This is a genomic window from Mucilaginibacter sp. P4_G9 (genome assembly GCF_056400985.1).
The window spans coordinates 1-57,671 of sequence record NZ_JBFUKF010000004.1; the positions used below are offsets into that span (position 1 = coordinate 1).

At 44.3% G+C, this 57,671-nt stretch carries 39 protein-coding genes; 3 read left to right on the plus strand and 36 right to left on the minus strand.

Annotation, left to right across the window (positions count from 1 at the left end; all coding sequences use genetic code 11):
- Nucleotides 1-276 precede the first annotated feature (276 nt).
- The 17 genes from AC1DPZ_RS01025 to AC1DPZ_RS01105 form a co-directional block, all read right to left on the minus strand.
- Nucleotides 277-759 (minus strand): hypothetical protein, encoded by a 483-nt coding sequence (locus tag AC1DPZ_RS01025; RefSeq protein WP_477400623.1) that lies wholly within the window; start codon nucleotides 757-759, stop codon nucleotides 277-279.
- Between the two features lie 333 nt (nucleotides 760-1,092).
- Nucleotides 1,093-2,271: a formylglycine-generating enzyme family protein gene (locus AC1DPZ_RS01030; protein WP_477400625.1), complete on the minus strand. Its 1,179-nt coding sequence runs from the start codon at nucleotides 2,269-2,271 to the stop codon at nucleotides 1,093-1,095.
- A 406-nt stretch (nucleotides 2,272-2,677) separates the two neighbouring features.
- On the minus strand, nucleotides 2,678-4,285 hold the full coding sequence (locus tag AC1DPZ_RS01035; protein WP_477400626.1) for an arylsulfatase: 1,608 nt from the start codon (nucleotides 4,283-4,285) through the stop codon (nucleotides 2,678-2,680).
- Nucleotides 4,286-4,319: 34 nt separating this feature from the next.
- Complete coding sequence (locus AC1DPZ_RS01040) at nucleotides 4,320-5,252, minus strand: glycoside hydrolase family 43 protein (protein ID WP_477400628.1); 933 nt, start codon at nucleotides 5,250-5,252, stop codon at nucleotides 4,320-4,322.
- 36 nt (nucleotides 5,253-5,288) lie between these two features.
- A complete protein-coding gene (locus tag AC1DPZ_RS01045; protein WP_477400629.1) occupies nucleotides 5,289-7,751 on the minus strand; it encodes a glycoside hydrolase family 31 protein in 2,463 nt (820 codons plus the stop codon).
- A complete protein-coding gene (locus tag AC1DPZ_RS01050) occupies nucleotides 7,751-8,896 on the minus strand; it encodes a glycoside hydrolase family 88/105 protein (RefSeq protein WP_477400631.1) in 1,146 nt (381 codons plus the stop codon). The genes AC1DPZ_RS01045 and AC1DPZ_RS01050 overlap by 1 nt, the downstream gene beginning before the upstream one ends.
- A 59-nt stretch (nucleotides 8,897-8,955) precedes the next feature.
- Nucleotides 8,956-11,100: a hypothetical protein gene (locus AC1DPZ_RS01055; RefSeq protein ID WP_477400632.1), complete on the minus strand. Its 2,145-nt coding sequence runs from the start codon at nucleotides 11,098-11,100 to the stop codon at nucleotides 8,956-8,958.
- Nucleotides 11,101-11,107: 7 nt separating this feature from the next.
- On the minus strand, nucleotides 11,108-12,178 hold the full coding sequence (locus AC1DPZ_RS01060) for a glycoside hydrolase family protein (RefSeq protein ID WP_477400633.1): 1,071 nt from the start codon (nucleotides 12,176-12,178) through the stop codon (nucleotides 11,108-11,110).
- Between the two features lie 31 nt (nucleotides 12,179-12,209).
- Nucleotides 12,210-13,016, minus strand: a complete 807-nt coding sequence (locus tag AC1DPZ_RS01065; protein ID WP_477400634.1) for a rhamnogalacturonan acetylesterase — start codon at nucleotides 13,014-13,016, stop codon at nucleotides 12,210-12,212.
- Between the two features lie 12 nt (nucleotides 13,017-13,028).
- The gene (locus AC1DPZ_RS01070) at nucleotides 13,029-13,799 is read right to left on the minus strand and encodes a rhamnogalacturonan acetylesterase (protein ID WP_477400635.1); all 771 of its coding nucleotides are present in this window, start codon (nucleotides 13,797-13,799) and stop codon (nucleotides 13,029-13,031) included.
- A gap of 9 nt (nucleotides 13,800-13,808) precedes the next feature.
- Nucleotides 13,809-16,739 carry an exo-beta-1,4-galactosidase gene (locus tag AC1DPZ_RS01075; protein WP_477400636.1) on the minus strand — a complete coding sequence of 977 codons (2,931 nt, stop codon included), beginning with the start codon at nucleotides 16,737-16,739 and terminating at the stop codon, nucleotides 13,809-13,811.
- A complete protein-coding gene (locus AC1DPZ_RS01080) occupies nucleotides 16,726-18,135 on the minus strand; it encodes a glycoside hydrolase family 28 protein (protein WP_477400638.1) in 1,410 nt (469 codons plus the stop codon). The genes AC1DPZ_RS01075 and AC1DPZ_RS01080 overlap by 14 nt, the downstream gene beginning before the upstream one ends.
- A gap of 98 nt (nucleotides 18,136-18,233) precedes the next feature.
- Nucleotides 18,234-19,754 carry a RagB/SusD family nutrient uptake outer membrane protein gene (locus tag AC1DPZ_RS01085; RefSeq protein ID WP_477400639.1) on the minus strand — a complete coding sequence of 507 codons (1,521 nt, stop codon included), beginning with the start codon at nucleotides 19,752-19,754 and terminating at the stop codon, nucleotides 18,234-18,236.
- A 19-nt stretch (nucleotides 19,755-19,773) separates the two neighbouring features.
- Nucleotides 19,774-22,989, minus strand: coding sequence for a SusC/RagA family TonB-linked outer membrane protein (locus tag AC1DPZ_RS01090; RefSeq protein ID WP_477400640.1), 3,216 nt, complete (start codon nucleotides 22,987-22,989; stop codon nucleotides 19,774-19,776).
- Nucleotides 22,990-23,158: 169 nt separating this feature from the next.
- On the minus strand, nucleotides 23,159-26,017 hold the full coding sequence (locus AC1DPZ_RS01095) for a glycosyl hydrolase (protein WP_477400641.1): 2,859 nt from the start codon (nucleotides 26,015-26,017) through the stop codon (nucleotides 23,159-23,161).
- A gap of 10 nt (nucleotides 26,018-26,027) precedes the next feature.
- Nucleotides 26,028-27,257, minus strand: coding sequence for an oligogalacturonate lyase family protein (locus tag AC1DPZ_RS01100; protein ID WP_477400643.1), 1,230 nt, complete (start codon nucleotides 27,255-27,257; stop codon nucleotides 26,028-26,030).
- A 15-nt stretch (nucleotides 27,258-27,272) separates the two neighbouring features.
- Nucleotides 27,273-28,619, minus strand: a complete 1,347-nt coding sequence (locus AC1DPZ_RS01105) for a rhamnogalacturonan acetylesterase (RefSeq protein ID WP_477400644.1) — start codon at nucleotides 28,617-28,619, stop codon at nucleotides 27,273-27,275.
- Between the two features lie 359 nt (nucleotides 28,620-28,978).
- Here AC1DPZ_RS01105 and AC1DPZ_RS01110 point away from each other — a divergent pair, with 359 nt between their 5' ends.
- Both AC1DPZ_RS01110 and AC1DPZ_RS01115 read left to right on the plus strand, forming a co-directional pair.
- Nucleotides 28,979-30,424: an MFS transporter gene (locus tag AC1DPZ_RS01110; protein ID WP_477400645.1), complete on the plus strand. Its 1,446-nt coding sequence runs from the start codon at nucleotides 28,979-28,981 to the stop codon at nucleotides 30,422-30,424.
- A gap of 32 nt (nucleotides 30,425-30,456) precedes the next feature.
- Nucleotides 30,457-31,026, plus strand: a complete 570-nt coding sequence (locus AC1DPZ_RS01115) for a Crp/Fnr family transcriptional regulator (RefSeq protein ID WP_477400647.1) — start codon at nucleotides 30,457-30,459, stop codon at nucleotides 31,024-31,026.
- Nucleotides 31,027-31,186: 160 nt separating this feature from the next.
- On the opposite strand, the gene rhaM is transcribed toward AC1DPZ_RS01115, so the two are convergent.
- Entirely contained in the window at nucleotides 31,187-31,501 is a 315-nt protein-coding gene (rhaM, locus tag AC1DPZ_RS01120; RefSeq protein ID WP_477400648.1) for an L-rhamnose mutarotase, read from the minus strand.
- A 221-nt stretch (nucleotides 31,502-31,722) separates the two neighbouring features.
- On the opposite strand from rhaM, the gene AC1DPZ_RS01125 reads away from it, so the two are divergent.
- The gene (locus AC1DPZ_RS01125) at nucleotides 31,723-32,754 is read left to right on the plus strand and encodes a GntR family transcriptional regulator (RefSeq protein WP_477400650.1); all 1,032 of its coding nucleotides are present in this window, start codon (nucleotides 31,723-31,725) and stop codon (nucleotides 32,752-32,754) included.
- 167 nt (nucleotides 32,755-32,921) lie between these two features.
- Here AC1DPZ_RS01125 and AC1DPZ_RS01130 read toward each other — a convergent pair whose 3' ends face one another.
- From AC1DPZ_RS01130 to AC1DPZ_RS01215, 18 genes are all read right to left on the minus strand, one after another.
- Nucleotides 32,922-34,334, minus strand: a complete 1,413-nt coding sequence (locus AC1DPZ_RS01130; RefSeq protein WP_477400651.1) for a calcineurin-like phosphoesterase C-terminal domain-containing protein — start codon at nucleotides 34,332-34,334, stop codon at nucleotides 32,922-32,924.
- Between the two features lie 58 nt (nucleotides 34,335-34,392).
- Nucleotides 34,393-35,892 (minus strand): DUF5689 domain-containing protein, encoded by a 1,500-nt coding sequence (locus tag AC1DPZ_RS01135; RefSeq protein WP_477400652.1) that lies wholly within the window; start codon nucleotides 35,890-35,892, stop codon nucleotides 34,393-34,395.
- A 30-nt stretch (nucleotides 35,893-35,922) separates the two neighbouring features.
- Nucleotides 35,923-37,410 carry a SusD/RagB family nutrient-binding outer membrane lipoprotein gene (locus tag AC1DPZ_RS01140; RefSeq protein WP_477400653.1) on the minus strand — a complete coding sequence of 496 codons (1,488 nt, stop codon included), beginning with the start codon at nucleotides 37,408-37,410 and terminating at the stop codon, nucleotides 35,923-35,925.
- Between the two features lie 11 nt (nucleotides 37,411-37,421).
- Nucleotides 37,422-40,874, minus strand: coding sequence for a SusC/RagA family TonB-linked outer membrane protein (locus tag AC1DPZ_RS01145; RefSeq protein WP_477400655.1), 3,453 nt, complete (start codon nucleotides 40,872-40,874; stop codon nucleotides 37,422-37,424).
- 106 nt (nucleotides 40,875-40,980) lie between these two features.
- Nucleotides 40,981-42,003 carry a FecR family protein gene (locus tag AC1DPZ_RS01150; RefSeq protein ID WP_477400656.1) on the minus strand — a complete coding sequence of 341 codons (1,023 nt, stop codon included), beginning with the start codon at nucleotides 42,001-42,003 and terminating at the stop codon, nucleotides 40,981-40,983.
- Nucleotides 42,004-42,081: 78 nt separating this feature from the next.
- The gene (locus tag AC1DPZ_RS01155; RefSeq protein ID WP_477400658.1) at nucleotides 42,082-42,651 is read right to left on the minus strand and encodes an RNA polymerase sigma factor; all 570 of its coding nucleotides are present in this window, start codon (nucleotides 42,649-42,651) and stop codon (nucleotides 42,082-42,084) included.
- A 206-nt stretch (nucleotides 42,652-42,857) separates the two neighbouring features.
- Nucleotides 42,858-44,441, minus strand: coding sequence for an arylsulfatase (locus tag AC1DPZ_RS01160; protein ID WP_477400660.1), 1,584 nt, complete (start codon nucleotides 44,439-44,441; stop codon nucleotides 42,858-42,860).
- Between the two features lie 9 nt (nucleotides 44,442-44,450).
- Entirely contained in the window at nucleotides 44,451-45,182 is a 732-nt protein-coding gene (locus tag AC1DPZ_RS01165) for a thioredoxin domain-containing protein (protein WP_477400662.1), read from the minus strand.
- A gap of 4 nt (nucleotides 45,183-45,186) precedes the next feature.
- The gene (locus tag AC1DPZ_RS01170; RefSeq protein WP_477400663.1) at nucleotides 45,187-47,058 is read right to left on the minus strand and encodes an arylsulfatase; all 1,872 of its coding nucleotides are present in this window, start codon (nucleotides 47,056-47,058) and stop codon (nucleotides 45,187-45,189) included.
- A gap of 20 nt (nucleotides 47,059-47,078) precedes the next feature.
- Nucleotides 47,079-48,962, minus strand: coding sequence for an arylsulfatase (locus AC1DPZ_RS01175; protein ID WP_477400664.1), 1,884 nt, complete (start codon nucleotides 48,960-48,962; stop codon nucleotides 47,079-47,081).
- A 12-nt stretch (nucleotides 48,963-48,974) separates the two neighbouring features.
- Nucleotides 48,975-49,394, minus strand: coding sequence for a rhodanese-like domain-containing protein (locus AC1DPZ_RS01180; RefSeq protein ID WP_477400665.1), 420 nt, complete (start codon nucleotides 49,392-49,394; stop codon nucleotides 48,975-48,977).
- 84 nt (nucleotides 49,395-49,478) lie between these two features.
- The gene (locus tag AC1DPZ_RS01185; protein ID WP_477400667.1) at nucleotides 49,479-51,035 is read right to left on the minus strand and encodes a RagB/SusD family nutrient uptake outer membrane protein; all 1,557 of its coding nucleotides are present in this window, start codon (nucleotides 51,033-51,035) and stop codon (nucleotides 49,479-49,481) included.
- Nucleotides 51,036-51,060: 25 nt separating this feature from the next.
- Nucleotides 51,061-54,150 (minus strand): SusC/RagA family TonB-linked outer membrane protein, encoded by a 3,090-nt coding sequence (locus AC1DPZ_RS01190; RefSeq protein WP_477400668.1) that lies wholly within the window; start codon nucleotides 54,148-54,150, stop codon nucleotides 51,061-51,063.
- Entirely contained in the window at nucleotides 54,147-54,323 is a 177-nt protein-coding gene (locus tag AC1DPZ_RS01195; protein ID WP_477400670.1) for a hypothetical protein, read from the minus strand. Before AC1DPZ_RS01195 ends, AC1DPZ_RS01190 begins: the two co-directional genes overlap by 4 nt.
- A gap of 354 nt (nucleotides 54,324-54,677) precedes the next feature.
- On the minus strand, nucleotides 54,678-55,643 hold the full coding sequence (locus tag AC1DPZ_RS01200) for a sterol desaturase family protein (RefSeq protein WP_477400672.1): 966 nt from the start codon (nucleotides 55,641-55,643) through the stop codon (nucleotides 54,678-54,680).
- Nucleotides 55,636-55,836 carry a hypothetical protein gene (locus tag AC1DPZ_RS01205; RefSeq protein WP_477400673.1) on the minus strand — a complete coding sequence of 67 codons (201 nt, stop codon included), beginning with the start codon at nucleotides 55,834-55,836 and terminating at the stop codon, nucleotides 55,636-55,638. The genes AC1DPZ_RS01200 and AC1DPZ_RS01205 overlap by 8 nt, the downstream gene beginning before the upstream one ends.
- The gene (locus AC1DPZ_RS01210; protein ID WP_477400674.1) at nucleotides 55,833-56,006 is read right to left on the minus strand and encodes a hypothetical protein; all 174 of its coding nucleotides are present in this window, start codon (nucleotides 56,004-56,006) and stop codon (nucleotides 55,833-55,835) included. The genes AC1DPZ_RS01205 and AC1DPZ_RS01210 overlap by 4 nt, the downstream gene beginning before the upstream one ends.
- A gap of 663 nt (nucleotides 56,007-56,669) precedes the next feature.
- Entirely contained in the window at nucleotides 56,670-57,668 is a 999-nt protein-coding gene (locus AC1DPZ_RS01215) for a hypothetical protein (RefSeq protein ID WP_477400675.1), read from the minus strand.
- Between the last annotated feature and the right edge of the window lie 3 nt (nucleotides 57,669-57,671).

Consider the following 57,671-nt stretch of genomic DNA (forward strand, 5'->3'; position numbering starts at 1 on the left):
GGCATTGCCTGCAATTGCTGTAATGTGGTGGATGCCGTTAATTGTATTTTCCGGCATTGCCTGCAATTGCTGTAATGTGGTGGATGCCGTTAATTGTATTTTCCATAATGATATTTTGTAAGTGTTTGTTTTATTTGCATCAAAAATACCGTGTATTCTGCCCGGAAAACTTGACCTACAACAAGAAATTTCGAGACTGTGAGATTTTGTGTTGATGTCAAAGGGCCATAAAAAAAGGCCACCCTTAGGCAGCCTTCAAAATATTAGTGAATATTGCTACATCGCCCCGTCACCCGAGTATTGCAGCATCAAGTCAATTTTACCATCCTTATTAAATCCCCATACTTCATGCGTACGCGATTTAACTTGCTTCCCATCTTTATCAGTAAATTCTTCTGTTCCCCAAATACAAACCACATTTCCGTTCTTGTCTGTACTTTTTAGACTCACCCAGGCATCTAAGGTAACCTTATAATTCTTTATTGAATTTCTGTATGCCTTTACACTGGCAAGGTTTTCTGCTTTTCCTTTTATCATTTTCCCGGTTGACATCATCATGTTTACCGTGTCGGCAAACCATTCGATGTGCTTATCCAGGGTGTTGTTTTCAAAATCTTTCCAAAGCGTCAGGATCTTCTCTGAATAAGCCTGGTCTGCTATTGCAAAACTTGACGAATAACTGGCGGTATAACCGCTGTGTGCCTGGCTCATTGCCGCAAATGGCATTGCCAGTAAAAAGAATACAATAAACTTTTTCATGATTTGAATATTTAGTGTTTGTAACTGGTTAGTTACATTAAAGCTATGACTTAAATATCTAATAATCAAAAATTTATAATAATTATTTAGATAAATATTTCGAGTTTTTGACAGGATAATTTCGTGCAAGCTTAAATACAGAAACCTTACGGTTTAACTAAAAGGCAACAGCCGGATACAAAAAATGGGACAAAAATCATTTAAATGACCTTGTCCCATTTGGGGTAAGTAACAGGTTATGTATATAAGCTGTTCAAGAAGGAATAACCTGCTTTTGAGGATTTTCGTTATACTTTAATTATGGGCAGATAACCAATGCCAGGAATTATTAAATTATTTGTCGGCCACACAGCGAAAACCGAGGTGTTCCATACCGCTATCCTCTGTACTTTTCATCCGGCGCGATACCCGGTAACCCGAGCAGTAACTGTCATTGCACAGGAATGAGCCGCCCCTGATCACCCGCTTAATGGCATAAGGTTCATCCGGGTCGAAGCTTTTAGCCGGTCCCGCCGGATTTTTGATGCCATCAGGCTGGCTGATAGTTTTATAATAATCATTATTATAATAATCTGCACACCACTCCCATACATTGCCGGCCATATCATATAAGCCATAACCATTTGCCGCAAAGCTTGATACCGGCGCCAGCCCATAAAATTTATCCTTCACTGTATTTTTATCGGGGAAGTTGCCCTGCCAGGTGTTGGCTTTTACTTTACCCTGGTCAACAGGCTCGTTGCCCCATGGATAAACATTACGCTGCAATCCACCGCGGGCAGCCCACTCCCACTCCGCTTCGGTGGGTAAACGTTTACCTGCCCATTTACAATAGGCAACAGCATCGTACCAGGAAATATGCACAACAGGGTAATTCTCTTTTCCTTTGATACTGCTGCCAGGACCATGTGGGTGTTTCCAATCGGCTCCTTGTTTCCAGGTCCACCACTGGCTGTAATCATTCAGGTTAACAGGATGCGTTGGCGCACTAAAAACCAGTGATGCCGGCACCAGCAGGCTATCGTCGGGCTTTTCGGTTCCGGGAGGCAATTGTTTTTTTAGTTCATTCCAATCGGGTTTCTTCTCGGCTGTGGTCACATAATGCGTGGCCTTTACAAACCTGCTAAATTCGGCATTGGTTACTTCGGTAGCATCAATCCAAAAACCATTAACCGTTACCTTATGCTTCGGATATTCATCCGGGGAGGCCTGTTTATTATCGGCACCCATCAGGAAGGTACCCGTCTTGATAAAAACCATGCCTTCATGTCCTTTGCTTGCTCCCGGTTTCTCCAATAATGCTGCCTGGCGACCGGCTAATGATGGAAAACGAGCCGGGATGTTCGATTCACAGCAAATAGCTTTTTTTGCCGGTAATACAGGTTTTACTATAATACCGGCAACAGCTGGTTTCGGTTTGCATGATGAAAAAGAGAGGACTAAGCCTACCATTGCAATGCCGCAACCTACGCCAAATAATTGCTTACTTCTGCTTATATAAAATTCTTTCATCACCGGCTAAATGTATTGTTTTTAATAGTATATCTTACTTATATTCTTAATTCGCTTTAATATCAAGTATAGCTTTAGGTTTTATTAAATTGAAATCTAAAACTACGTTTTTTGCGTTTGGCAGCATAAATAACCCATCCTTCAGCCGTTAACGGGAATAATAGAAAATCTGAAGAGAAAGACGCTTTTAGCAACAACAGCAACCACAGTTTTTTTGTTGTGCCGGAGAGAATGAATTTAAACCTGGGGCAGGATTTAAAGAAGCGTTCATTGTTTTGATTTTACGCAGGCAAATATAAAATTATTTTTATAATCTACTAATTCCATAGGAATTATATTTTTTATTAAAATAAGGCAAAATCAACTTTGATAATGCCCGGGAATTACTGTTAAACAATGATAAAAATTACTCGCCTTTTGATTTTCCTAATTTATCAAACTCAACCACACCCGCCCRCGTGGCCCAGGCATTATACATTGCAGTAAGCTCAGTAACCTTTTGCGGGTATCTGGCGCTCAGATCGTTTAACTCAGAGCGATCATTGCTGATGTTATAAAGCTCCCATTTATTGGCCGGCCATTGGGATACCAGTTTCCAATTACCCTGCCTTACTGCCCGGTTGCCTTCATGTTCAAAAAACAGYCCGTTATGCCCTTCCCATTTTTGCCCCTTAAATACAGGAACCAAGCTGATGCCTTCGGTTGGTGTTATGGTATTGCCATTGTAAACTTTAGGATACGATGCTCCGGCCAGGTCAAGGCATGTGGCCATCAGATCAATAATATGCGCCGGTTTGCGAACTATAGAACCAGGCTGAATTACACCCGGATAATAGGCTATAAAAGGAGTGGCTGTTCCGCCTTCGTACTCCCAGTGCTTAAATAAACGGAATGGCGTATTGCTTACATTAGCCCCCAACGTTTCGTATGCTGTAAATGATGTGGAGTCACTTGCCGGTTTATTGTTTGCGGCCAGCACTTCCGATGTAAAACCAGGGCCTTTAATACTTTCATTACTGGCACCGTTATCTGATAAAAACATGATCACCGTATTTTCGTCCTCGCCCAAATCCTTCAATTTTTCCCGGATGCGGCCTATGTTTTGGTCCATACGATCAACCATGGCGGCGTATACTGCCATTTTAGTATCAAAACGTTCTTTTTCTTCCACGGTCAAACTATCCCATTCGGGTACATTTTTATCCCTGGGCGAAAGCTGTTCGTTTTTACCGACAATGCCCATTTGTTTTTGACGTGCAAGCCGCTCCTCCCTAAGCTTATCCCATCCCTTCATGTACCTGCCCTTGTATTTGGCAATATCCTCGGGCAGTGCCTGGATTGGCCAATGCGGACTGGTAAATGCCATGTATAAAAAGAAAGGTTTGTTGGTTTGTTTATTATCGTCAATAAATTTAATGGCATAATCGGCATAGGCATTTGTTGAATACCAATTTGGCCCGGGAGTAAACTCCTTATCGTCCAAAGCGATGGTTAGCTTTTGATTGGGGCGATATGGCATAGTCGGGTTAAAATAGCTGCTTGCTCCATCAATCAAACCAAAATAATGGTCGAACCCGCGTTTAACCGGCCAGCGAGATGGATCCGTACCCACATGCCACTTACCTGCCATCAGGGTATTGTAACCTCCTTCTTTCAAAGCCTCGGCAATAGTTACACAATTTTGATTGAGATAGCCCTGGTAAGCGGGTACATCACGATGATTTACCATATCGCCCACACCGGCCTGGTGCTGGTAAAGCCCCGTAAGTAACGATGCACGGGTTGGGCAGCAGCGCGATGCATTATAAAACTGGGTCATACGCAATCCACCTTTGGCCAAAGCATCAAGGTTTGGGGTTTGGGTTTCGGCCCCAAAGCAGCCAATATCAGAATAACCCATATCATCCGCCAGGATAATAATAATGTTTGGCCGTTTTGAAGCCGGCTTATTTTGGGCGAATAAAAAATTACTTATTACTGTAAACAGAATAATTATACCGATTACTTTTTTCATAGGATAGCCATAAAGTTGAATAAACAGCGCAAGCTTATTTTCCGGTTAACTTAGCAAACTCCGCTTCGGTAATTTTAAAAACGGTACCGTGCCTGATACCTTTCGGCATTTTAATCTGACCGGATATATCCGTCCATTGCTTCAGATCGGTTGATGTGATGGCGCCGTATTGATGATCACGGTATTTATCAAAATAAACAATCCATTGATTGCCAATGTGCAACGTTGTTGGTCCTTCTGCCCAATAATTACCGGTTATTGGTCCGCTGGGTTTTGAGTATGGTCCCGTCAGTTTATCGGCATAAGCTATTTTAATATTTTTTTGTACCGGATGCAGGGTTTCATCTTTAAAAACCATCATAAAGCGTTTACCATAAGGCACTATAGTGGCATCGATACTGTTAAAACCCGGATCAAACAGCAAACGTGCTGAACTGTATGTTTTAAAATCTTTAGTGGTAATGTAATATATCCGGTGATTGTATTTACTCTCGGCAACGCTATCAACCAGCGGGAAACGCCCATCAATAGTAGTGGCCCAATAGATCATGTATGATTTTGATGATGCATCGTAAGTAATTTCGGGCGCCCAGCAGTTACGGGCACCCGGCTCATGGGCCATAACGGGTAATTGCTGCTGCTCCGACCAATGCAGCAGATCGGGCGAGCTGGCGTAGCCTATACCTTTATCTGTCCAGCTATCCGTCCAAACCATGTGGAACAAACCATCAGATCCGCGGATAATACAAGGGTCGCGCATCAGCTTGTCATTTGAAACCATCGGTGTTAAAAAAGAGCTGTCGCCCTTTAAGGCCGTCCATTGCAACCCATCATTGCTATAAGCCAGGTGTAAACCATCCTGCCCGTTATCTTTAAAATAGGAAAACATGTATACTTCTTTGGCCTGGGCCTGGGCGTCTGTTTTCCATGCGGATAACAACAATAACAGGAATATTAGTTTTTTCATAGGGCAATGTTTACCGGCAATCTTGTTCATTTCTTATTATTTTATATCAATGGAAATATCTTCGCGATTGTTGCGCGCTGTTTTAATCCAAAGTAAATGATTTGTTTTATCATAATACCATCCGGCAGCATTGTTTAATGCGTCGGCACTGTTCAAAATCTTTACAGCCTCCTTATTTTCAATTACCATGGATGGCTCCTTATCGCTACTCCAGTGTATTTTAGCCAGGTAACCATGTGGCGCCGGGCTATAACTGCCCGCAGGTTTTTTAATATGTAACTCCCAGCCGCTGGTAATATTAGCTACGGTAATTTGGGTGATCGCTTTTTCGCCTTGCTGATATTTCATGCTGATACCATCATCTTCATACAGTTTAAATTCGGATGCCTGGTGCAGAAATATATCCAGCGTAATCACATCCACCGGTTTTTCATCCATATATTTCATAGCCGGTTGCATGGGGATAATACTGCCTGCTTTTACAAAAAGCGGCAACTGGTCGGCGGGTGTTAATATATGAATATATTGCTTTCCGTTATATTTTTTACCCGTCCAATAGTTAAGCCAAACACCGGCTGGTAAATACACCGTACGTGTTTGGGCTCCTTTTACCGTTACGGGGCAAACCATCATGTTATCACCAAATAAATATTGATCGGCTATGTTATATGTATTCGGGTCATCCTGGTATTCCAGTACAAGGGCACGCATCAGCGGCATGCCTGTTTGATACTGTTTATAGGCATTGCTATAAATATAAGGGATCAACCGGTAACGCAGGTCATCATACTTTTTAAAGTTAGCCAAAGCCTCTGCGCCATAATTCCACGGCTCTTTATAACTCGGGTGATCCATACCAAATACCATAGCAACCGGACTAAACATACCAAACTGCACCCAACGCATATACAACTCCGGATCGACAGCATGTTCAAAACCGCCCATACAATGCGCCCAATACCCCACGCCAGACAAGCCAATATTTAACCCGGCTTTAATAACCGGTGCAAAATACTGCCATTCGCTGGGCCAGTCGCCGGCAAAAATGTATGGATAACGCTGTATGCCCGAGTAGCCCTCCCGGGTCTGGTTCAGGCCGCGAATGCCATTATATTCCTGGAACTTTAAATAAGGAGCTTTGGCATAAGCTATGGGGAAAACATTATGTAGTTGCGCAACCTCTTTACCTGTAGGCCCAACCTTTTCGCTTTCATTTGCTAAAGAGCCAAAGGCACTGCCTTCATCGGTTTTCAGGAATTTTGCGCCTACGGAAGCTACTTTCATTACCCCGTTATCCCACCACCAGTTGGTAGCCTGCTGATCAAAAAAGTTCACAAACTCGCCCGGCTTGCCGTTTTCGGGATAGGTAAAACCTTTAGCCTGCGCCTGGTCAAGCAGGTTCAGATTTTTGGCATTATCAAACCGCGGGCGAATGTGCAATCCCACCATTTTAAAGTTCATGGCATACAGGCTATCGAACATGGCTTTGGGGTTTTTAAATGTTTCGCGCCATTCAAAGGTTGTAGCACCCTTGCCACCGTTTTTACCAAATAACCGCCAAGTAGAATCCAGGAACAGGATATCAACCGGGATCCCCATTTCGCGCATCTTGCTTGCAAGCTCAATCACATATTTATCAGATGTAAGTTCCTCATGCCCCCAGGTGCCGCCGCTATAAGTACCCATGTGCAACCCGAAGGCAAAACGCGGCAACAGAGGTGATTTGCCGGTTATTGACAGATAGCTGTTTAATATGACCGGAAAAGTTGGGCCATAAATAAAATAATAATCCAGCTCTCCATCATTGGCTTTAAAACTGTATTCATCATCGCTTTTGCTGCCCATGTCCCATGCTGTGGCCGATGAATTATGCAGATGAATGCCATATCCCCGGGTGCTCATAAAAAACGGCACCGGGCAATAGTTAGCTTCGTTGACGTTATAAGCGCCCAGCAAATTATCTTTGTTTTTGCCCCGGCCCACATTTAACTTTACCAGTTTGTTACGCTGATCCGTAAAATCCATACGCTCACCAAAACCAAAAAAGTGTTCATTGGGCATCAATTGTTTGGTACACATCACCGTATCGCCCATATGCTGCAGACCGCCATTTTTAGGTACATATTCAGATGATAACATCACGCCCTTAGTATCAGATACATTGATGATAAAAGGAGATTTAATAACCGTAATAATTAATGCTGATGTTTGAATAACGTAAGCAGATTTTGAATCGGTTACCTTATAATTTACTGCGGGCCAGTTATAGTTTTCCTGCATTAAATGCTCATCGGCCAAAAAATTACGGCTCCAGCTTGCCCTTACCCGGAACATGGAGGGTGAACAAAACTCAATTTGAACATCGCCATTAACATTTTTAAAATACAGCGTATTGCCTTGWTTTTTATATCCCGACTTATTACTGCCAATACCCGTTTGCGCAAATGCATTTACGGTGAACATTAAAACAAGCGCAAGAAACAGCGTAACCTTCCTCATTATTTACTCAATTTATAAACTTCGCTGCCTGCCAGCAGGAAACAACCTAAACCATAATCTTCAAAATCGGGCACACTGTTATACGTTACCGGCTGCCCGTCTTGAGGTTGCTTGCCGGTTCCCTGCACAAAACCCAGCATACCATCTGTATGTAAACTCCCGGCCGACATGGCATTCCAGGCCTTGGTTACTATAGGTAAATAGGTTTTCTTTTTGAGGATGCCATGGTTGATGCCCCAGGCCATACCATAAGCAAACAGTGCGGTACCTGTTAGTTCCTTGCCTCCAAAATTGGTAGAATCTTTTAAGCTCACATTCCAGTAACCATCCGCACGCTGCAGCGGTACCAAAGCTTCAATCATTTCTTTATAAACATTTAAATATTCATCCCGATGTGGTGCTTTTTTTGGCATTACCTCCAAAACCCGCAACAAGGCTGCTAACACCCAGCCATTACCGCGCGACCAGTAACAATCGGCCCCGTTAGGCTCTTTGTAAGGAGTTACAAAATCCTTATCCCGCCACCAAAGATGATCGGCGGTATTGTACAAGCCTTTGCCGCCATGAACGGTTTTGGTATAGTTATAAATGGCGAACATCTTTTCATAATACTTATCGTCCTGGTAAACCTCGCCAAGCCTGGCATATACCGGCATAGCCATTTGCAGCGCATCAACCCAGCTCCAGTCGTCCTGTTTTTCGCTATTGACCATTAAGTCAATGCTTTGCTTTATTTTCTCTATGCGTTCGGGCTTTTTATCTATCAGGTACAGGTCTATATATGTCTGTCCGCAACATTGGTTATCGGCGTTCCGGGTGTCAACGGCACCGCGTGGCCCCCATTGGTGTTTTTCGCCCCAGTCAACCGCGTAATCATAATATTTTTTTTGCGGATCAATTTTGTACATCCCCATCAAGCCTTCGTAATAAACCGCCCTCGTCCACAGATTACTGGTTCTCGTATTACCTTTTACGGTAACAGGGGCGCCTGCATCCGGCCATTTTTGCATAAAATAGTTGTTAGCCAAAGTCATATCGGCCAATACTTTACTTTTTGATGGCAGCTGGGCGTGTACAGCGCCCGCCGTAATCATGATTGCACCCGCGCACAGTATCATTTTCAGTTTTGCAAATAGTTTATTCATATTGTGGGTTTTGATGTATTTCTATTTAGTTAATTCACAGGTTGTTATCTCCGGCTTTTTTAAGGCATCTTTTTAAGTCCTTCCCATCTTACTTTCCATTTTCCGTCTTTTGGAAAACCCGGATTAGCGATAGTTGAACCATCCCAGCCGGCACACATCATAGCTACAGCAGCCAGCAATCCGCCATTGCCTGGCAGGTAGAGGCGTAAGCGGCCATCCTGGTAATTATGGCCGTTGGGCAGGTAGGTATTGGTTTTTATGGGCATAAATAAAGCCTCAATGGCTTTATCGGGCATATTTAAGCGGGCAGCGGTCATGGCTGTCATCGGAAAATCCCAGCCCCAGGTATCTTTCCAGTCCCATACATTCCATACCAGGTCAAAAGTTTTCTTCATTACCAGGGTATCCAGCTTATTACTGTAAGGCAGCATACCATAGGCTGCCAATACCGCCGGATGATCCGTTTTCAATTTCGGATTGGTATAAGCATCGGGCGAGCTTTCCGCAGCAAGGTAAACACCATCCTTTTGGGGTAGCTCTGCCAGTTTTTTCAGGATGAGCGCATATTTTTTATCGGGTTGCATACCCAAACGCGCGCGCCATTCCTGGGCCGTTGTAAGCGCCCAGCGCCAGTATTGCAACTCATAAGTTGGATTAAACGTTTCTTCGGGCTTATAGCGTTCCTGTGCCAGTATAATGCCCTTGCCTAAATTATAACGGTCGTGCTCTTTATCGTAAGTTGGGAACGAGGCCATAAAATCGGCATCGGCTAATACCAGGTCTTTGTATTTATTCAGGGTTTGTTTATTGGGATGTGCGCGGTAATCCAGCTCGGCAAAATAAATAAAATGCGGCTGCTGCCAGATCAGGAAAGCTCCTACCGATGACGGACTTTCATTACCATCAGGGTCGGTCATTTTTTGCCAGCGAACGCCATCGTAACCCTGCCTTTTAGCTATGGCCCGGGCATTGGCTTTAACATGATGGTACCAGGTCATGCTGTTTTCCAGCAGTTGCTCCCTTCCCCAAAGCGCAAAGTGAATACCATGCCACCAGTGCATTTCCAGGTGGGGTTTGCCATACCAGCTATTATAGGTGAGCCCGGTTTCCTGCGGCGGTTGATGGCCGGTGCATTGTATTTTTGTAAGATATTGGGATAGCACCACCCGCCGTTCCAGTTCATTGGCCCGCGGGTCTGTACTGCCGCTAAAATCAACCGCGCCGCCGCTTTGCCAAAAAGCCTTCCATTGCTGTATGCTGTTTGCCTGCGTTTGAGCAAAGTCAGGTAAAACCGTCGCAGTTTTGCGTGGGGTAAACAAACAGGTAAACGTTAACAGATCTGTTTTGCCCTGCGGGGATAACACAAACTGATGAGCGGCGGTATTTTTAACCGAAGCTTCTCCCTGCCAATCCAGGCGCACAAAATATTGGTTAGTATCTAAGCGATGAATAATGGAAGCCTGCTGCCGACCGGATGAAATGATAGCTGAAGAATGTTTTTCAGGATTTTTCCAGTTATCGCCGTAATCAGTAAATTGATTGGTAGGAAACGGAAAACGCAGCCTTACTTTCAACCTGCCCTGGCTCAATAATTTAGATTGCACTTTTATTGACACCAAATCCTGCCCCTGGTGGGCATAGGTTTGTACGTTTACCGCTTCGCCGTCAAAAGTAAAAGAACTGTTGATGGCGCCCGTCCAAAGATCGAGTTCCTGCCGAATGTTTTGAATCTCACTGATATTTCCCTCGGTTCCATTCTTATGCAATAGTATAAATCCCAGATTGCCCAGTTGTAAACGGTGCACATTTTCACGGAACCAGTTGGCTGCATCCCTATTTCGCCCGGGCTGATTCCATTGCACCGCGTAGGTAACTTTACGGCCGTTGAGTGTATAGGTTTTAAATGTTTCATCAAACTTATAACCCATGGTATCTTTGAAACTGTGCCAGCCCCACTCTGATTGTGTACCCAGCGGAATGCCTTTATCATAATGTTCGGGAAAAGTTTGCAGACCGGTAGCATCAACCGTAAAAGCAAAACGGCCATTACCAACCGACAGGGACGATAAGGTATCTGTTCCCTTATTGATCACATTATGCCGTTGCGCCAATGCTTTACGATTTATTGGGGTTTGCGCCTTTATAATAACCGGCCAGGCACAGGTAAAAATTGCAAAATATACAGGCAGTAGTTTCTTCATCATCCGGTTATTATGATTCTATTTTAAATATAAAAGGCGAAGCCGTCATGTATTTACCCCCTTGCGATGTGGTGAACATGTATGTTGGTTTACCGTTTTGAAACAATAGTTGCGGCCTTTCAAAGCGGCCATATTTGTTCAGATATTTTGGAGGAGGAGGCTGGTTGACGTGATAATATTCAGCATTAAAATAGCCTATTTCAGGTTCGTTCCACTTCTTGCCGGTTTTTGACTCCATGTACAAACCGTACTGGTGGTTAAACACGCCCATATCCCGGGCCAGCATTTTAAATCGGCCCTTATCCAGCCAAACAAAGGCATCTTCCAGTTGGGCATTATTGCCGCGAGCCGAAAAATCTATTACCGGGTTTGCTTCATATTTTACATAAGGCCCTTCCAGCTTATCGGAAATGGCCAGACCATATTTGCGGTTTCCCTTTACCAGCGGATCGGTTGAGGTTTCATATTCCCTGGTGTTCCACGATTTATAGAATAACCAGTATTGCCCGTTGGGATGTTTAATAAATGCCGGGTTGGTGGTACAATGATCATCCCATGCCCCCGTCGCCCCTGGCAATAGTAAAGGTTCGTCCGGGCGTGTCCATGGGCCATCGGGCGAATCGGCAGTTGCCAGCCCGATACGCTTGGTATTGGTTTTGCCGTTGGAGTTGCCCATAAAAAACAGGCAATATTTGCCATCCACTATTTTGATCGACGGATTATGACAGGTTGTTGCATCCCAATAGCCAGGCCCGCGTGGGGCAAGAATGGTTCCCGTAAACTTAAATTCGCTTTCGGGGGTATCGGCCACAGCATGGCAAATTTCGGAACCATTAATCCATCCACTCATTTTTTTTGTTGCCACCCACCTGGAAAAAAACACATGAATTCTGCCGTCCGGCCCTTCAATGGGGCTATTGCACCAAACGTAGTAGCCTTCCATTTCCAACGCACGACCAACCGGTTTCAGTTTTTTGGCAAAAGAAGAAACATGGCCTTCCAGTGTGCCAAATGCCAGGCCAGGCAGTAATGCCATTGCCGAAGCCAGGCCTAAGTGCTCAATAAAGTCTCTTCTTTTCATGATTTCAATTTCCCTTGCCAAACACTTGCCATTACTTTAAATATTTATTTAAGGCCAGTTTATTGAATGACCTGATCCCCTGGATTACAAATTTTGCATTTAGCTGCGCACCAAGCTCAAGCGTGTGGGTAGCATCCGTACCAAAATAGGCCGATTTTACTTTTGCCTCGCCCTCCGCATCATAATCATCCGCTATCATTTTATTCAGATCGACAAAATAAGTACCCGTTTCCTCACCTAACTCCCTGGCCCATTGCCCGTAACTGTCCTGGTTGTTGCGGCCGGCAGATTTACCATCCTTCCAAACATTCCGCGGTATTGGCGAACAAATAATTGGCGTTGCGCCTTTGGCCTTTATATCTGCAATATATTTACGCATGTACCAGCCGTAGGTATGTACCACTTCCTGTATTTTTCTTTTCGGGTTGTATATTTCCTGCTGCTCGTTACCAATACCCTTAATGGTTCCGCGTGCCCGGGCGGTATCATCCAGTGCACCGGCATCGTTATGGCCAAATTGCATAATTACAAAGTCGCCGGGTTTTACTTTTGCCAGTACCTTATCCCATAGCCCCAACGTTTGAAAAGTGCGGCTACTGGTTCCGCCCAGGGCATCGTTTTCAACTGATATCCGGGTTGTATCAAAATAAGGGGCTATATAGTTGCCCCATCCCCACAAGCCACCATCCCCCTTACCCTTACCATTTTTTACGGTTGAATCGCCAATGAGGTAAAATGTTGGTTTATCAACAGGTTTTATCAGCATAAAAGACGATAGCATGATCACCACTATCAGCAATAAGCTTAAACCTGCATTTTTACGCATAAAGTTTTTCATATAGCTTACCAATTAGTTTTTAAGATATTTATTTAAAGGATTCTTCGGATCGGCCCGGATGCCTTCGGCGACAGATTCGGCATTTACAGTAGCGCCTGCTTTATTGGTATGGGTATGATCGCCCGGAAAGAATTTCTTTACCGAATCGGGTCCCCATTGGTCATACTTATCAGCGGTGATCCGGTTCATGTCAATAAAGATGGCCCCTTCCTGTTGCGCAACTTCCCGCGCCCATTTACCATAATCATTATCAGCACGGATCACTTTACCCTCGCGAAACTCATTACGGGGAATCATTGACAATACCATTGGCGTAGCGCCCTTAGCTTTGGTTGCCCTTATAAATTTGCGAAAATACCAACCGTAGGTATGCACAGTTTCTTTTATGCCATTGGGCCAGGTAAGCTCTACTGTTTCCTCGCCTGTACCTTTTAATACGCCGCGGTATCCTTTTTTTGTAGTATCGGGCTGGCTGCCTTCATTATGGCCAAATACCATCATCACAAAATCGCCGGGCTTTAGCAGGGAATCTACTTTGTTCCACCTGCCCTCCTTTATAAAAGTACGCGTGCTGCGGCCGGCCATCGCATGGTTCTCGATATTGATCTTCGACAGGTTAAAATAGTTTGGAATGATACTGCCCCAACCCCATGTTTCCTTATCGCTGTTGTGGGTTGTAGAATCTCCGATGAGGTACAATGTCGGCTTTTGCTGATTAACGAACGCCAGACCTGCGAAGGCTACAATTAACAGGATAAAAATGGTTTTTAATGGTTTTATCATGATATAGTTTTACTTTTTCTTAATATTTTTAGGTTTTAACTCATCGGGTGCACCGTTTGTGTAAGAAATAAACACCTCTTTGGACCCCGATTTAAGAAGGCCTTCAATAATGTTTATATCAATAACCCAGGCAGGCTTAAACTGCACCGACGACATATATTTGAGGATACTGTAGTACAGCTGACGTGCTGCCGGCCTTTCCTTATCTATTGCCGGCGACAGGTCGGCACTACTTACCATAATACTTCCTTTACCCACCTTTGATTCAAACAGGAAAGCCAGTCGGCGGTTCATGAACCAGGTGTCAATGGGTTGTATAACAGGCCGGAATGTTGGCGGAAAATCTTCCAGGTGCATAACCTGTGCGTTTAATAATACGTCCCACCATTGAATTTCGCTATATGATGCCGTTGGAAAATCACTAAATATGGGATGCCGGGGATCGCACACAAACCCAAGCGTATGCGGCGGACGCATTTTAAACCAAGAGGTGTTCCAGAAAACCGGGGTAAAAGCCTGCACAATTTCCTTACCCTTTACTACCTTGCCTGCAACGTTCAAAAACACCTTGCCTCCATCACTAAGTACCTGTTTAACTTTATCATCCAGCGATGTTGTATAATATACATCTGGTTTAATCTCGGGTAATGTTTCCGGGTATACCCAAAAATTCCAGTCATTTATATAGGGAGAGTTTGGCACGGATACCTCCAGGTTCAGTTTTTCCGGTGATCTGATACCTGATAAAGGCAGATTGATCTCGCCCGACTGCTGGCAATTGCCCATAACATAACTCTTTTTATTAAGCACACCTTGGCTAATCACCTTATGTTGTGCATTGGTTAGCTTCCAGCTCAATGCGGCAGTTATAGGCTTGCTGTAATTAAACAGCTCAACTGACGCCTTTAAGGTTTCATTATTATGATACACAAATTTTTCGGTGCGGATAAGCGGCACTGTGGCATTGCAAAAGCGGGCAAACTGCTTAGCCGTGATATAACCTTTATTATCCCAAAAGGCATTAAGCACACCAACCAGGGCGGTACCCTGCCCCGGATAATCATTTAATGACAGTAATTGAAAGCCCGAGTAACCAGGTGTGCGCATGGCCTTTTCAATTTCATGCTTATAACATAAAGCCTGCAATTTGCCGGAGGCCATCAGGAATTTCTCGGCTTCATCGGCCATACCGTGGTCTTTCAGATCTTCCTCAAAAAGTTCAAAATTTTTGGCTTTATAAAAGCCTGTATATTTTTTTTTCTCTTTAAAATCAGGAAACGCACAGTACTGCCCCATCTCATGGGCTACAAAAGGGACATTAAACTGTGCTAGCTGTTTGCTGTAGTCCGAATAACTTTCTGGCCGTTGGTTCCAAGCCAGTCCCCGTGCGCCGGCACGGGCCATATACTCATTGTTGGGTATTACCGGCCAGCTGCCGCCTACTGCCGCCCCGGTATAAAGCCTGCGGGTGTCTTTGGCTTTCCAATAATCAACAAACTTAGTCAGGTACTCCACCTGTTTGCCGCTGGGCTCGTTGCCATAGGCCATCATACAAAACGATGGGTGGTTACCATACCATTTGGCTATGCGGTTTGTTTCATCATAAATATACCGATCAATGGGGCGGCCCAGCCCCAGGCCGCTGCCGTGATTAGCCCATGATGGCCCTTCCACATGTAAGTAAAATACTGCTTTATCTGCTGCCGCAAAGGCCGCTTCGGGTGGGCACCAGGAGTGAAAACGCATGTGGTTTAAGCCATATGCCCTACATATTTTAAATATCCGGTCCCATTCAGCTTCGGTTGTGGGCGGATAGCCGGTTAACGGAAATTCGCAGTTGTTTACTGTGCCGCGTAAAAAAACCGGCTTCCCGTTAATAGTAAAAGTTTTCCCATCAGCCTTAAATTCGCGCATACCAAAGGCAATCTGTTTGGTATTTGTGTCGCCTTTACCGGTAGTTAATGTAGCTGTAAGCTGATACAAAGCAGGGCTAAATTCATCCCAGGTTTGCATTTTGCTACCCATTGGCAAATCAATAATTATTTCACTTGTACTATCCCCGATTTTAACAGACTTACTTACAGCTGGTATAAGCTGCGAATGTGCAGTATTAAACGCTTTGCCCGATAGGGTGATATTGCCTGTAGTTTCACCACCTTCATTTTTAACCAATATTTTAATATGCGCTGTTTTTTGTTTCAGATCGGGGTAAACCTGTACGTCTTCTAACCATGTGGTTGCCCCGGCAAGCAGTTCCATTTTACCAATTACACCATTCCAGTTGCCTTGTGTATGATCGGTGATGCTATGGGAATCAGGACCAACATTAATGTCTTTTACCCTGTTATCAATACACAGTGTTATGCTATGCTTTCCCGGCGATATTTTGCTGCCCAGATCAAACTGGTGCGGTGCTACCAGGCTGTTTTGCAGGCCAATCTCCACACTATCTACCCATAGGCGGGTTTCTGTATGGGCCCTTTCCAGGAAAAGCACGATGCGTTTGTTTTTCCAATCCGGCGGAATGTTTACCTCCTTTTTGTACCATGCTACCCCGGTATAATGCTTAGGCGGTGTAAGCCAGAAGGGTATCTTCAGGTTACCCGGCTGCCGGTATTTGGCCATGTGCGGATTATAAAACCACGAGCTGTCATAGATGCTGCCTGTCCATTTTGTTTTTAGGGTGATATCGTCGCCTTTTAAATTTCCTGTCATAGAACCGGGCAGGTGAATGGTATCGGTAAGGGGTTTTAAAAACCATTTTTCTTCAATACCCTTACCGGCAGAATCTATCCGGAACTGCCACCGGCCAGCCAGTGAAATAATATTGCCAGCCTGCTTTCCATCCGGGACAGACCAGGCACAAAAAAGTACACCCAGGATCGCGGTTATGCAGATCAGGAGGTATTTTATGCCTTTATATCTATTATTTATCTGCATTTATATCAATTAAATCGAGTTTTGTACCATCTTTAGTAATGATCTGAGATTTTTTCCATTCCCACCCCTGTGCAAACTTTACATCACCGGCGGTAGCTGCTTCAATATTGACATTATCGAAATGAAAATGCTGCATGGCCGACTCTTTCAGGCCGATGGCGTTAATGGCTTTTTTGGCACCGGTCACTTTAACATTAGAAAGGTAGATATCTTTAAAATGCGGCATCCCCTTTTCGGCAGGTTCTACCTGGTGCAGTATTTTTTTCCAATGCTCGGGTATGCTGTCTATATTATAACCATTGGGTAGTTTGGAGTAGCTGTAGCTGGGGTTCCAGTTCATGGTGATCTGGAAGGCCGTGCCTACACCATTCATGGTGATATTGGTGAAATGAATATCCTCCACCGTACCGCCCCGGGTAATGGCCGATTTAATATTGAGCCCATTGCTGGTACCATTGCCGGTAAGTTCGGTAGCCAGCACATGCCTGATGCCGCCTGATGTTTCGCTGCCGCAGGTGAGCAAACCAGCGCCGGCCCTTGAGATACATTTGCGGATCACCACATACTCGGTAGGCCGGTTCACTCTTAAACCATCCCAGTCGCGGCCGGCCTTAAGGCAAAAATCGTCATCATTACAATCAATATCGCAATTTTGTACCAGGATCCAACTTGATGAATCTATATCTATGCCATCAGTTGACGGCCCGTGACCATCAACGTTGTTACGTATGGTAATACCATCAACCGTAACCCGTGTGGAATACAGCAACTGAACGGTCCAGAAGCCGGCCTGCTGCAGGGTAATATCCTTAATAGTAATGTCTGTAGCGTTGGCAACCAGCAATGTACGGGGGCGTTTAGCATCGTAATCAACAATCCAGCGCAAGCCTTTGGGATCATACTCGGCGCGCATTTTGCGGTAAATATCCCAGAATGGTTTGCCCTGCGCGTTCACTAAACCCTTGCCGCTAATAGCCGCATTACTTTGCCCAATGATATTGATCAAAGCAGCGGGCCATTTCATTTCGATACCGGCAACGCGGGTATCAATTTCGGGGTAATCTTTCAGGTCCTGACTGCCCAGCAATTCTACACCCGCATCAATGTTGAGGCAAACATTTTTCTTAAGAAATATAGATCCCGTTAAATATTTACCTGGCTTAAACGAAACTATACCACCGCCTTTTTCCGAACACTGATCTATGGTTTTTTGTATAGCAGTGGTGTTTAGTGCTTTGCCATCATTAAGCGCGCCGTTATTATTCACATACCATAATGTTGTTTTCCCCGGATAATGTTTGGCTCCTACCTTTTTTGCCCAATCCAGGTTAGTTTGCGCGTTTACGGTATTTGCGGTTATAAATAATAGTAAAACAGAACAGTGCAGTAGTTTCATAGGTAAATTATTCTTTTAATGGCTTACCCACCGAAGTGCCAGAGGATAAGCCAGTCTTTTTATGATGTCCAGGACAATTCTTTCATCTCTCTTCCTTATCAATAGCCGGGGTTTTGTGTGTACAGGCCCGGAGCCGCATCCAATTGTGTTTGCGGTACCGGGTAGATCACATAATTTGCTACAACCGGTTTTATGCTTTTCTGGGCATCTTCCTTAGCAATCCAGGCGTTCATGATAGTTAACAGGTCGCCGCTTCTTTGCAGGTCGAACCAGCGCGAACCTTCGTCAGCAAACTCCCTGCGGCGCTCATCAAATAATTGAGGAAGCGTTACACCGGCTATTGATGGCAACCCGGCCCGCGCCCTCACCTGGTTAACAATAGCGTCAACATCGCCTTGCGAACCGGCAGCGCCATGCAGTATACACTCGGCCTTTAGCATTAAAATATCCGTGTACCTGATAGCAATAAAGTTAATTCCCCAGTCGAAACGGCTGGTAGTCGGAATTTTGGTGATATCAAGCCATTTTTTAAAGAATGGCCGGTTTTCTGTACTCCCGGCATTGGTGTACCCCGCAGTATAGATATTAAATGCCTTACGTACATCGGCGCCATCATAACTACCTGCCAAATCCTTTGATACCGGGATAATTTCCAGGCTTCCGTTTGATTTGTTATCCTTAATTGATAAAAAATAACCGTTTGGCGTAAGTATCCATGGATATGAAGCGCCATAAAGATCGCTGTTGCCACTTATGCCGCCGGCATACATAACATCAAAAACGGCTTCCTTATTGGTAACAGGACTTTGATTGCTATATGAAAACACATTGCTATAGTTTGTATTGAAAGTAAACTGACCGCTGCTGATGATATCCTGCAACAATGGCAAAGCCAGGGCCCATTCATTTGATCCTGTTCCCGGCCCCTCTATACCATAATTTGGTGCCGATTTAGCCATGTAAACCTGGGCCAGTAAAGCTTCGGCGGCATATTTGGTAGCACGCCCAACATCAATCCCGGTATAGGTAGCTGGTAAATTGGCCATGGCCGATTGCAGATCGGCAATAATGAGTTTATAAACATCAGCCACCGGGCTGCGGCCAATAGTATTAGCCTCGGGCGCGGTTACCGGGTGATCAATAACCGGTACTTTGCCAAAGTACCTTACCAGGTCGAAATAATAAAATGCGCGTAAAAATTTGGCTTCGGCCTGTAATCGTGCAGACAAAGATGCCGAGCCTATATAACTGCCGTTTTTGACAACCTGGTCAAGCAGGGTATTCGCCCTGAAAATGCCATTAAAATCGGTACCCCATGCTTCGGTAACATAGGCGTTTGCTGCTAATGATGGCGAAAAATTATTCACCGGATCCCAGTCGCGTACGGTAACCGAAACACCGTAAATATTGTCTGAACGTATTTCGGACAGGTTAGACAGTCTTACCGGATAGTTATGCAGATCGGCATAAATTGCGTTGGAAGCCTGTAGAAAATCACTTGGCGAATGATAAAAGGTAGCTGTTGTAGATGCTGAAATTGGCACCTGATTTAATTCCTTATTACAGGAAGCCATCATAAAAACAGCCGATATGGTTGATAGAAAAAATATCTTTTTCATTTTGATAATGTTGAAATAATTAAAAAGTGACGTTTACACCGAAGATCAATGATTTAGCCAATGGCAAACCTCCGTAATCACCGGCTTCCGGGTAATTACTGTCAGAGCTAATAGCTGTATTTTGTGCTTCGGGATTGAAACCACCATAATATTTATCACGTCCAAAGAAGTTTTCGGCAGTAACATAAATTCGCGCTGCGCCTAAAGCTTTTGTTTTAAAAATACTTTTCAGATCGTACCCCAAAGTGATATTCCTAACCCGCACATAGTTTGATGAATATAACCAGTCGGTATTGGCCACAAAACCAAATGTTGAATAAGCTTTACTAACGCGTCCATCGCCCTGGTTATCTGGCGACCGCCAGCGGTTGGCATAAAACGCAGGTGCATTATCGGTAAAGCCCTGCCCTGTACGTGTGATAGCCCTGCCCAATAAAGAATAAATTGAACCCCCGTTTTGCCCCTGCACTAAAACACTCAGGTCAAACCCCTTGTAGCGTACTGTATTGGTGATACCCCAGGTATAATTAGGGTTTGGATGGCCAACAATTTGTTTATCAGCTTCGGTAATAACACCGTCGCCGTTCAGATCCTGGTATTTAGGATCGCCCACGGTTTCGCCGGTATTATATGTTGCAGCATGGTTATCTATATCAGCCTGTGTTAGGAAACCTATTTGCCTTACAACATAAATACTGTTTAATGGCTGCCCTACACGTAAAATGGCGTCAGAAACATCAAATGAATTTGGAATGATGATTTGTTTTTGATTGCCATAAAGCGACACAATTTTATTGGTATTATGACTAATATTAATTGAGGTGTTCCATTGAAATTTACCAACCAGGTTATGGCTGGTTAATTCCAGTTCCTGGCCAATGTTACGTACCGAACCCGCATTGCGCAGCTGGCTGCTAAAGCCTGTTGATTGCAGGATTGGCACATTGAGTAATAATTCGGTATTTAATTTATTATAGTAGTCGAATGAGCCGGTTAAACGGTTGCTGAAAAATCCAAAATCAACACCCAGGTCATAGGTCTGTGATTTTTCCCACTGAATATCGGGATTTGGCAAGTTACTTGGGGCCTGGCCAATAGCCAAAGCCTGGGCTGCACCCAAAACATATCCGTATTGACCTATTTGCGAAATACTTCCATAATCGGCAATACTATTGTTACCGTTTACACCATAGCTAAAACGCAGTTTCAAATCGCTTATAACAGACACTTTCTTCATGAAGTTTTCCTGGATAATTCGCCACCCTATAGATGCCGACGGGAATATGCCATACTTTGTATTTGGCCCGAACCGGGAAGATCCGTCTTCACGTAAGCTTGCCGATAAAAGATACTTGTCTTTGTATCCGTACTGTACACGACTAAAGTAGGATACCAAAACACTTTTAGTACCCGATGTGTTGCCCGTTACCGTTGCTGCCGAATTTAAGGTTTGAATTATACTGCTGGTATATCCTCCAACTGATGACAGTGTTGATTGATCTAAACGATCGGTATTATAGGATTGCCCCACCAATACATTCAGGCTATGTACCGCATTAAATGTAGTGTTATAGGTAAGCGTATTCTCGTTAACAAATGTTTGTCTTTTAAACGTACTGTATGAACCCGAAGTGTTAGCTGTAAGGTTTGAGTTTGTAGAAGCATTAAAGGTTCTGTTAGCCAGTGTACCCGCAATGGTGTACGGCGTATAGCTGTTTGAGGCATTATCAACATTATCCAGGTTTACTGAACTTCTTAATGTTAAACCTTTAATGATCTCGTATTCGGCAAATATAGTGGCCAGCGTACGGTATTTTTTTGTTTGCCCTACTTTGTTTTCCAATTTGGCTATGGGGCTATTGGCCGAATTGCCCCAGGTATATTGCGCGTTTTTGAAAGCATTTGGGTACAAGCCTACAGTATCCTCCTGTATAGGGCTGTAGCTAATAGCCTGGTGAAAAATATTATCCTTACCCTCAACACCCGGATCCTGGGTGATGGAATAAGTAGGCGCTATATTTAAACCTATTTTTAATTTTTTGGTGGCATGTACTTCCACATTAGCCCTGGCAGAATAGGCTTTATATCCCAGTCCCTTTACAAAACCATCCTGGTTGGCATAATTTCCCGAGATAAAATAGTTCACAAACTCATTACCGCCGCTGGCGCTTAGCGCCTGGTTTTGCATAACACCATTTTGCTCTATTGCTTTCTCCCAGTTAACATATTGTAAACCCGGGTGTCCTGGCATGGCCCACCTTGGATCAAGCATATAAGCCGAACTGAAGGCACCTGCGTTTAGGGACTGGCGTTTTGCATTGTCATCACTGGCTGTTGCACCCTGTGTGCCAAATTTAAGCACATAAGCCGCATTAATCATTTCAGTAGCGCGGTCTATCCATTGGTCGCCGTTAAGCATAGGCAAATATTTACTGGCCGCATTATATCCGTAATAACCGTTATAAGTAATTTTAGCCTTACCCGATTTGCCCCTTTTGGTTGTAATTAAAACAACCCCGTTTGATGCTCTTGATCCGTAAATGGCAGCAGCAGCGGCATCTTTTAAAACCTGGATATCTTCAATATCATTTGGATTAATATTATCCAGCGGGTTGCCTGTTCCAAAGCTGCCGCCGCTACCTATTGGTGATACCGACAGCGGAAAGCCGTCTATTACATACAATGGTTCGTTACCGGCACTTATAGAACCGCTGCCCCGTACATTAACACTAAAGGCCTTGCCCGGTACACCTGTGGTTTGTTTTACACTAACGCCGGCCATTTGGCCTACAAGCGCCTGGTCAACACGGGTTATGGCACGCTCATCCAGGTTATCTGCCTTAAAGGTAGCCACCGCACCGGTAACATTCGCCCGTTTTTGGGCGCCGTAACCAATTACCACAACTTCATTTAACTGCGATTCGGTTTCGGTTAAACTTATATTAATGATGTTGTTTGTGCCTACGGTAACTTCCTTAGTTTCAAATCCAACCGATTTAAACACTAACACTTGTCCGGCGGTAGCTTTTATAGCGTACTTGCCATCCACATCGGCAGTTGTACCTGCTTTTGTACCTTTTAGCTGCACAGAAGCAGCAGGAACGGGAAGATGTTTACTATCCGTAACCGTACCCGTGATACTGAGTTGCTGTGCAAAAGCACTATAGATGCCTGTCGCATTAAAAAAAAGCAACAGCAACAGCACTTTACAAGAATGAATAAAGATTCTTTTCATAAAATTAATTTTAGGGGTTTAACTGTTTGGTCAGTTAGGTTATAATGTAAAACGAACATAAAAGTTAATTCCAACAGCACCATCCTGTAGCATCCTGCTTACGGAGTATGGGGGCACAAAAAAAGGCGGTCAAAACAACCGCCTTTTCTCTTAAAAAAAACTTTATTAACTATTTAATAAGCACATATTTAACCGGCCTAAGGGTAACCGGCCCAACCAAACCAGATGGCTTTGGCTGCCAGTTTATTGCGGTAAAAAGGCCATCCGGGCCTTTGGATCCGGGGCTATGTGACTGAAAATTAGTATTATAGAAGACCCTGTAGGGAATGTTCTTTTTATCCATATCTATAATGCGGTTCACCATCAGGTTAGCTACTTTTACCTGTAACTGATTGACCGGCCTTAACTGTGCTGAAGGTATAGTAACCGTGTATTGCGGACCTATAAGTGTAACTAACTTTTTACCGTTGAGATAAACTTCGGCACTTTCATGCACCTTACCCAGATCCAACTGCCAGGCTACCGCATTTAAGGTTGGCTTTTTAAAAGTGATTGAATAGCTGCCTGTTCCGGAAAACGCTTTAAATTCATCGCCCCCTAATGCCGTCCATGATTTAAGGTCGGCGGTTTTTATTGGTTGCGGGAGGGTTGGACCGCCCTTGGTAAATGTAAGCGCCCATGTACCATTTATAGCTACCGGTTTACCTGCAAGCTGGTAATATTTATAATTTGCGATATTAACTTTTGTAGGTAACGTTTGCAAAATGCAGCTTTGCCCGGGCTGTAGTTGCAGGTAAACACCGGTTTGACCTTTGCCTTGTTTCCGGCTCCTGGCCAAGCCGTAATTTTTGGTCATCGGATCAAATACCACTACCGATGCTGCATTAACGGATAACCCTACCCAGCCATCCACCGCTTTATCACTATTATTGGCGATAAAATAGCTGTTGCCATTTTTGTAGGTTCTGCGTACAAATTGAAGGCCATCATCGGTCATGCGCTCCCTGTTTATTCCCGCAGCATCCAGTAAGGGCATTATTTCATCAGCAATTAAAAACCGGCCTTTGCCTATCGCCGCCGTTTTAACCCCATCAGCCCCCGAGGTAAAGTTTAACCCGGCCAGTAAATCCTTAAATGCTTTTTCCCGCTCATTTAAACGGGCATATCCGGGCACATCTGATGGCAGTTTTTTATACACCACCACTGTTGCTCCTGACTTTGCCATATCCATTATCTTATGGAATGTTTCCAGCGGGATATACCTGCAATCGGGCAGCAAAATGGTTTTGTAACTGATTCCACCGGTGGCTATGCGGGCGCCTGCGGCTTGCAGTGCCATTATCTGCTTATCTGATATAAAATCAAAAGTGTAACCCTTTTTCAACATCTCCTGGGTTGAGTTTTCAAACCCGGTACCACTAAAATCGGGTTTCATGGCATCATAATGCTTAAGTAAACCTTTTTCGCCGCGTTCCGAAAAACTATCGAACAAAGGATAATAAACCAGCACATCATTATCCGGCTTGCCCTGTTGCAGAAATGACTGGCAATTGGTTATATATTCATTAAGGGTTGAAAAATCGTTCCAGAATGGATTGGTCTGGTTAAAATGTACTTCGGCATAAAACAACCAACCGGGCCAGGGGGCATCCTTTGGCGAATAGCTGATACCATGATAAAAAATATGGTTAACCCCGCCTACAAAATATTTATCAATAGCCTGCTTAACATCGCCTAATGACGTCAAAAAGTGATCATTAAGCCAGGTTGCCGACTCTGACGAAGCCAGCGGCTTACCGGTAACGTGTGCCGCCGAGGTAGCAAACTTGAATCGCAAGATATCATTTCCCTCGGTTTCAGGAATATCGATAGCCGCGTACAGATCCAGTATATTGGATGGCGAACCGTGCGATTGATTACGGATTAAAGCGCCTTTTGATTTACCCCATTCATGCCAGGGTTTGGTAAAATTGTCAAGCAACAGGTCGGATATAGTTTGGCGGTAATCGCACAATATCCTGTTATTGTTTTCTTTGTCATCATTACCAAACAAGGCCGGTAAATGATCCCGAAGATCGTAGCCCCGGCGATTAATAAACTCATCAAAAAACTGTGGGGTAAAATTAGATTGCCCGCGGGCATCATCTACTTCGTACGAGTCATTAAAAAACGCGCGGATAGCACTTACATCCTGGCCTTTGAATGCCTGGTTAAACTTATCCAGGTAATGATCCAGTGCCGGTTTCGAAAAATGGTCAATCACATAACCTTCACCACCCGGGGCTGCCCGCTCCACCATTTTACCATGCCATCCCATAAAAAGCGCATATAACTTCCAGTTACCGGCAGGTGCGGTCCAGTTCAGTTTGCCATCGGCCTCAACTTTACCGGTCAGGTTCAGGGCCTGCCCTTTGCCATCGTAGGCCATTAAAACAGTGAGTGGTATACGTTTTTCAAACCGCACCTGGTCAAGGGCTATCAATTGCAGGTTTTTATTATTGCTGATGGGCTCAACCAGGTCGGCGATCTTTGGCGCCCGGCCGTCTGCCCGTACCAGGGGTTGTTGTACAAACACAACAGGTTCATTTAATTTATCCCCACCCTTCAGGTCATAATTTTTCCAGAAGAGTTCCTTGCTCGCATCCTGATCAGTTACCCAGGGGCCACCGAAAGGCCAGCCTGTGGCGTTGGCCAGGTCGATACCCATATCCAAACGTTTAGCCTCCTGCAGTGTATACGTCAGCATATCTACCCATTGTGGCGACAAATACGATATAAACTCACTTTCGTGCCCTTTTACACCGTAAATGGGTGTTATTTCCATTCCGCCTAAACCGGCGTCATGATAGCTTTGCATATTCCAGGCCAGGTCCTTTTTGTTTACGGCGCTGCCCTCCCACCACCAGCGGGCCCAGGGTTTGGTTTGCCTGGTAATAACAGGCCAGGTTACCTGGGCGGTTGCAGCTTCAGCACTTATTAAAAGAACTAAAGCGGCGGCTATTTTGAAGTTTTTGTTGAATACCGACATGTAGATTTTTTTATTTGTATTTGGCAATTTCGACCGCGTAAACGCCTTCATGACCTTCAAAATTGGCTCTGAAGATAACCCATTTTTCATCGGGCGAAAAATGCACATTAGGTTCAAGGTGATAGTTGTGATTTTTCATATTAACCAGTTTCTCCGATTTAAAATGATCTCCATCGGGTTTAAAAAGATAGATCCACATGCCATCGGGCGCTTTTGCTACCTGCCCGGCATTACCGCCATCGCCTGCAAATGTTTGCTCATCCCTGGTAACATTGAAATGGATTGACCATTCGTTGCGGTCCATCTGGTAAACGCGATCTTCCTTAGCTGTTTTCATGTTAATGCCCGCCAGGAAAAATGTTTGTCCTTTAGGTTTCTGCAGATCAAACCACTCGGTATTACCAAGCGGCGAAAAAAACTCGTGGCCGGCAATTTCATTTACCATGGTACGCTTATGCAATAGTTTATTTTGGCCGGTTCTTATATTGATATTCCACATCCTGTCTACCTTTTCCCAAGGCCCTTCATGACAGTACGACAAATTATCGGGATCCGTGGGCGAGAAAAGCAGATGGTTAGTCCATTCGTTCTCCTGGTGTATTTGTTTTAATAATTTGTGTTTAACATCAAGAACATATAGGGTGTGCTGAATATGCGCATCATAGATCCTGTTAAAAAAATCGTGCTTTTCGGGATATTTGGCCAGTATCTGGCGTTCCTGCTCACCGGTAGCTTTAACACATGCCATGAAAGTTCCATCGGCATTTACGGTGCCTACCCTGCCTTTAAAGTCGGGGGCAAAAGCGTAAATAAACCTGGTTTTATAGGTATTTACATTTACAGCAAATATACTATCGCCGCTTTGGTAAAATGCCTCACGGGTTTTAGCGCAAACCATTTCTCCCGATACCTTTTCGCGGCCGGTTAACTGTTCGGTCTTTAGGGTTTTAAGATTAACAGTGAACAGTTGCGAACCCTTATCCGTTTTACCGTAAAACACCATCAAATCACCCTCGCCTTTTTCCTGGGGAACAAAAGGATTGTTGTTAAAATAAAAACTCCCGTTATCATTTTCACGGTTTACCAGGCGAACAACCTTATGGCCGGTTTCTTTATCAATCCACCGGGCCGGCATGGGTTTTATGCCTCCTGTTTCTAATAAATCCTGGGCTTTTGTGGTAAAAAAGCTCATACTTAAAAGGGCGAAAGTCATCAAAGCCGGTTTTTTGCTTATCATCATTATTTAGATTTTTAATTAATTTCCGTCGGGTTTTATAGTGCTGTTTTTAGGGCTGACGGGCAGGCTGAAAGTGTCGGCAGGGTCAGGGTGCGATGGATCATACGGCGGTGCATCAATAATATACTTCTCAATACCCAGGTGGTTGCGCCGAATCCCCTCAATAATACATTTGGCAATTTCGTAGGCGCCATAACTGTTAAAGTGGGTATTATCGGCCAGGTCTTTAGGCTGGTTGGGGAACGAGTTGGCAGGATACCACACAAAAGCCTTTTTAGAACCTTCGTTACCAAGGGCCTCATAAAATTTAGCTGTCATCGTGTTAAGATCTATCAGCGGTACATTTTGCTCTTTGGCAATTTTTCTTGCAGCGTCCGGGTAATCGCCCAGCGTATTCACCACTTTACCGCTATCATTAAAAGCGCGGCGGCTGGTGGAAGTTACTATAACCGGGATGGCATTTTTATCGCGTATTTTACTGATGAACAGCTTAAAGCGATCTGTATATGATTTATAGGCCCCATCTTCAGGACCTTTTTCTTTCTGATCATTATGCCCAAACTCGATAAAAAGATAATCACCCGGCTTAATGATACTTAATATTTTATCCAAACGGTGGCTATTTAAAAAGCTGCCCAGGGTAAGGCCCGATTCGGCATGATCGGCAATGGATATTCCCGGTTTAAAAAAACGGGTGATCATTTGCCCCCATGAGCACCAGGGCTCATCATCCTGGTCAACCACGGTGGAGTTTCCCGCCAGGTAAACAGTTACCTCGTCGTCCACCTTTTCTATTTCAAGCGCGTCAATACATGGCCGGATATCATTAAATTCAAGGCTGAGCTTATCATCCCAGTCATATTTTCCAAATTCACGGGGTTTAAGGGATACCTTAGCGCCTGTGCCGATATCCGGCTTACGTATATTTACTATAAAGCTTACTCTTTTTATAGTGCCTTTACCGGTTTTAACTTTCTCCAGCATCAGCCTGCGCGACTCGGCACGTACGGTTATATTGCTGTTGCCCTTAATGTCGCCCAATACCAGTGTTACTTTATAATTGCCTTCGGGCACGTTTACCGAAAAATAGAAAGGTTTATCGCTGGTCACATAATCACCTGTAAGTAGTTTCCCGGGATTGCGGACCACTGTTGTTACTTTTGAGTCAAAATCAAACCCATAACCTTTATTGTCATCAAACTTATCAGCCGGGCCTACCTTTTGATAACCTTTGGCTGCCTTGCCGCTTCCAAAATCAAATTTAAAACTGGTTTTAGCTCCTTGTGCTAAAAGTGCTGCAGGTAAGGCAAGCCACAATAAAAAACAAAAACAGGGCAATAAGATCTTGTACCGCAATTTGATCATGATGAATACTAATTTACCTGGTTATCTGGCTGCCCAAAATTGGGGCATGGTTTATAATAGATAAAGTTATACCATGTTTATTCAGGCAGCATCCTGCACTATCCTGAATGAAGGTGTTGTTTGTGTAACAAATTCATTGCCTGTTCAAAACTCATAAAAAACGATTCAAATGTTATATGTACCGAACCTATGGCCCGCTGTTTTTTATTGTCCGGATCCCACGGGTTGAAATCCCTGGCTACAAAATGGTTAGGGGCTGCTCCCCTGACGACCCGGGTGTAAAATAGCTATTATTATAACCCTTCCATTTTTTAACACACATCAATGCTTATTCATTTTCTGTTTTCCAATTTTGTGGCATGAAAACAGAAACATTAGAGTGTTTATCCATAACTGGCATTGCAGAAAGCTCTACCGGCAATTTTCCCAAACTGAAAATTGCTATTGCTGGTATTTCTATAAGCTTATTTATGATGAACCTCGACACAAGTATTGTGAGCGTAGGATTACCAACTATGATTAAAAGCCTAAAAACCACTTTTGCCTCGGCACAATGGTTTGTGCTGGCTTACTTGCTTGTGCTTACTGCTTTAATTACGGCTGCAGGGCGGCTTGGCGACATTGTAGGTAAAAAGAAATTATACCTTGCGGGTATTGCTATATTTACAATAGCATCCTTGCTTTGCGGTATCTCTAATAGTGCAGCCTTATTTATCTTATTTCGTGGGTTACAAGGTTTGGGGGCAGCCTTAATATTGGCTTTAAGTATGGCCATTGCAACCGAGCTCACACCTAAAAAACAGTTGGGCAAAACAATGGGGGTTTTATCAACAATAACAGCCCTGGGCATTGCAAGCGGGCCAACTATTGGCGGCATATTGCTTTCAACCTTCGGGTGGCAATCTATGTTTTTGGTAAACATCCCTTTTGGAATAGTGGCTTATGGGCTGGGCCATAAATATATAATGAGCTCCACCATTAAAAAACGTACGCCCATTGATCGGGTTGGAATAATTTTATTAGCAGCAACCTTATCGTCATACTGCTTTGGTATGACGATGATTGAAAAAAGCGGTTTTGGAAGTCCCATTGTTTTAACGTTGTTAGCAGTCACTATTATCGGCTTATTTGCATTTATTCAGTTTGAGAGAAGATTAGCGCATCCTTTAATAAACGTCGCCATTTTTAAAAACAGGCTTATTAGCAAAAACCTGGTTACTACGGTGCTTGTTTATACCGTAATTATTACAACTGTGATATTGCCGCCGTTTTATCTTTTAAAAGCAGCTAATTACAGCCTGGTACAGGTTGGGTTAATTATGTCCTTCGGCCCTTTATTAACTGTTGCGCTTAGTATTTATGCAGGCAAAATTGCCGATAGGTATGGTGCAAAAAATGTGATGTTTTGTGCAGTACTTACCATAGCAATCGGATGCTTTTGTATGAGTACAATTACCCCGGCCGAAAATGTTGGAGGTTATCTATGGCGGATCGGAATTATTGCGCTGGGATTGAATTTTTTTAAAACCCCTAACAACACGGTTGTTATGGAAATAGCACAAGCAGACCAGCGCGGGCTACTAAGCGGTTTTTTGTCGCTGTCGCGGATTTTAGGGCAAATAACCGGAACAACGGTCATGGGCCTTATCTTCGCTGTTTTGTCGGGAGTGTCAGGTACTTCAAAAATCGGCAGTTCGCCGCAGGCAATAACCTATGGCTTTGATAAGGTATTTTTGATAAACGCATTTATAGCATCGTTTGCCGCATTGTTAATCTATCCGAAGTTCTTGAAACAAAATGCATAATTTTAATAAGTAATAAATTCGATTGAATGTTTATGAAAGAAACCTTAGCCAGATACATCCAGAGAAAAGTTAAAATGAGCGACGAAGATTTGCAATTCATTCTTTCGTATTTTAAGCCGCGTACGGTTAAAAAGAAAGAAATTTTATTGCACGAAGGAGATTTGTCAAATAGGATGTATTTTGTTGTGAAAGGCTGCCTGCGAATCTATTTTATAAAGGACGTTGGCACAGAAGTTACCCGAAGAATCATATTTGAAAATGATTCATCATCATCGATGGTGTCTTTTATCACCAAAAATCGTTCAAAGGAATACATTGAAGCAGTAATGGACTCTGAACTGCTATATATGGATAGAAAGGATTTTTACCACCTGGTAGAAACCTTGCCTGTATGGGAGAAATTTTATCGTCATCAGCTGGAATATGCCTATGTAATAAACACCAATAGGTTAATGAGTTTTATTACTAACGATGCCACCGAACGCTATTTATTATTGCTCAAAGAAAACCCCGAAATAATAAAACGATTGCCCAACAGGCTGGTGGCTAATTATTTGAACATTACACAAGAAGGGTTAAGCAGGTTAAAATCAAAATTATAGAACGCCCGGCTAAGCATGAAAGGTAAAATCGTAGACTACAAGACGGACTAAAAAAGCAAACCGCTTGTTACTGTTGTATAGTAAAAAAGCTACCCTGCTTTCATTGAGCAGCTTACAGCCTTATCGTTGTAAACACCGGCCCCATGCCCCTTTGTTAAAATTATGGCAAATAAAAAACCTCTTTTAGCGGAATACTTACCGGTGAGTTATCAGGATTGCTTTCCATAATATCGCCCATGTAGGCCCACCATTTTTGCATAACGGCCTTTGCAGGCAAAGTATCCAGCAAGGCCTTGTCGCTTACTTTCAAAACACCGATCAGGCTGTTGGTTTCCTCATCCAGGAAGATGGCATAGTCGCTTATTCCCGTATCTTTTAGCAGCGCTGATAATTCGGGCCATATTTCATCATGGCGTTTTTTGTACTCCTGTTCAAAGCCGGGAAAAAGCTTCATTTTAAATGCTACGCGATCCATAGGTAAATGTTAAAAGGTAAATACGGCAATTGGTTATTGATATACACTTCGTCCAAAAATCGCTTATATATTTAAACCAACCTGTATGTTTGCCAAAGTAACATTTCTTTTCTCAGTTAACAATCCTGTGACATCATGATTAACTGGCAAAAAGCTTTAACTTTAGCTCGCTTAAACTTGCTTTTAAGTTTATAGCCAGGCATAGGATTTAAAGATGAGGTATGAAATCTTCGCGATTATTGGAATACATATATATTGACTATTATTCATCCACACCCAAATATATACAATTAGCCAACTCGATTATTAAAAGTGTACGTGAAGGGAAACTGGTTATTAATGAAACACTCCCCTCCATTAATGAGTTGAACCTCAATTTTGAAATATCGCGGGATACTGCCGAAAAAGCCTATAAACACTTAAAATCAATTGGCCTGCTTGGTTCTGTACCGGGTAAGGGATATTATATTAAAAACACCGAGGCAGGCCAGCAATTTAAAGTGTTTTTAATATTTAATAAGCTAAGCACCCATAAAAAGTTGGTATATGACGCCATTGTTAATGGCCTCGGGCATGAGGCTGCTATCGATTTTTATATATATAATAACGATTTCGAGTTTTTTAAAAAGCTGATCCAAAACAACAGTAACGATTACACGCACTACGTAATTTTACCGCATTTTATGGATGGCGGCGAAAATGTGCATGATATAATTAATACGTTACCCAAAGACAAGCTGATAATACTTGACAAGCTGGTACCCGGTGTAAAAGGCGACTTTGCAGCTGTATATGAAAATTTTGAAAAAGATATTTTTCATGCCCTGGAGCAGGCCCTGCCGCAGCTTAGCAAGTACCATACATTAAAGATTATATTTCCCGAATACACTTATTTTCCGGGTGAGATACTGAAAGGCTTCTTTAGTTTTTGTATCCAATATGCCTTTACTTATAAAGTTGTTCATGATATACACAAAGAACCTATAAACGAAGGTGAGGTTTTTATCAACCTGATGGAAAATGACCTGGTTGTTTTGATTGAGCGAATCCTGGCGACAAAATTGCAGATAGGTAAAGACGTGGGTGTAATATCCTATAACGAAACCCCGCTTAAAAAAATCATACTAAACGGTTTAACCACCATATCAACAGATTTTGAAAAAATGGGAGAAATGACTGCTGCAATTATTAAAAACGGTACAACTACCCGCTACGAAGTACCTTTTTATTTAACTTTAAGGTCGTCTTTGTAAGCTGCTAACCCTAATAGCTTTATAGCGATTTCCTGAGAATGATCTTAAATTTCGCGAAATTCTGAAGGGTGAGTGTCAAACCGGCAAAAGACTTACGAAGTAATTAATTACTTCGTAAGTCTGGGTTTCTACGACTTGTTATAGGTTGGCTTATGATATTTAATGATCTATTTAGCATCAACTTCGCTTTCATATTTGTTGCCATCCCTGTCGGTAGCCACCACTTTCACTTTATTTATGGCAGGCTCAAAGTGCGCCACAAAAAGGTGATCTGTTTCATGGGGTTCCACGAAATGACGGCCCGCAGGCAGATCATCACCTTTATACAAAGTTACCGACAAAGGGTCGTAACCGGTTTCTTTAGATAACGCTCCCATTGGTTTATCATCTAAAAAATATTCCACCTTCCATTGCGGATCATAATTCCATACATTGGCAATCAGGCGCATCTGGTTGGTGAGTTTCTCTACAAAAATGCTTAACTGGTTTTCTCTGGGCAAACCGGTTGATTTGTAATACCATTTCAGGGCGGTACCATTCACTTCGTAAACGCCGTAGCCCCTCGGGGTGCCGTCGGTACAAATGGGGCCTGTCCACCAGGCGCCGCAAACTGTGCCGTGGATGTGCTCGTATACGCCGTTACTAAAGTTATTGGCGTGCCAGTGTGTATGGCCCGACATGACATGCACGTTCTTAAAGTCCTGCAGAACGGCATAGAAATCTTTGTTATTTTTAACAGCGTTATATACCGGGATATGCAGGTTGATAATGACCAGCTGATCTTTGCCAACATGCTGCAGATCTTTTGCCAGCCAGGCCAGCTGGTCTTCGGTTATGTAGCCATCATACTCGCGTTCAACACCCAGGCAACGCACATCATCCAGCACCACGTAATGGGCTTTACCACGGTTAAAGGAGTAATAGGTAGGCCCGTAAAACTGCTTAAAGGTAACATCCGATGTTTCGTCGCCTCCCATCCGGTAATCCATATCATGGTTACCTATCACCTGGAAAAACGGGATGCCTGTTTTTGCGATAGCCTCGTTATAATCGGGGAAAAGCGCGTGGTTATCCCAAACCAAATCGCCTACGCAAATGCCATGTACCAACGCATTTTTACCCAACGACCGGATAGTTTCTATGGTATCGGGCACCGATGTTTCCATCAATTGCTTTACATCCTTTTTGTTTTTCACCTGTGGATCGGCCCAGATAATGAAATGATGGTTATCGTCATCCGCCTTTAAGCGTTCCAGCTTGAAATCGTAATAGCTGTCACTACTCAGGGTTTCATACTGTTTGGCAATATTGTAATCGTTTTTAAACGCGTAACCGGCCGGTGTGCTCATGAATATGCTTTTGGCCTTTTCATTCGGCATCATCTGGTAATTACCTTCTCCGTCTGTCAGTACAACCGAAAAGCCATCGGAAAGGACGACATCTTTGACGCCTTTTTTGCCGTCGGTAACCCTTCCTTTAATAAGGCCGGTTCCGGTTTTAGCCAGGGCATCCACATGCAGCGCAATGAAGGCGCTCCCGGTTATTAAACCAACATTTTTTATAAAAGATCTTCTGTTCATTTTCAATTTTTGTTAAATCCCCGCACCTGTATTTTTAACCGGTGCGGGGATTTTGATTTTAGTTTTGCAGGATTGTAAAACCGGTACCCGCTTCAATAGTGCTTAAAGATGATGTGAGCGTTAAGGGGATGCTTGCTACTGTACGCCCGGTTGTCCAGCGGCCGGTAATTGCATCATAAACACCGCCAAGCCTGGCGAAATTGCCATCGGTTGGCAGCGTCAGTTTCGAGGTATTGGTACCGCCACCGTAAAATCCCTGAGCTTCGTGGCTTACCGGGTTTATGGTGCTATAGTAGTCGGTATTGGTGATACGGTAACCAATCTCGGGCGGCCCAACAGCGTAAACTGCTCCGTTGCCGCCATACATGATCACGTCAACGGGCACGGTTGTGGCATCTACCGTTATCCCCTGGAATATGGCTATACCTGCTACGTTACCGCTATTGGCCAATAAGTTTGAGGTAGCGCTGCCGAAGTCGGCGCCCGGGTCGGTTGAATATTGAGTACTGCTGATCCATTTGGCGGCGCTGATATCTGTACTGCCTGCACCCCAGATGTTTTTATTGCCCCCTACATAAAAAAACTGCCCTTTGCTTACCTTGCCCGCTGTAAGGTTAAATTTATAGCTCCGCGCCTGGCCGTTTGCCCAACCGTTAACCGGTGCTGGATTAGTACCGGCGTTATTACAGGTAACCACAGCAAAATTGGTCACCGAAAAATCGATTTCCCTGGTGGCCATTAGTTGGATATACTCATAATTGGCATCGCTGCCGCCTGGGTTGGTAAGGTACCCGGTTATAATTACAGGCGATGGCCTGGTAGCAGCAAGAGTGAATATGTCGTCTTTGGTTCGGGGCCATAACTGCACGGTAGTATCTGCCGCGGTAGACGAAATAAAGGGGATACCCGTGAAATTTGCACTGAAAGGCAGTTCCCGCCCGGCGTATATTGCTGCAGCCTGGGTATGCAGGGTCATCTTACCAAATCCGTCATTAATAATTTTGTCACCTGATAGGGTCTCGCCCTGTTGAGGTTCGGGCTGGGTAATAGCCTTGCTAACGGTCACCAGCGTATGCTCGTAAATATCCGGAGATGCCAGTATTTTGCCCGATGGCACAGCCTGCAACCATATGACATGATTAGCCGATACTTTACTTACCGACGATTCCTGCAGCCCGGTAACGCGCATGCTGCCGTTCACTTTGGTTAAGGTAGCACCTGCAAGCTGCACCACTACCGAATCGCCGGGGACATAGTTGGCCGCAGCGGCGCCAATGGCCAGCGAAATACCCCGGATGGCGTTCCGCCTGTTGTTTTCAATCACTAAAATACCCGCGGGAACGTTGCCCGATGCTGCATCGGAAATAACCACGCCCGTAACTTCTTTTGCACCGCTTAGTTTTTCGGCAGTTAATGCCACATCTGTACCTTTGTACAGCCCCTTCAAATCCACAATAGCAATTATCGGGCTAAGAGTGCCTTCTGCATAATTGTTTTTCTTACAGGCAGTAAAGCCAACTGCTGCGGTTATGAGCAGGAATAAATATATCTTTTTCATTTTATGGAGATCTGGATTATCATTTAATTATTATGGTTTCTGCCACCAAACCTGTGTGCTGATCTCGTCGGCACCCTGGCCGGCAACCGCCGCTTTGTAATTATCAGGGTTGGCCGATTGCACGTAAACAGGGTAGGTTAAACGTGCAGGCATAATACCGTTGTTAACCAGCCCGTTACCTTTAGGCAATACGGGATGGCTTGTGCGGCGGTACTCAAACCATTGCTCGAAATCGGTATAAAACATCGAATAATATTTTTGCAGATGGATCATCTCCATTTTATTATCCAGCGTCGCGGCATCGTCCCAGGTCATATCCGCGCCGGTTAAATAAGTATCTATAGGTGTGTTAAAAGTTGGCACCCAGTAGGTAATGCCCGACAGCACGCCGTTGTTGTAATAGGTTTTCGCATTGCCAGAGATCCAGCCTTTGGCTGATGCTTCTGCCAGGATAAACTGCAGTTCGGAATAGTTCATGATGTTGCCCATCAAAGGCTCGCTCATTAGCGTTGTTGCCGATGTGGTAGACAGGAAGTATGACCGGTTAGGTACACCCTGCCCCGGCGCATACCCGCTGGGAATGCCTACATAACTGCCCTGGTAGGTAGCTATCGACCAGCGGTTAGTGAGCAGCCTCGGATCGGCCCACCGGTTCAGGTTATTGATAAAAAAGTCGGCAATGCCTAAAGCACGCCAGTCCTGCTCACGTACCCCTCCTATAAATGGCGAGGTTAGGGCCCCTACGCCCGTCCAGCGCAATACGGCTGCATCATCATTACTTGCCATAATGGGATACGCCGAGGGGTTTGTATCTATTATCTCTTTGATCTTGGCAATACAAGCGGCAGAAACATCCGTCTTGCCCGAAATCCTTAATAACAACCTCAGGTACAGGCTGTTGCCAAATTGCCGCCATTTTAAGGCATTGCCTTTATAAACCGGGTCGCTGCCCCCTAAAATATTCGCTGCCCCGTTCAGCAAGGTATCGGCCGCTTCCAGCTTTTTAAAAATATCAAGGTAAATATCTTTCTGCTTATCAAACTTTGGAGTAAAATTACCCTCCTTACCCTTGTTGGAATCAAAATAGGGCACGTCACCATACGTATCTGTCAGCAGGGAATATAGCCATGACTGGCAGATGAGCGAGATACCCATATAGGTTTTGTTATAGGTAAGCGGCTGGCTGGCTACGGTATAAATGTCCTTAAAATTGGTTAACTGGGTATACCAGCCGTTCCAGGTATAATCGGCCCAGGTGCGTTTAACATCGTATCTGAAAACCTTACCTTCGCCATCTCCGGGGTCTACAGTAACCTGCATCAGCTCGTTGTTGAAGTTGCGGCTGCGCAGCATATTGATGCTTACCGTATTAACCAGTGCTGGCGCCAGTAATTGCTGTGGCAGAGCGTTCGGTGTTCCATTCGGGTCAGTATTCAGGTCAACAAATCCTTTTTTACAGGCTGATAGTATAACGGTGCATAACAGCAGCATTGATATCATCTTTAAACTCTTTTTCATTTCATCAATTATTAAATACCAATAACTATGTTAAAACCAAATGTGCGGGTAGATGGAAACTGCGCGACCTCGAAACCCTGCACAATATCACTTCCACTCAGCGTACCAAATTCAGGGTCGAAAATTGGCCATTTAGACCAGATGTAGAGGTCGCGGCCATAAACACCTACCGTGGCGCGCTGCAGGCCCAGTCGTTTGGTGGTTCGTGAGCCCAGCGTAAAATCAAGCCTGGCCTCGCGGAATTTGATAAAGTTGGTGGAGAATGTGTTACCCTCGGCATTATCAATACCATAATGAGAGCGGTAATAGCCGTCAACATCAGAGGCGATTACATCATTGGGGCGATAGGTGCCGTCGGCATTCTGGATAACCCCGTTACCGATGATGCCATTGTACCTGCCCGGAAGCGTGTTGGTTGTTTTACCCTGCTCGGCCAATTTGTAGTTGGACAGCGAGTAAGAAACACCGCCAACCTGCGCATCAAATAACAGGTGTAAACCAACCTGTTTGTACTTAAAATCGTGCCCAAGGCTGGTTTTCCATTTCGGCATGGTGTTGCCAAGGTAAACCAGGTTATTAGATAATTTTGCAAAGCCTGTTGCCGGGTCATAAACAATCTGTCCGTCAGGCGATCGTAAATATCCCCTGCCATACATATCGCCCATGCTGCCGCCAACCCTGGCAACAATCTGCGCGCCGCCGGTTGGCCCGTTACGAAGTACCACCGCGCTATCTGCCAGTTCCTGTATGGTGTTTTTATTGGCCGTAAAGGTTGCATTAACAGTCCAGCTGAACCCACCTGGTTTACGTACCGGTGCCCCGTTTAACGATAGCTCCAAACCTTTGTTGTTTACCCTGCCAACGTTGATAACCGCCTGGCTGTATCCCGAAGACTGGTCTATCGTCCGGTTAAGGATTTGGTTTTTGGTACTGCCGGTATAAACAGCAAGGTCGAATCCTAAACGGCTTTTGAAAAAGCGCATTTCGGCGCCAAGTTCCAGCGTAGTTGTCCGCAATGGTTTCAAATCGGGATTAGAAAGGGTACGCGGATTTTGTAAGCCGCCGGCATAAGTGCTGCCTGCCGTAACATAATTAAAGGTAGTTTGATACGGAGTTGTTGTACCGCTGCCCACACCCGCAAGCGATGCCCTCAGCTTGGCATAATCAATACCCTGTGGCAGTTTAAATGCCTCCGAGGCTATAAAGCTTAAACTTGCTGAAGGATAAAAAAAGCCAACCTGGTCGGTCCGGTTTGCGGTGGCCAGTGTACTCACCCAATCCTGCCGCGCGGTAAGGTCAAGGTACAAATAGTCTTTAAAGCTGGTAGATATCAAGCCGTAAAAACTGTTGATTGCATATTTTGATTTAAACGGTGCTGTAACCAATGCACCCGCGTTGTTTGACATCGAATAAACACCGGGATATACCAGGGAATCTGCACGAACCTCGTCCCTGTTGTAATTATTGCGGAGCATGCTACCACCACCGGTTGCCGTAATAGTAAGATCTCTGCTTATCTTTTTGTTATACTTCAACAGGAAATCGCCGCCAGCTTCTTCCGAGTAAATATTTTGGGTACGGTATGATCCTTTAGGGTATTTGGTACCGGCATCATAGGGGCGCTCCTGTGCGCGTTGTTCATAACCCATATCCAGGGTCGCTCTCACCTGCAGGCTCAGTTCTTTCGTAATGCTGTATTCTGCCTGGATGTTCCCGGTAACCGAATTCCTGTTTGATTTATTGATAAATTCGTACGATATAGCATAAGGGTTTTCGGGGAACGAGCTGAACGGGTAATATATAGCTTTACCTTCCTGCCCGTTTTTCCAGTAGTTTTTCAGCCAGTTCAAATCTGCGCTGGGCTGCCAAAAAATATACCAGTACATTAATGACTGGTTACCATAGCCCGCGCCCGGTAAATTATCGCTGTTTTTATTGTTATAATTTACTTTAGAGCTGATGGTTAGTTTATCATTTATCTTTGAATTAACAGATAACGCTATACTGTTGCGGGTGTAGCCTGTATTGGGGGTGATCCAGTGATTGGTTACGTTGGTTGCCGAAAAACGGGCACTTGTTTTATCGGTGCCACCATCAACGCTGATGGAATTGGTAAAGGTTTGGCCTACATCAAAAAAATTGCGACTTTGATTTTTGTAAGGAACCCAGGGCGTTCTTACCGTTGATTGCTTTTGGGTTACGGGATCAAGCTGGTAAAACTCCTGCCCATCAAACTTAGGGCCGTACGCCGAACTGGTTGCACTGGTACTGGCGCCATCCGGCCCGGCACCGAAAGAATAATACCGCGACCCGGCAGTACCCTGGCCATATTCATACTGCATATCCGGCCAGCGGTTCACACTTTCAATGGATGCATTGGAGTTAAAGGTGATACCCAGGCCATTCCGTTTTGTGCCCGATTTTGTAGTGATGATAATAGCACCATTTGCACCACGCTGGCCGTACAATGCCGCTGCACCCGGCCCTTTCAGTACGGTTACGTTCTCAATATCTTCCGGGTTAAGGTCATTCACATTACTGCCGTAATCTGCCGGCATGTTGTCGCTGCTGGTGCCGTAAGCAGATTCGCCCGAATTGGATGTCCGCCTCCCGCTGCCCTGGTTAATAACCACACCGTCAACTACAATCAGCGCTTCATTATCCCCGGTAAGGTTATTTTCTCCCCGTAAAATAATTTTGTTTGATCCTGCGGGCCCGCTGTTTGAACGGATGAGGTTTAAACCCGCTACCTTGCCCGATAATGCATCCGTCCAGTTGCCGGATAGTGCGCTCGTAAGCTGTTCGCCTTTTACAACGGTTGCCGCATATCCCAAAGCCTTTTCGTCGCGCTTAATACCCAGCGCCGTTACAACAACTTCATTGAGGCTGTTGGATGCGGGTTTAAGTGAAATATTTAAATTAGTAACGCCATTGGCGTTAACCAAAACATTAGCTGCTTTTTGAGTTTGATAAGAAAGAAAACTTACCTCAACAGTATACGTACCTTCGGCAACGTTTAGTGTAAAGGAACCATCGCTACGTGAAGCTGCGCTGATACCTGCAACCGGAATTTTGACCGAAGCACCGGGAAGCGGCTCGCCTTTTTCGTCAAATATTTTACCTGTTATTTTGCCCTTATCCTTTGTTTTTGCAATAATCAGGATGCTCCTGTCTCCGGCCTGTTTAAAGGTACATGCAGTACCTTTTAACAGCAAAGTAATGGTTTCTTCCAATGAACGTTCGGCCTTGCTGATTTTTACAATGCGCTTGTCGTCCAATAAGTTGTTATTATAGCTGATAGAAATATCGCTTAGCTTTTCTACCTGTTGAAAAGCATCCTTAAGTGTGATGCCATCTGTACCGAAGGAGATCTTTTTATTAATTACTGTTTGTGCCTTGACGCCGACAAAGCCAAAAGGCATATGCAACAGGAACAGCATGGTTAATAACCATAACTTTTTCATATATTTACTTAATTTATACTTGTTTAATCGTGAGTTTAAATTCTATTTTTTAGCCTGGGATTGTTACCAGCAATTCCGGGCTTACCTTACCATTATAGCGTAAATACTATTTCATAATCTTTCCTCCTTTTTGATTGTTGTTTGAAATAAATACGCGCGCTCCTTTTTGGGTATAGGCCAGCCCCGATAGCGCACAAAGGTTTTCCATGGCCTGTTTTAATGAAACATTTTTGAACTTTGCAGTCAGCCTTACCTTACCAAGATCGGGTTCGGTAAACTCTATCTGCACCCCGTAATAATGCTCCATAGATGCGGCTATCTCTTTCAGGCTTGTATCGTAAAAAATAAAATCATTGTTGATCCAGGAGTTTACTGCGCGGGCATCGGCTGTATTAAATGTATACAGCCCGCTTACTGTGTTGATGCTAATCTGTTCATTCGGGAGCAGATATTTTACCATTTGCGGTTTTCCGTGCACATCGGCCATTACGCCTACTTTGCCGGTTTTTACCGTAACTGCCACCTTATTTTCGGCAGCATAAGCCTTTACATTAAATGAGGTACCTAAAACTACGGTAGTGATCTGCCGGCTTTTTACCGTAAACGGTTTTGCCAGGTGTACCACATCAAAAAAAGCTTCACCATCCAGGTAAACAGCCCGTGTTTTACCTGTAAAGTTTTTGGCATACTTCAATTTGCTTCCCCCACCAAGGTATACGGTTGAACTATCGGGCAGCAAAAACTTAGTGTGTTTGCCATCGGCGTTGCTGATCACTTCGTATTCGGCAGTTAAAGCCGGCTTACGGTTCAGGTTCCTATAAATTAGCCAGCCCGATGTACAAACCAGGAAGCAAGCTGCTGCATAGGCAAGCCACCTGCGCTTTTGAACAGGTGCAGGCTTTAGGCTTTCCTGCTGACTGATGTGGGCATTAATCTTTGCCCACATTTTTTCAGGATGCTCTGTTTGTTTAAAGTATGATTTGGATACTTCAAGGATCTGTATGGTTTCGCTGAATTGCGTCAGGTTATCGGGGCTTGCTTCAATCCATTCCTGTAATTGCGTCAAACCATCATCGCTGATAGTTTTTTCAAAATAATCAATTATTAGCTGGTAACTTTTATCTTCCATTATCTGTCTCTGATATCAAAGACAGATTTATTGCCCGGCGTACGTAGCCAGGTTGGTTAACATTACATTAAGAAATTATTAACTCCCGGAAGCGGAATTGTGGTAGCCTTTTAAAAGCAGGCGAAGTTTTTTGATAGATTGATACAAGGTGGTTTCTACCGTACGCACCRAAATCCCAAGGATGCGGGAAATTTCCTGTTTATCCAGGTTATCAATACGGCTCATCAGCAATACCTGCCGCTGGCTGGCTGGCAGGGTATCTATTACTGTCAGTATCCCGTTATAGGATTCACGGCCCGAAAGGATCTTAAATGGCGTATCCCTGTCATGGATAATATCCTGACCCATCTCTAAATCTTCCATAAAATCAACCGGGGCTTTCTTTTTTTGAATATGGTTGAGTGACAGGTTTTTTGCCGATGCAAAAAGGTAGCTTTTTACATTCAGAATTAAAGCATCATAGCGGTTATCCCAGAGCTTCATAAAAAGGTTGGCGATAATTTCTTCGGCTACCGTATAATCCCTGGTGTATACAGTACAAAACTGACACAGGGATTTGTAATGACGGGAAAAAAGAGCTTCAAGGGYCAAATGGTCATTTTGTTTCAAAAGACTCATTAACGCTTCATCGGTAAGTGCAGGGTACATGCCAAATTCAGTGTTTTGGCCAAAGGTAAAAATGTGATGTTAGCGTAATGTTAAATAAACCATTGAAACAGATATGTTGCAAGCATTCAACGAAAATCAAAAATGAGCAATCTCTGTTACAGATGTTTTGCGCTAATTTATACATACCATGGAACGCTTGTTTATTATTTGCTTATAGGCAACAAGCACGCGGATAAACACAAAGCTCAAAGATTTTTTATCGTATCCCAATCAACCACCCCTACACTTTTCGCCCAGGCCGAATATTCGTTTTGAAGATTTTTGACCTTAGCCGGGTACTTGACGGCCAGGTTTTTTATTTCAGACCGATCAGCATTAAGATCATATAACTCCCATAGGCGGCCAGGTTCGGCCACCAGCTTCCATTTGCCTTTTCTGATAGCCCTGCTACCTTCGTGTTCCCAAAATAGTGTTTTATTACCTTTGTAAATTTTGTTTCTGAAAGCGTTAACCAGGCTGATGCCTGCCAAGGGTGTAAGCCGCCTGTTTTTAAACTGAGTTGGATATTTTACCCCTGCAAGATCAAGACAGGTGGGCATCAGATCTATCAGGTGACCAGGACTGCTATTGACGCTACCTGCTTTGATGTGCCTCGGATACCAGGCTATCAGTGGTGTTGCTATACCACCTTCATGCGTATTGCGCTTAAACAATTTAAACGGCGTATTACTTAGGTTGGCCCATGGGATCTCGTAACTGTCTATAGAATTTACCGAGCCTGGTAAACCCGTTTTTTGGATAACCGTAGCTAAACTTTTTACTTCATCGGCACTGCCGCCATTATCTGAGGCGAAAAGGATAATTGTGTTTTTATCCTTTCCCAGCTGTTTAAGCCTGGCTATGATCTCGCCGATACAGGCATCCATTCGGTAAACCATCGCCGCGTAGATGGCCATGCGGGTGTCCCATTTATCTTTTTCTTCGGGAGACAGGGAATCCCAGGCTGGTGCTCGCTCATCACGGGCAGATAATTGCCATTGTTTTTTGATGATACCGGCGGCCAGCTGTTTTTCATAGCGTTGTTTTCGCAAAACATCCCAACCTTTAAGGTATTGGCCTTTGTATTTTGCAATATCCTGGGGCAAAGCCTGGATGGGCCAGTGCGGTGCATTATAAGCTACATACAGAAAGAAAGGGTTTTGCTGCTCTTTGATCTCATCTAAAGATTTGACAGCAAAATCTGTAATGGCCTGCGTAAGGTATTTTGAAGTATCATTCCGGGTTACTTCTTTATCATTAAGCATAAAAGTAATCTTGCTGCCATCATTATACAGCGGTGCCGAATTAAAGTAGCTGCTGCCGTTGTTCAACATCGTAAACGACTTGTCGAACCCGCGGTTATATGCCAGTGCAGATTGCTGCAAACCTACATGCCATTTCCCCGAAACAATGGTATTATAACCCGCTTCATCTTTTAGCAACTCGGCAATGGTAGCGCTATTTTCATTTAAAAATCCCTGGTATGCGGGTGAACCTTTATATTTTACCATATCGCCAACACCGGCCTGGTGCGGGTACAAACCGGTTAACAATGCCGCACGCGATGGGCAGCATCTGCCGGCATTATAAAACTGGGTCATTTTAAGGCCTTCGCGGGCCAGCCTGTCGATATTGGGGGTGCTGATTTCGGAGCCAAAACAGCCGATATCAGAAAAGCCCATATCGTCGGCCAAAATAATAACGATATTGGGCTTTTGTTTAGGGGCCTGCCCAAATGCAGGCCCCATATAAAACATAATGATAAGTAAGTAACAGATTCGTTTTAGCATAGCTGTGCTTTATTTACCGCTGGCAGTCAGTCCGGTTTTAACTTGTTCGGTAGCGGCCTTAATTTGAGTGGTTGATGAAAAGCCCTGCTTTTTCCAAACTTCCTTGCCGTTTTTATATAGTACCAATGTTGGCAGCACGTTTACCTTTAGCTCTTTGGCAAGGGCGGTATTGTCATAAACTTCAATGCTGATCACCCTGGGTGCAAAGGCGGCATTAGCCTTCAAAGAGTCGAGCACGGGCACCAGCTTTTTACAGGCACCGCAATACCTCGATCCAAAATCAACCAAAACCAATGGCGATGATGCCGCGAGTTCGGTAAACTGTGCTTTGGAAAGCGATACACCTTTTTTTGTAGTCGAAATAATAGGATATCCCGAACCAATCCAATTGGCCAAACCGCCGGGGAGTTCTTCCACATCTTTAAAACCTTTGGCCCGCAACTCGCGCGAAAGCACAGCGCTGCGGCCGTTGGCTATCGAATAAACAAATGTTGGTTTATCCTTATCCAGGCCATCAAGTTTTTGCTGATAATCAGCGGCTTTGGCATCAACATTTATAGCATCTTTAATATGGTTTTGCACAAACTCCTCGGCAGAGCGGGCATCAAGTACCAGCGGATCTTTGGCCTGTTTTAATTTGGCTGCAAAAGCTTCAATTGATAACAGCGCAGGCGATTGTGCTTTTACTTCGCCGGTGAAAATTACCAGCAGGGCCAGCAATATAGTTTTTAAGTTTTTCATAAGCTTAATTATTGTTTTCGAGGTGATGAATTCTTTTGTTGTTAATATCGTCCCTATCGATAAATGGGTAGATGTGGTTCTTCTTAGCTTCGGCATCAAATAAGTCTTTCAATTCCTTCAGCTTTTCGGGGTATTTTTTGGCCAGGTCAACGCGTTCATTAAAATCCTCGTTCAGGTTATAAAGCTTCCAAACATCCTTGTCGTAATTACGTCCAGGAATTACCTTGCCCTGCGGAAAGTTTAGCAAATCCACGTTATCCGGGCGGTGTGCCGCCTCGGCTTTCCAACCATCTTTATAGATAGATCGTGAGGTAAAAATGTAATAGTATTGTTGGGTATGCAGTGATTTTGCCTGGGCGTTATTAAACGAGCTGAACAACGATTTGCCCTGCAGTGTATCCTGTTTAATGCCTTTGATATAACCAGGTAGTTTTAAGCCCGCAGCCTCAATGGTTGTGGGGAAGATATCCGAAACGTGGCCGTATTGTGTACGGATGCCTCCTTTTTCGGTAATCCCTTTTGGATAATAAACAATCAGCGGGTTGTGGGTACCTCCCTCGGCATCGGCATCCGATTTCCAATACTTAAATGGCGTATTAGCTGCCTGTGCCCAGCCTAAAGGATAATTGGTTGAGGCTTCGGGTGTACCGATGGTTTCGTAATCGCTTTCGTTCTTTTTAATATAATCAGCCTCGGGGGTAGTAAGGGCGGAGTTTTTTGGATTGATGACACCGTGAACAGTTCCCTCCTTGCTTGCACCGTTATCGCCTATCATCACAAAAACCAATGTATTATCAAACTGGCCCGAAGCTTTCAGATAGCTGATCACCCGGCCAACCTGGTTGTCGATATAGGTAAGGTATCCCGCATAAACCTCCATAAAACGGGCGTATAATTTTTGCTGATCAGCCGGCAGCTTGTTCCACGCCTGGATACGCTCGTTACGCTCGGGCAATTTGGCATACGCGGGGATATAGCCGGCCTTCTTTTGGTTGTCAAAAACCCTTTGGCGGTATACATCCCAGCCCTCATCAAACTTACCTTTATACAAATCGCTCCACTCCTTGCTTACCTGGTGCGGGGCGTGGGTGGCGCCGGGGGCATAATACAAAAAGAAAGGCTGATCGGGCGCTGCCTTGTGCGCAGCATCGATATAGGCTATGGCTTTGTCGGTGATCTGCTCATTCAGATTACGGCCATCCGGTTTGATATGGAAGTTATCCTCCACCAAATGTGGCGGGTTATACTGGTCGGTTGCCGATTCCAGGAAACCAAAATGATGGTCGAAACCCTTGCCGGTGGGCCAGCGGTCAAACGGCCCAACGGCGGTTGTATCTTCATCGGGTGTTACGCCCCACTTACCCACGGCAAAAGTGCTGTATCCGTTTGCACGTAATACTTCGGCAATAGTACCCTTATCAGGCGGAATGCGGCCATCATAACCCGGAAAACCGGCGGCGGTTGAAGCATGGGCAAAATTACCCATATGTACATAATGATGGTTGCGCCCGGTAAGTAACGACGACCGTGTTGGCGCGCAAATACCCGCGGTATGGAAGTTGGTATACCGCAAGCCATTGTTGGCAAGCGTATCAAAATTTGGTGTACTTATTAACCCTCCAAAAGTTCCCGATGCGCCAAAGCCTACATCGTCCAACAAAATCCAAACCACGTTTGGCGCGCCCTTAGGGGCTTTTAGTGGTTTTGCCCACCATTCTTTTGATTCGGCAAGGGTTTTGCCCTCAACTCCTTTATAAGTAGCCGGGTCAGATGGCGGAATATTTGCGGCCCCTACTTTTGAGGTTTGCGCTATTGCCGGCATCCCGCCCAGCGCAAAAGCTATAACAGCTAATGATATTCTATAAGCGTTTTTCATGATGAAAAGGATTTACGGGGTTATTTTTTATAGTTTTGGTGGATGCGCTGGTGATAAACATCGTACCAGTCGATAAATGGATACAGGTTGTTCCTTTTGGCCTGCTCTTCAAAAACCGCTTTGAGCTCCTTCAGCTTTTCGGGATATTTTTTAGCAAGATCAACACGCTCGTTAAAATCCTGGTTCAGGTTGTACAGTTCCCATGTATCCTCATCAAAGCTCCTATCCGGCACATTCTGCCCTACTTTAAAATCACCAAGTTCCACATTATCCGGGTGGTGTGCCGCCTCTGCTTTCCAGCCATCGCTGTAAACCGACCTTGAGCCAAAAATGTAATAATGCTGTAAAACGTGGCGGGCGGGCGCTTCGGGATGATCGAATGAGTAAACCAGCGAAGTGCCTTGTAAGGTATCCTGCTTAATACCCCTGATATACCCGGGCAGTTTGATCCCGGTAAACTCAAGCGTGGTAGGCAGCACATCAATTACATGGCCGTATTGGGTACGAATAGTCCCTTTATCTTTAATGCCTTTTGGATAATACACAATAAGCGGATTGCGTGTGCCTCCTTCTGAGTTTGCATCCTGCTTCCAGTATTTAAATGGTGTATTAGCTGCCTGCGCCCAGCCCAGGGGGTAGTTGGTACTTGCCTGTGGTGTACCTATATCTGTAATATCCTCAATATTGGATTTCAGGTAAGTATCTTCTGCAACCAGTTTGGCCGAGTTCTTTTTAGGGTTGATAACACCGTGAACCGTACCTTCCTTGCTGGCCCCGTTATCGCCAATGATTACAAATACCAACGTATTATCCAGCTGACCGCTTTGTTTTAAATGGTTAATGAGCCTGCCAACCTCATGATCGGTATAGGTAAGGTAACCTGCGTATACTTCCATAAAGCGGGCATACAATTTTTTCTCGGCATCGGGTAATGATTTCCAGGCCGGAATGCGCGGGTTGCGCTCGGGTAGTTTGGCATAAGTGGGGATAATGCCCAATTGCTTTTGCCTCGTGATCACTTTCTCCCTGAAATCATCCCAGCCACTGTCAAACTGGCCCTTATACAGGTCACTCCACTCGGCCGCTACCTGGTGGGGCGAATGGGTGGCACCCGGTGAGTAATACAAAAAGAACGGTTTATCGGGCGCTGCTTTATGCTGGCGGGTTAAATAGAATATGGCCTTATCAGTTATTTGGTCGGTAAGGTGGCGGCCGTCTGGTGTTACATGGGCGTTATCCTCCACCAAATCGGGCTTGTACTGGTCGGTGGCCGATCCTAAAAATCCGAAGAAATGATCAAAACCTTTACCTGTGGGCCAGCGGTCAAACGGACCTGCATCGGTAGCATCCTCATCGGGCGTAAGTCCATATTTGCCCACTGCAAAAGTGTTATAGCCATTCTCCCTTAATATTTCGGCAATTGTTCCTTTGTCAGACGGGATGCGCCCGTCGTAACCCGGAAAACCGGCAGACAGGGTAACATGCGAAAACCCGCCTTCATGAACATAATGGTGGTTGCGGCCGGTAAGCAAAGCCGAGCGTGTAGGCGCGCAAATACCAGCCGTGTGAAAGTTTGTATAGCGCAGGCCGTTATTGGCCAGCGTATCAAAATTAGGGGTCTTGATGATGCCGCCAAAAGTGCTTGATGCGCCGAAGCCAACGTCATCTAAAATAATCCACAATACGTTTGGCGCGCCGGTGGGTGCTTTACGAGGCTCGGGCCACCACTCCTTTGAATCATCAAGCGTTTTGCCCACCACGCCGCCATAAGGTTGATTATTTTGGGCCTTTGCACTTTGCAACCCAATTAAACCGATGACCATTGTAAGAGGCCATATTTTTTTTAAATAACCGGTTTCGGAATTTCCCGGTAGTTTTTGAATGAATTTATTTAATATCCTCATGATATGTTTATGTTATGGTTTAAATTGAAACTGTTGAGCAGGGAAACCAACCTTTGTTAAGCTATCAATGCCGCCAATATTATAGCCCAAACTATACCCCAGTGTTGCCAGGGAATCTGCAGCTTTACCGCTCCGGTTACCAGAATGGCAATACAGGTATATGGGCTTTGTTCTATCTAATTTTTTGATCTGATCGGCAAAATCAGCAGATTTGATATTGATATTGGCCGCATACTTTAAATGCGCTTGGTTATATTCATCCGGGCTGCGTACGTCTACCAGGTAGGCTTTGCCCTGCTGTACTTCGGCAAGCAGTTTTTTACTTACTTCGGGTGTTACTATAATTTTAGCGGATCTTTTTTGTACATAAGTTTGAGCCTGTATGCCTGTAACCGCCAGGAGCAGCAGGATAATGATGTTTAGTTTTTTCATGACATTAGTTTAATCTTGATATTATTCGGCGTAGCTGGAGCGGAATTTTACTCCCCATTTGCCGTTCTCTTTGGTATTGTGCTTTTATTGCCAGCCAGGGTTTTGGGTGAGTTTACCGTTACTATTGTCTATTTCCTGCTGAGGTATCGGGAACAGGTAAAATTTACCCGCCGCGCCTTTGGTTACGTTGGTTTTGCCAACTTTAAGCAAGCTTGCCTCAAGAATGCCCTTGCCTGATGCATCCCGCTCGCGGATCAGGTCGAACCAGCGTTGGTATTCAAATACAAACTCTAACCTCCGTTCTAAATAAACCGCATCACGGAAAGCAGCCTGGTCAAGTTCCGATAGGTCGTCAAGACCGGCACGTTTCCTTACCCGGTTTATAGATGCGTAAGCTTTAGCCGTTGGCCCGTTCAGTTCATTCTCCGCTTCGGCATGGATCAGCAGCACATCCGAAAAACGGATAATATGCACATTAGCACCCGATTCGGCTTCATTAGCCACAACGCCCGGGTCAAAGTATTTATTAAAGAAAGGGATCGAGTCGTTAGCGATAGTGGCATCATTCAGCTTGCCATAATACAGGTTGGTTGTGGGGCTTTGGAAACGGGTTACAAAGCTTACCCGTTTGCGCTTATCATTAGCAGAGTACAGTTTATAGATGCTGAAAAACTTATCCACACCACCCGGTTTGGTAGCATCAGGTACCGTGTAAAACACCACCTGATCGGCATAACTGCCTACCATGCCGGGTATGCCGTTTAGCACCGAGCGAGGTGCCTGGTTATTGCCCTGCCCCTGCGAGTTTGATTTAAACTGGGCCGAGAAAATATGTTCTTTACCATTTTCGGTTGCAGGCAAAAACACATCGGCATAATTGGTAAATAMGTCGTACCCGTATGGGCCATTAATCACAGCTTCGGCCTGGGTTACGGCTTTGTCCCATTTACGCTCGGTAAGATAAACTTTGGCCAGCAATGAATAAGCAGCCCCCGCAGTAGCCCTGCCAACATCAGCACCGGTATAGTTATTTGGCAAATCGACAGCAGCCGCGGTCAGGTCGGTCTCTATCTGGTTATAAACTGTAGCAGCGGCTGTTCTGGGAACCTGCAGGTCAGATAGGTTAATGGATGTTTGATCATGAAGCACCAAAGGGACATCACCGTATAAACGCACTAAATTAAAATAGTACAATGCCCTTAAAAACTTCGCTTCGGCAACAAGCCTTTTGTTTAGCGTTGCATCAAATTTGATATTGGGTATGGTATCAATGGCAATATTAGCCTTTTTGATAGCCGCGTAGTGCTGCTGCCAGATCTGCAAAATACGCAAGCCCGATGCCGAATGCCCAAGCACGGCTTGTGAACGCACATCGGCGTTTGTAGCGCCGGGACCTGGGCCTTCATCATCGCCCATAAAATTCATACCGGTATTAAAAAGAGTATTATATGGCGTTTGCACACCATTTGCACCGGCGTTCAACAACGAATAAGCAGCTGTAACCGCAGCCACGGCATCAGCCTGGGTTTTATAAAACTGGCTTGCCGGTATAAATGACCGGGGATCTTCATTGAGCTTAGCGCATGAAACAGCACCAAGCGCTATCAGTAAGATCAGGTATTTAATATTTTTAGTTTTCATGTTTTAAAAAATCAAAAGTTAACCGCTACAGGGTAATCCCTATACCTACAATAAACGACTTGTTGTTTGGATATGCCCCGTTATCAACACCCGAGGTAATGGCCGACTGCTCATTACTGCTCACCTCCGGATCGTAGCCGGTATACTTAGTCCAGGTAGCCAGGTTCTGCGCGTTTGCGTAGATCCTGATTTTCTTGATTGGCGATTTGGAAAATACCGATTGCGGGAAAGTATATCCTAAACTGAGGCTTTTGAGACGCAGGTACGAGCCATTCTCCACAAACCTGTCGGATATGGTTGCCGCCGGATCCTGGAAAGCGCTGTGTACATCGGTATTGGTGTTAGTTGGTGTCCAGCGGTTAAGCAAAGTGGTGGTAGCATTGGTGTAACCTGTACCTAATTCCAATACATTACGTTGCTGGTTATAGATCTTATTACCGTATGAACCCTGCAGGAATATGCTCAGGTCGATGCCTTTATAGGAAAAAGTATTGGTAATACCACCTGTAAATTTAGGTTGTGCGTTACCAAGAATCACCCTATCGGCCACCTGTGTTATTTTGCCATCTCCGTTGATATCCTGGTAGTTTTGGGCACCGGGCGATGTGTTGGCTGCCGGGGTAAGTACCGGGCCGCCCGCCTGGATTAAACCATTGGTTTTGTAACCGATAAATGAACCTATAGGCTCGCCAACTTTAATGATAGAAGGCAGCGACGAATCTGGAATGAACCGGTTAACGCCATTGCCGCCAAGGCTTAATACTTTGTTCCGGTTAACGGCGAATACGAGGTTGGTACTCCATACAAAATCACCTGTTAGGTTATGGGAGTTTATACCAATCTCGAACCCTTTATTTTGCACCGAGCCTACGTTTTCGTACTGTTGTGGATTGGTGATTGAAGTATTGGTAATAACGGTTAAGCCACTTGTTGCAGGCAGCGGCAGGTAAAGCAACAGGTTAGTGGTTTTTTTGTAGTATACATCCGCCGTTATGTTAATCCGGTCTCTAAATAAACCCAGGTCGAAACCAAGATCATATTGAGCGGTTTTTTCCCAGGTAAGATTAGGGTTATACAGGCTGTTAGGCGCAAAGCCGGCAACAGTGGTATTGCCGAAGTTATAGCGATAATAACCCAGTTGTGAATATGATTGATATGCCGGGATATCGCTGTTACCGGTTTGCCCGGCGCTCAGGCGCAGCTTTAGCTGGCTAATTGCTGTGGCGTTTTTAAGAAAATTTTCGCTCGAAGCATTCCATGCTACGGCAGCCGAAGGGAACGACGCCCATTGATGGCCTGGTGCAAATTTCGATGAACCATCGGCACGCAAAGTTAGCGTTAGCAGGTATTTGCTGTTAAATCCATAGTTCACGCGGCCGAGATATGATTTCAAGGCCCAGGTGTTTGACGATGTAGATGGGGCTATGGCAAAGCCGCTTCCAGATATCGAGGGAATACTACCCGAACCAAGGTTATTGTAAGTATCATAATCGCTAACAAAACCCGATGCTCCGTTGATAGAGCCTTCTGCCTTGAATTGCTGCTGGGTAAAACCAGCCAGTACATTCAAGGAGTGCCTGCCAAATTTTTTATTGTAGGTAAGCGTGTTTTCATTAAGCCAGTTAAATGAGTTAAGCGTTCCTGTTTCGCCAAGACCTGAATAACCCGAGCCCTCATATACCGAAGCAGGCAGGTACCGGTTTTGTTTATTATCGATGATATCGATACCCGCTAATACCCTTGCGGTAAGGTTTTCGGTGATCTTATAATCGCCGGAGATATTGCCCAAAACACGACTTGTTGTAGTATTGTTGATCTGGTTATACAGCGTGTTGATGGGGTTACCGTAAGTACCTTCAAATATATTTTTGATAAAGAAAGATCCGTCAGCATTATAAATAGGCGTTGTGGGCGTCATCAGTAAAATGGCTGGTACTACTCCGGCTGGAGCTATCTGGGCTCTGGTGCGGCTGCCTGTAATAAATGACGAGATCTTGAACTTATCGTTATAATCATGCTCAACATTTACACGACCCGCATAACGCTCAAAGTTGGTATTTTGCAGGATCCCATCCTGTTTAAAATAATTGCCCGAAAAAGCCAACCGGGTTCTTTCGGTACCCGAAAATATGGAAAGGCTGTGGTTTTGTGAGCTCCCTTTGCGGAATGCCGCGTTCTGCCAGTCGGTATTGGCATTATAAGGGTTAAGTTGTGCCTCGGTCTGAGTGGTTTTTCCGCTGTTCGCCAGCGCATCGTTACGCAAGGCCTCCCACTGTGGCGTATTAAGCAGGGATAGGGTTTTGATCACTTCCTGTTTACCATAGCTGCCATCGTAATTAATGGATGATACACCGGCCTTACCTTTTTTTGTGGTGATGATGATAACACCATTTGCACCCCGTGTACCATAAATGGCCGTAGCCGAAGCATCCTTCAAAACCTCGATGCTTTCGATATCCGACGTATTGATAGATGCCAATGGATTGATTTTAGGACCATTAGTTACACCCGCATCGGTTAACGAATTGCTGTTTGACGTGGGGAAACCATCTATTACATACAAAGGTTCGGCAACGGCATTAATGGAGTTTACACCACGCACTTGCACGGTAACGCCCGCTCCGGGTTGCCCGGTGGCTTGTGTAACCTGTATGCCCGAAACTGAACCCYGCAAAGCTCTGTCGAGCGAGGGAACGGGTTGTTTTAAAGCCAATGCTGGTACAGAAGCAACCGAACCGGTAATGTCCTTACGTTTTTGCGAGCCATAACCTACTACCACCACCTGGTTTAACTGGGTTTGGGCATCTTTTAAGCGGATCTCTACCGGGCTGCCATCGGCAATAAACTCCTGTTTTTCGTATCCGGTAAAAGTAATAATGAGTTTATAAGGGAATTTTTGCCCGGTTACAAAGCTAAATTTGCCTTCAATATCGGTTGTTATCGCGTGGGTGGTGCCCTCGATACGTACCACTGCACCGGGCAGGGGTTCTTTGGTGGCACCGTCAATAACACGGCCAATTAGTCTTGAATTGATAATAGGTTGCGTTTGCTGTGCAAACGTTACCAGCGGGAACGCAATAAGTACTAAGAGCGTAATTAATAAAAGTTTTCTCATGTCGACAGGTTTTTAAAGGATGAAAAACCGGACGACTGCTCAATAACCGTATGAAACGGGATGTATAGTTGTTGTGGACGAAAAGCGCCCTCAATTATTTGCAGCGTAAAAGATGCTGCAGGCCGGGGAAAAGGCAAGGCATAGCCTTTCCCTGCTTTTGCAATATTTTGCATAGATTTGAATAGTTAAAATGACACAATTGAAACAGGCTCAACGCCAATCGATTCCTGTTTCGTTGTTTTAATGACCGGGGAAAAGCTTGCTTTTCCCCTATTTGCAGTAAGTAATTATTTTATTTTTTCATGTTCCTTTCTCATTATGCCTGTTAAGCAGGCAGATCAATTATTTATTTCGGGGTATTGTTTTAATTTACTCGCCTATCGAACACCGGGATTTCCATATCATTAATTAATACAGTAATTTAACTGCACCATTGTCCTTGAGGCCGGTGCTACCATCGATACCAACCCCGCATGGCTGGTATCGATGACATGACACCTGTATCTGCATAAATACTATCTTATTCGTTAAGCTTTTACAGGCTGCAACCGATAAGGTGCCTCAACCTGTTTGGCTTCGGTTTCAGCCACAGGATCGGGCCTGTACAACTGGTGTGGCTGCAAAGGAACATCCGCTTTAATCACAGGACCATCGGCAGCAAGCTCGCTTCCGGGCACTTTTGATTTAAATATAGGCCAGGCCAGCTGCGCATACCATTGATCGCCTTCATAATGTGATATGCCATAGGCTTTCGGGTACTTGCGCGAAATATGTGCCGTACCAAAAATGATATCCCACAAAAAGAACATATTGCCAAAATTGCCTTTGTAATAGCCTACCCCATCATCAGTAGTAGCTGCATGGTGTGCATGATGCGTTGCCGGGGTTGATATGGTGCGTTCAAGTACCCAGGCCAGCGGATGTAATATTTTGTATTGATAAAATGGCTTGTCCCATGGAATACTTGAATGGGCCAGCGTAGTAATGGTACCCTTTATCCCCTTAACAATAACCGCCGGGATACCCAAACCAAGATAAACCAACGCAGTTGTTAAATAGGTTTGCGAAAAGAAAATAGTGTAAATGATATTTTGCCTGCTGGCCATTGCCATACCCATGTATGATGCCGAATGGTGCGTACGATGGAAACGCCACAACCACGGCACTTCGTGATGTAAACGGTGGTACCAGTATTGGGTAAGATCGTCGGCTACTGCTATGATAATAAATCCCCAGAAAAACGGCACCCAGTTAAAGGTGTCTTTAAAACCTGGCAGTATGGCGGGCAGTACCTTAAGCCCGTAATAAGCAACCAAAGGTTTTACCACAAGTTTGGGAACCGTAAAGCAGGCAATATCCACCCACTTTTCGTTTTTGTTCCAACGTTTTTTATAAAGGCCAAATGAAAACTCGAGCACGCCGAGCACCAATACCAAAACGGAAAAACCATAACCGTTAAGGTTTTCTATTAGTTGTTTTATCTGTTCAATCATTGCTTTGTGGTTGTGTATTTACAGTTTTGTTCTTTATGGTATTCTGTTCTTTATGCACCTGTTTCTTTTCCCAGGGGCGTTCGCCGGTTATATAAAATGTGGCAAACATGAGCACAATGGGCAGCGTGTAAAGCAGCAGGCTCAACAAGGCGTTTTTAATTATCCGTGTTTTAGTAGCTTGTTCCAGTTTCATGATGGGTTGTTTTGAGGTTGAACAGTCAGTGCTATTTTGGTTTTGGAGTTTCGCTCCAGCAGTTTACGGGTAAGCCACAGGCCACCGAAAATGATAATGAAAGGTATCAATGTTACAATGATGCCAACCAATATCTTTTTTCCAAGCAGGGAAACGTCGTTAATGGTCATAATGAGCTGTATTAAGTGATGAATAGTATAGATACCGCATGACGATGCACATACCGGCAAAGGCACCTGTTAGTGAAAAAATAAATTCTAAAGATCAGCAGAACGACGCAATGAATAGCGGGTTCAGGAGGAAGGAATAAATCCTTATTGTGCTATATCAACAGCAACAACAAGACATACAACAGCAGGCAAAAGCAATAGCTGTCGACTGGTAATTAGCAAGGCCGTATTTAGGTAAAAGTTCGGGTTGCATGGTGGTTGCTTTTAAATGATTTAATTGTTGTGATTTAATTACAGGGGCAAATGTAAAAAAAGATTTTATAAATACTACTACTTCTATAGAAATTATAGAAATATTTGATATTTTCTTTGCCCCAAATCATAAAAACCTCTTAATCAAACCAAAATCTCCATTTTTTTGATCAAATATTAGCAAAAATTGAAAAATACTGGGCTGTTGAAGAAGCAACTGATTCAGTCTTAGGGTACCCGGTTAAACAAAAAAAGCAGTCGTTTGGACTGCTTTTAAAAATCTGGAAGCGGTTATGATACAAATCCCGAACCTGCCTATAACTGATTTATGGGGAAATTGTATGTTTTTAAACTACCAGATTCTCTTCCTGTTACGGCATTGTCAGGCAGTATAAATATGCTTTGCTGTTATTATTGATAAAGACTTATTGCATCATCCTTATTAAGATCAATAATCCACTTTTCAATGTAAGCAAGCAGGTCATCTTTATCAGGATTTGAATTGTTTTCTCCATGTGAGCCAAAAACAATTAATCCCAAAGCAATGCAATACCTGATGTCAAGCTGCAATATTAAACCTATAGTAAAGCCGGCAATGAAATTGTCTCTGGCATCCTTTGCAATCTCAATGTTATAATCTACTACCTTTCGCGTTAATACGAATTGTTGATCTTCGGAATATATCAGGGCGTCATTTACAGAATAAATTAACAACTGGTCCACCGTCATCGTTTTAAATATGGAAAAGTATTTCCTTTTTAAATCGCTTACTGCAAAAGCGTTCAACGTATAGTCTGGACGTTCTCCATTCAGAACCATCCATAATTTAACAGCCTCACTTTCGTCCAGGCAAAATGTCACCCGACCATGTTTTGAAAATTCACTTATAATGTCGAGAATCTCATCTACCTGGAAGAATAACTTTTTAGCAGGATCTCCAAGATAAAAAATAAAATCTAAATCGTTTTTCTGTAAAGGCCGAATAACATCTGAAAGCAAACCGTCCCATAAGTCCGAGGAGTTTGCCACATTTGTCCAATCGTCAAAAGCGATGGTGCGACAAGCCTGAAACAGTTCTGAAAGATCAGCAATTAGTTTTTCGCTTTTAATTTCAGCCCATCTGTTGCTTTTGTTACCGCCCTCTCCAACATCAAAGGCGCATCTTAAAAGTGCATCTTCAGCGTACGGAGAGCTTAAAGTTAGACTACGGACACCTAAATTGGTTAAAAATTCGGGCAGTTTGGCCTCTTTAATTCCAAATGCCTTTTTAAGGGTTCCCGGCGCGGGTGTGCTACTATCATATGTTCGGCTCAGGTAAATGTTTTGAGAATCATTAAAGTTCCTGATAGATTCCACCAGATCCGTTAATATGGGAAGCACGTTTTTGATTTCGATATTATAAACTTGCATGGC

Excerpts from the sequence above, each read along its gene's own strand:
- AC1DPZ_RS01115 (WP_477400647.1), top strand. The coding sequence starts at position 30,457 with ATGAAAGAAACCTTAGCCAGATACATCCAGAGAAAAGTTAAAATGAGC.
- AC1DPZ_RS01150 (WP_477400656.1), bottom strand. The coding sequence starts at position 42,003 with ATGGAAGATAAAAGTTACCAGCTAATAATTGATTATTTTGAAAAAACT.
- AC1DPZ_RS01135 (WP_477400652.1), bottom strand. The coding sequence starts at position 35,892 with ATGAAAAAGATATATTTATTCCTGCTCATAACCGCAGCAGTTGGCTTT.
- AC1DPZ_RS01065 (WP_477400634.1), bottom strand. The coding sequence starts at position 13,016 with ATGAAAAACTTTATGCGTAAAAATGCAGGTTTAAGCTTATTGCTGATA.
- AC1DPZ_RS01090 (WP_477400640.1), bottom strand. The coding sequence starts at position 22,989 with ATGAAAAGAATCTTTATTCATTCTTGTAAAGTGCTGTTGCTGTTGCTT.
- AC1DPZ_RS01175 (WP_477400664.1), bottom strand. The coding sequence starts at position 48,962 with ATGAGGATATTAAATAAATTCATTCAAAAACTACCGGGAAATTCCGAA.
- AC1DPZ_RS01145 (WP_477400655.1), bottom strand. The coding sequence starts at position 40,874 with ATGAAAAAGTTATGGTTATTAACCATGCTGTTCCTGTTGCATATGCCT.
- AC1DPZ_RS01105 (WP_477400644.1), bottom strand. The coding sequence starts at position 28,619 with ATGATCAAATTGCGGTACAAGATCTTATTGCCCTGTTTTTGTTTTTTA.
- AC1DPZ_RS01125 (WP_477400650.1), top strand. The coding sequence starts at position 31,723 with ATGAAATCTTCGCGATTATTGGAATACATATATATTGACTATTATTCA.
- AC1DPZ_RS01060 (WP_477400633.1), bottom strand. The coding sequence starts at position 12,178 with ATGAAAAGAAGAGACTTTATTGAGCACTTAGGCCTGGCTTCGGCAATG.
- AC1DPZ_RS01165 (WP_477400662.1), bottom strand. The coding sequence starts at position 45,182 with ATGAAAAACTTAAAAACTATATTGCTGGCCCTGCTGGTAATTTTCACC.
- AC1DPZ_RS01210 (WP_477400674.1), bottom strand. The coding sequence starts at position 56,006 with ATGACCATTAACGACGTTTCCCTGCTTGGAAAAAAGATATTGGTTGGC.
- rhaM (WP_477400648.1), bottom strand. The coding sequence starts at position 31,501 with ATGGATCGCGTAGCATTTAAAATGAAGCTTTTTCCCGGCTTTGAACAG.
- AC1DPZ_RS01170 (WP_477400663.1), bottom strand. The coding sequence starts at position 47,058 with ATGAAAAACGCTTATAGAATATCATTAGCTGTTATAGCTTTTGCGCTG.
- AC1DPZ_RS01040 (WP_477400628.1), bottom strand. The coding sequence starts at position 5,252 with ATGAAAAAACTAATATTCCTGTTATTGTTGTTATCCGCATGGAAAACA.
- AC1DPZ_RS01095 (WP_477400641.1), bottom strand. The coding sequence starts at position 26,017 with ATGTCGGTATTCAACAAAAACTTCAAAATAGCCGCCGCTTTAGTTCTT.
- AC1DPZ_RS01200 (WP_477400672.1), bottom strand. The coding sequence starts at position 55,643 with ATGATTGAACAGATAAAACAACTAATAGAAAACCTTAACGGTTATGGT.
- AC1DPZ_RS01085 (WP_477400639.1), bottom strand. The coding sequence starts at position 19,754 with ATGAAAAAGATATTTTTTCTATCAACCATATCGGCTGTTTTTATGATG.
- AC1DPZ_RS01205 (WP_477400673.1), bottom strand. The coding sequence starts at position 55,836 with ATGAAACTGGAACAAGCTACTAAAACACGGATAATTAAAAACGCCTTG.
- AC1DPZ_RS01070 (WP_477400635.1), bottom strand. The coding sequence starts at position 13,799 with ATGATAAAACCATTAAAAACCATTTTTATCCTGTTAATTGTAGCCTTC.
- AC1DPZ_RS01050 (WP_477400631.1), bottom strand. The coding sequence starts at position 8,896 with ATGAATAAACTATTTGCAAAACTGAAAATGATACTGTGCGCGGGTGCA.
- AC1DPZ_RS01160 (WP_477400660.1), bottom strand. The coding sequence starts at position 44,441 with ATGCTAAAACGAATCTGTTACTTACTTATCATTATGTTTTATATGGGG.
- AC1DPZ_RS01130 (WP_477400651.1), bottom strand. The coding sequence starts at position 34,334 with ATGAACAGAAGATCTTTTATAAAAAATGTTGGTTTAATAACCGGGAGC.
- AC1DPZ_RS01055 (WP_477400632.1), bottom strand. The coding sequence starts at position 11,100 with ATGATGAAGAAACTACTGCCTGTATATTTTGCAATTTTTACCTGTGCC.
- AC1DPZ_RS01180 (WP_477400665.1), bottom strand. The coding sequence starts at position 49,394 with ATGAAAAAACTAAACATCATTATCCTGCTGCTCCTGGCGGTTACAGGC.
- AC1DPZ_RS01195 (WP_477400670.1), bottom strand. The coding sequence starts at position 54,323 with ATGCAAAATATTGCAAAAGCAGGGAAAGGCTATGCCTTGCCTTTTCCC.
- AC1DPZ_RS01025 (WP_477400623.1), bottom strand. The coding sequence starts at position 759 with ATGAAAAAGTTTATTGTATTCTTTTTACTGGCAATGCCATTTGCGGCA.
- AC1DPZ_RS01075 (WP_477400636.1), bottom strand. The coding sequence starts at position 16,739 with ATGCAGATAAATAATAGATATAAAGGCATAAAATACCTCCTGATCTGC.
- AC1DPZ_RS01215 (WP_477400675.1), bottom strand. The coding sequence starts at position 57,668 with ATGCAAGTTTATAATATCGAAATCAAAAACGTGCTTCCCATATTAACG.
- AC1DPZ_RS01140 (WP_477400653.1), bottom strand. The coding sequence starts at position 37,410 with ATGAAAAAGAGTTTAAAGATGATATCAATGCTGCTGTTATGCACCGTT.
- AC1DPZ_RS01110 (WP_477400645.1), top strand. The coding sequence starts at position 28,979 with ATGAAAACAGAAACATTAGAGTGTTTATCCATAACTGGCATTGCAGAA.
- AC1DPZ_RS01080 (WP_477400638.1), bottom strand. The coding sequence starts at position 18,135 with ATGAAACTACTGCACTGTTCTGTTTTACTATTATTTATAACCGCAAAT.
- AC1DPZ_RS01030 (WP_477400625.1), bottom strand. The coding sequence starts at position 2,271 with ATGAAAGAATTTTATATAAGCAGAAGTAAGCAATTATTTGGCGTAGGT.
- AC1DPZ_RS01100 (WP_477400643.1), bottom strand. The coding sequence starts at position 27,257 with ATGATGATAAGCAAAAAACCGGCTTTGATGACTTTCGCCCTTTTAAGT.